At 43.4% G+C, this 57,671-nt stretch carries 53 protein-coding genes (1 of these 53 running past the window's edge); 49 read left to right on the top strand and 4 right to left on the bottom strand.

Translation table 11 applies throughout. The features are described from left to right. The 4 genes from J2X75_RS24485 to J2X75_RS24470 form a co-directional block, all read left to right on the top strand. On the top strand, positions 1-315 hold the 3' end of the coding sequence (locus J2X75_RS24485; protein WP_310341081.1) for a DUF2953 domain-containing protein. The gene continues 417 nt to the left of window position 1, outside the view; 315 of the gene's 732 nt are visible here — the last part of the coding sequence; its start codon lies off the left edge, out of view; its stop codon occupies positions 313-315. 147 nt (positions 316-462) lie between these two features. Further along, on the top strand, positions 463-945 hold the full coding sequence (gene ytfJ, locus J2X75_RS24480) for a GerW family sporulation protein (protein WP_105599496.1): 483 nt from the start codon (positions 463-465) through the stop codon (positions 943-945). 162 nt (positions 946-1,107) lie between these two features. Further along, entirely contained in the window at positions 1,108-1,533 is a 426-nt protein-coding gene (locus J2X75_RS24475) for a phage holin family protein (RefSeq protein ID WP_036607828.1), read from the top strand. Continuing rightward, on the top strand, positions 1,530-2,297 hold the full coding sequence (locus J2X75_RS24470; RefSeq protein ID WP_310341077.1) for a peptidoglycan recognition protein family protein: 768 nt from the start codon (positions 1,530-1,532) through the stop codon (positions 2,295-2,297). Before J2X75_RS24475 ends, J2X75_RS24470 begins: the two co-directional genes overlap by 4 nt. Positions 2,298-2,326: 29 nt before the next feature. Here the strand turns inward: J2X75_RS24470 and J2X75_RS24465 are convergent, their stop codons facing one another. From J2X75_RS24465 to J2X75_RS24450, 4 genes are all read right to left on the bottom strand, one after another. Next, positions 2,327-2,515, bottom strand: a complete 189-nt coding sequence (locus J2X75_RS24465; protein ID WP_310341075.1) for a hypothetical protein — start codon at positions 2,513-2,515, stop codon at positions 2,327-2,329. Positions 2,516-2,694: 179 nt separating this feature from the next. Next, entirely contained in the window at positions 2,695-2,922 is a 228-nt protein-coding gene (locus tag J2X75_RS24460) for a hypothetical protein (protein ID WP_076328272.1), read from the bottom strand. A 175-nt stretch (positions 2,923-3,097) separates the two neighbouring features. Further along, positions 3,098-3,367 carry a hypothetical protein gene (locus J2X75_RS24455; protein ID WP_036607821.1) on the bottom strand — a complete coding sequence of 90 codons (270 nt, stop codon included), beginning with the start codon at positions 3,365-3,367 and terminating at the stop codon, positions 3,098-3,100. A 184-nt stretch (positions 3,368-3,551) separates the two neighbouring features. Next, positions 3,552-4,292: a GT-D fold domain-containing protein gene (locus J2X75_RS24450; protein ID WP_307534725.1), complete on the bottom strand. Its 741-nt coding sequence runs from the start codon at positions 4,290-4,292 to the stop codon at positions 3,552-3,554. Between the two features lie 190 nt (positions 4,293-4,482). Between J2X75_RS24450 and J2X75_RS24445 the strand changes: the two genes are divergently transcribed. From J2X75_RS24445 to J2X75_RS24225, 45 genes are all read left to right on the top strand, one after another. Further along, positions 4,483-5,142: a glycosyltransferase family 2 protein gene (locus tag J2X75_RS24445; RefSeq protein ID WP_310341067.1), complete on the top strand. Its 660-nt coding sequence runs from the start codon at positions 4,483-4,485 to the stop codon at positions 5,140-5,142. 37 nt (positions 5,143-5,179) lie between these two features. Further along, entirely contained in the window at positions 5,180-6,211 is a 1,032-nt protein-coding gene (locus tag J2X75_RS24440) for a glycosyltransferase (RefSeq protein ID WP_310341065.1), read from the top strand. After that, positions 6,195-6,833, top strand: a complete 639-nt coding sequence (locus J2X75_RS24435) for a hypothetical protein (protein WP_310341061.1) — start codon at positions 6,195-6,197, stop codon at positions 6,831-6,833. The genes J2X75_RS24440 and J2X75_RS24435 overlap by 17 nt, the downstream gene beginning before the upstream one ends. Before the next feature lie 253 nt (positions 6,834-7,086). Next, positions 7,087-7,908, top strand: a complete 822-nt coding sequence (locus J2X75_RS24430; protein ID WP_310341059.1) for a hypothetical protein — start codon at positions 7,087-7,089, stop codon at positions 7,906-7,908. Between the two features lie 128 nt (positions 7,909-8,036). Then, positions 8,037-8,516 (top strand): hypothetical protein, encoded by a 480-nt coding sequence (locus J2X75_RS24425; RefSeq protein ID WP_310341056.1) that lies wholly within the window; start codon positions 8,037-8,039, stop codon positions 8,514-8,516. A 20-nt stretch (positions 8,517-8,536) separates the two neighbouring features. After that, complete coding sequence (locus J2X75_RS24420; RefSeq protein ID WP_310341053.1) at positions 8,537-8,869, top strand: hypothetical protein; 333 nt, start codon at positions 8,537-8,539, stop codon at positions 8,867-8,869. Positions 8,870-8,936: 67 nt separating this feature from the next. After that, positions 8,937-12,758, top strand: coding sequence for a phage tail tape measure protein (locus J2X75_RS24415; RefSeq protein ID WP_310341051.1), 3,822 nt, complete (start codon positions 8,937-8,939; stop codon positions 12,756-12,758). A gap of 23 nt (positions 12,759-12,781) precedes the next feature. Then, positions 12,782-13,432 (top strand): S-layer homology domain-containing protein, encoded by a 651-nt coding sequence (locus J2X75_RS24410; protein ID WP_310341049.1) that lies wholly within the window; start codon positions 12,782-12,784, stop codon positions 13,430-13,432. A 115-nt stretch (positions 13,433-13,547) separates the two neighbouring features. Further along, positions 13,548-14,885 (top strand): hypothetical protein, encoded by a 1,338-nt coding sequence (locus tag J2X75_RS24405; RefSeq protein ID WP_310341047.1) that lies wholly within the window; start codon positions 13,548-13,550, stop codon positions 14,883-14,885. Between the two features lie 15 nt (positions 14,886-14,900). Continuing rightward, on the top strand, positions 14,901-18,041 hold the full coding sequence (locus J2X75_RS24400; protein WP_310341045.1) for a M23 family metallopeptidase: 3,141 nt from the start codon (positions 14,901-14,903) through the stop codon (positions 18,039-18,041). After that, positions 18,041-18,457 carry a hypothetical protein gene (locus J2X75_RS24395; protein ID WP_307534744.1) on the top strand — a complete coding sequence of 139 codons (417 nt, stop codon included), beginning with the start codon at positions 18,041-18,043 and terminating at the stop codon, positions 18,455-18,457. The genes J2X75_RS24400 and J2X75_RS24395 overlap by 1 nt, the downstream gene beginning before the upstream one ends. Positions 18,458-18,475: 18 nt before the next feature. Next, positions 18,476-18,886 carry a hypothetical protein gene (locus J2X75_RS24390; protein ID WP_076331348.1) on the top strand — a complete coding sequence of 137 codons (411 nt, stop codon included), beginning with the start codon at positions 18,476-18,478 and terminating at the stop codon, positions 18,884-18,886. An 11-nt stretch (positions 18,887-18,897) separates the two neighbouring features. Then, positions 18,898-20,781, top strand: coding sequence for a hypothetical protein (locus J2X75_RS24385; RefSeq protein WP_310341040.1), 1,884 nt, complete (start codon positions 18,898-18,900; stop codon positions 20,779-20,781). A 16-nt stretch (positions 20,782-20,797) separates the two neighbouring features. Further along, positions 20,798-21,943 carry a hypothetical protein gene (locus tag J2X75_RS24380; protein ID WP_310341037.1) on the top strand — a complete coding sequence of 382 codons (1,146 nt, stop codon included), beginning with the start codon at positions 20,798-20,800 and terminating at the stop codon, positions 21,941-21,943. Between the two features lie 78 nt (positions 21,944-22,021). Beyond that, on the top strand, positions 22,022-27,607 hold the full coding sequence (locus tag J2X75_RS24375) for a hypothetical protein (protein WP_310341035.1): 5,586 nt from the start codon (positions 22,022-22,024) through the stop codon (positions 27,605-27,607). A 371-nt stretch (positions 27,608-27,978) separates the two neighbouring features. After that, a complete protein-coding gene (locus J2X75_RS24370) occupies positions 27,979-32,286 on the top strand; it encodes a hypothetical protein (RefSeq protein WP_310341033.1) in 4,308 nt (1,435 codons plus the stop codon). 16 nt (positions 32,287-32,302) lie between these two features. Continuing rightward, the gene (locus J2X75_RS24365; protein ID WP_310341031.1) at positions 32,303-33,448 is read left to right on the top strand and encodes a DUF1349 domain-containing protein; all 1,146 of its coding nucleotides are present in this window, start codon (positions 32,303-32,305) and stop codon (positions 33,446-33,448) included. A gap of 62 nt (positions 33,449-33,510) precedes the next feature. Further along, positions 33,511-35,283, top strand: coding sequence for a hypothetical protein (locus tag J2X75_RS24360; protein WP_310341028.1), 1,773 nt, complete (start codon positions 33,511-33,513; stop codon positions 35,281-35,283). A 22-nt stretch (positions 35,284-35,305) separates the two neighbouring features. Next, positions 35,306-35,635 (top strand): hypothetical protein, encoded by a 330-nt coding sequence (locus tag J2X75_RS24355; protein WP_310341025.1) that lies wholly within the window; start codon positions 35,306-35,308, stop codon positions 35,633-35,635. Between the two features lie 12 nt (positions 35,636-35,647). Then, the gene (locus tag J2X75_RS24350; RefSeq protein WP_310341021.1) at positions 35,648-36,703 is read left to right on the top strand and encodes a hypothetical protein; all 1,056 of its coding nucleotides are present in this window, start codon (positions 35,648-35,650) and stop codon (positions 36,701-36,703) included. Further along, positions 36,703-37,644 carry a hypothetical protein gene (locus J2X75_RS24345; RefSeq protein WP_310341018.1) on the top strand — a complete coding sequence of 314 codons (942 nt, stop codon included), beginning with the start codon at positions 36,703-36,705 and terminating at the stop codon, positions 37,642-37,644. Before J2X75_RS24350 ends, J2X75_RS24345 begins: the two co-directional genes overlap by 1 nt. Positions 37,645-37,660: 16 nt before the next feature. Further along, positions 37,661-38,452, top strand: a complete 792-nt coding sequence (locus J2X75_RS24340) for a hypothetical protein (RefSeq protein ID WP_310341014.1) — start codon at positions 37,661-37,663, stop codon at positions 38,450-38,452. A 12-nt stretch (positions 38,453-38,464) separates the two neighbouring features. Next, positions 38,465-39,301, top strand: a complete 837-nt coding sequence (locus J2X75_RS24335; protein WP_310341009.1) for a hypothetical protein — start codon at positions 38,465-38,467, stop codon at positions 39,299-39,301. Then, positions 39,298-39,699: a hypothetical protein gene (locus J2X75_RS24330; RefSeq protein WP_310341006.1), complete on the top strand. Its 402-nt coding sequence runs from the start codon at positions 39,298-39,300 to the stop codon at positions 39,697-39,699. The genes J2X75_RS24335 and J2X75_RS24330 overlap by 4 nt, the downstream gene beginning before the upstream one ends. A gap of 12 nt (positions 39,700-39,711) precedes the next feature. Further along, complete coding sequence (locus tag J2X75_RS24325; protein WP_310341003.1) at positions 39,712-40,506, top strand: hypothetical protein; 795 nt, start codon at positions 39,712-39,714, stop codon at positions 40,504-40,506. A gap of 156 nt (positions 40,507-40,662) precedes the next feature. After that, positions 40,663-40,986 carry a hypothetical protein gene (locus J2X75_RS24320; RefSeq protein ID WP_310341001.1) on the top strand — a complete coding sequence of 108 codons (324 nt, stop codon included), beginning with the start codon at positions 40,663-40,665 and terminating at the stop codon, positions 40,984-40,986. Continuing rightward, a complete protein-coding gene (locus J2X75_RS24315) occupies positions 40,955-41,152 on the top strand; it encodes a hypothetical protein (protein WP_076251186.1) in 198 nt (65 codons plus the stop codon). The genes J2X75_RS24320 and J2X75_RS24315 overlap by 32 nt, the downstream gene beginning before the upstream one ends. Positions 41,153-41,385: 233 nt before the next feature. Next, the gene (locus J2X75_RS24310; protein ID WP_310340995.1) at positions 41,386-41,802 is read left to right on the top strand and encodes a Na-translocating system protein MpsC family protein; all 417 of its coding nucleotides are present in this window, start codon (positions 41,386-41,388) and stop codon (positions 41,800-41,802) included. Positions 41,803-42,401: 599 nt separating this feature from the next. Next, complete coding sequence (locus tag J2X75_RS24305; RefSeq protein WP_310340993.1) at positions 42,402-42,968, top strand: sigma-70 family RNA polymerase sigma factor; 567 nt, start codon at positions 42,402-42,404, stop codon at positions 42,966-42,968. A 134-nt stretch (positions 42,969-43,102) separates the two neighbouring features. After that, a complete protein-coding gene (locus tag J2X75_RS24300; protein WP_105599443.1) occupies positions 43,103-43,489 on the top strand; it encodes a hypothetical protein in 387 nt (128 codons plus the stop codon). Positions 43,490-43,567: 78 nt separating this feature from the next. Then, entirely contained in the window at positions 43,568-43,942 is a 375-nt protein-coding gene (locus J2X75_RS24295; RefSeq protein WP_310340990.1) for a hypothetical protein, read from the top strand. Further along, positions 43,939-44,154, top strand: coding sequence for a hypothetical protein (locus tag J2X75_RS24290; RefSeq protein WP_310340987.1), 216 nt, complete (start codon positions 43,939-43,941; stop codon positions 44,152-44,154). The genes J2X75_RS24295 and J2X75_RS24290 overlap by 4 nt, the downstream gene beginning before the upstream one ends. A gap of 309 nt (positions 44,155-44,463) precedes the next feature. Next, entirely contained in the window at positions 44,464-44,919 is a 456-nt protein-coding gene (locus tag J2X75_RS24285; RefSeq protein ID WP_310340985.1) for a lytic transglycosylase domain-containing protein, read from the top strand. A gap of 66 nt (positions 44,920-44,985) precedes the next feature. Then, the gene (locus tag J2X75_RS24280; RefSeq protein WP_310340983.1) at positions 44,986-45,789 is read left to right on the top strand and encodes a sigma-70 family RNA polymerase sigma factor; all 804 of its coding nucleotides are present in this window, start codon (positions 44,986-44,988) and stop codon (positions 45,787-45,789) included. 162 nt (positions 45,790-45,951) lie between these two features. Beyond that, positions 45,952-47,139 carry a D-alanyl-D-alanine carboxypeptidase family protein gene (locus tag J2X75_RS24275; RefSeq protein ID WP_310340980.1) on the top strand — a complete coding sequence of 396 codons (1,188 nt, stop codon included), beginning with the start codon at positions 45,952-45,954 and terminating at the stop codon, positions 47,137-47,139. 31 nt (positions 47,140-47,170) lie between these two features. Next, positions 47,171-47,797: a nucleoside recognition domain-containing protein gene (locus J2X75_RS24270; RefSeq protein ID WP_310340975.1), complete on the top strand. Its 627-nt coding sequence runs from the start codon at positions 47,171-47,173 to the stop codon at positions 47,795-47,797. Between the two features lie 6 nt (positions 47,798-47,803). Then, positions 47,804-48,337 (top strand): spore maturation protein, encoded by a 534-nt coding sequence (locus J2X75_RS24265; RefSeq protein WP_017687658.1) that lies wholly within the window; start codon positions 47,804-47,806, stop codon positions 48,335-48,337. Between the two features lie 63 nt (positions 48,338-48,400). Beyond that, positions 48,401-49,219, top strand: a complete 819-nt coding sequence (locus J2X75_RS24260) for a S1 family peptidase (protein WP_310340972.1) — start codon at positions 48,401-48,403, stop codon at positions 49,217-49,219. 196 nt (positions 49,220-49,415) lie between these two features. Continuing rightward, the gene (locus tag J2X75_RS24255) at positions 49,416-50,165 is read left to right on the top strand and encodes a pseudouridine synthase (RefSeq protein WP_062835222.1); all 750 of its coding nucleotides are present in this window, start codon (positions 49,416-49,418) and stop codon (positions 50,163-50,165) included. A 134-nt stretch (positions 50,166-50,299) separates the two neighbouring features. After that, positions 50,300-50,827 (top strand): redoxin family protein, encoded by a 528-nt coding sequence (locus J2X75_RS24250; protein WP_307534789.1) that lies wholly within the window; start codon positions 50,300-50,302, stop codon positions 50,825-50,827. A gap of 14 nt (positions 50,828-50,841) precedes the next feature. Beyond that, positions 50,842-52,515: a cytochrome c biogenesis protein ResB gene (gene resB / locus J2X75_RS24245; RefSeq protein WP_307534792.1), complete on the top strand. Its 1,674-nt coding sequence runs from the start codon at positions 50,842-50,844 to the stop codon at positions 52,513-52,515. Further along, entirely contained in the window at positions 52,512-53,774 is a 1,263-nt protein-coding gene (gene ccsA, locus J2X75_RS24240) for a cytochrome c biogenesis protein CcsA (RefSeq protein ID WP_091018068.1), read from the top strand. Before resB ends, ccsA begins: the two co-directional genes overlap by 4 nt. A 139-nt stretch (positions 53,775-53,913) precedes the next feature. Continuing rightward, on the top strand, positions 53,914-54,630 hold the full coding sequence (locus J2X75_RS24235; protein ID WP_017687664.1) for a response regulator transcription factor: 717 nt from the start codon (positions 53,914-53,916) through the stop codon (positions 54,628-54,630). Positions 54,631-54,685: 55 nt separating this feature from the next. Then, entirely contained in the window at positions 54,686-56,083 is a 1,398-nt protein-coding gene (locus J2X75_RS24230) for an ATP-binding protein (protein ID WP_253501426.1), read from the top strand. A 194-nt stretch (positions 56,084-56,277) separates the two neighbouring features. After that, the coding region (locus J2X75_RS24225; protein WP_310340965.1) for a collagen-like repeat preface domain-containing protein at positions 56,278-57,671 on the top strand (1,394 nt) is incomplete at its 3' end.

The raw sequence follows: 57,671 nt of genomic DNA, 5'->3' as shown, positions 1-57,671 counted from the left end.
TATACAGCGGTGCTGACGGGCTGGGTGTGGAGTATCAAATCCATTATTATTGGTTTTCTCACCTATCAGATCCGCTTTGATGAAACACCCGTGCTTCAGGTTATGCCGGTATGGTCCGATGAAATGGAATTTAGAACCGATCTGGATTTCAGAGCGAAAATTCGGATTACAGCCGTTCTGATCGCTGGAGTTACACTACTCACCCGTGTGCTTCAAGTCGAAGGCGGATGGCGGATGTGGTTCAAACTTCTTCAGGAACAGCGCCGCAGGCATAAGGAGAAGCAAAAGAAGAAACTTAGTGGGACAACTCTGTAAAAACCCATTATAGCCGACCTGTTTTGGAAATATGAGGTTGGGGTTCGGTGAGTGTACTTAAAATGCTTATTTACATAAGTCCCTTCAAGTTTGGGGATGATATGGTTAGATCAAACCTAGCTTACATTGAAACTGGAGGGAATTAAAATGTCAGATCATCCAATTCAAGGCTTAATGGAAACCGCTATGGAGAATATCAAGGCCATGGTGGATGTCAATACAATTGTTGGCGATGCAGTCGAAACACCGGATGGTACCGTGATTCTGCCAATCAGTAAGGTGGGATTCGGATTTGCTGCCGGTGGTAGTGATTTTCACGTCAATGGAGAAAGTAATGGCAAAAGTGGTGCTACGGGTACCTCTGCTGAACATGCGAGTTCAGCTAAAGTTGCTTCTCCGTTTGGTGGCGGTAGCGGCGGCGGTGTATCCATACGTCCTATTGCGTTCCTGGTGGTAGGTAAACAGGGGGTACACATTGTGCCACTCGATAACTCCACACATCTGTTTGAGAAACTCATTGACTCTACGCCTTATGTTCTTGATCGAATTCAAGGCATGTTCCAACGTAATACAACACCAACGAATACAACAGATGTACCAGTTACACCAGATCCATCAACCTATAGCTGAATCAGTTGGTCATGATCCCTCCCGCATCCCAGCGTGAGGGATTTTTTGCTGTTTGTTCAGCGAATGGTGAGTGTTTTTTCGGTGGTTTCCGTATTGCATGAGACTTATGTCTATGATCCGCCTAACCTAGACATGAAATAGGTTATTGAAGGGGGAACGTTAATGCACAGAGATACCGTGTTTATGGTTTTGTTTGGCTGGCTGCTATCGGCAGTCGTGTATTTGGTAGGAGGAATTGATCACCTGTTTATTGCAGTGACCATCTTTGTGGGGCTGGATTACATCACAGGGGTGCTGTCTGCATGGTATAGGAAGGAGTTATCCAGCAGGGTTGGATGGTGGGGGCTTGCTCGTAAGTCATTGACATTTGTCTTTGTCATTATTGCACATCAACTGGATATGGTTGCAGGCAATTCAAATGATTTTATGCGAGATGCAATGTTAATGTTCATCATTGGTACCGAAGGAATCAGTATTTTGGAGAACATGGGAAAACTGGGCCTGCCTGTACCGAAGTTTATCACTTCAGCACTCTTTAAGCTTCGAGGGAATGAAGATCAAGTTGAAGATAAGGAGAAGATGTCATGATACAGATCACTAAGGATTACATACCGGTGAATAAATACAGCCGAGCCGGACTGAAATTAAAAGCGAAACGTGGAATTGTGATGCATTATACGGCTTCTCCCGGAGCGCCCGCGAAGAACATTAGCAAATACTTTGCAAGTCTGGCACAGCAGGATTCCAATAAAGCAGTGAAAGGTCGTTATGCAAGTGCACATTTCTCGGTAGATCGAACTTCGATATATAACAGTCTCCCGGATGATGAATTAGCTTATCACTGCGGGAGTGCAACATACACGAAAGAAGCTCTGGCCAAACTCGGGACATATCCGAACAATAGTACAGTGGGCATTGAGATGTGCATTGAAAAGGATGGCAGTATCCATGAAGATACATTCAATAACGTTGTAGACCTCGCGGTATACCTAATCAGGGAACGGGGCTTTCCACCGGTCTTCTTCACACATAAAGAAGTGGTTGGATGGAAGGAATGCCCATTGCCATGGATTAAGCAACCAGGTGAATATGAAAGATTTAAGCAAGCAGTACATATAAAACTAAACCCACTACAAGAAATAGCAGTAACGGAGGATGATGATATGAATACGGTTCTGGATTATGCACAATGGGCCTGGAATGAACTTGATCAGTTCATTGGAGATGCCTACAACGACAAGGTGATTGAAGATTGGGCATGGGTAGAGAAGGTACGCAAGAAGAAGTTAACCTATGGAGAATTGTTGTTACTGAAAGTTTTAATTGATGAGCGCAGACGTAAAAAGTCCTAACCGCGAGAGCAGTACATATTGATTAGGAGCTAAGGATGCCTGCTGGTTAACCAGGAGTTAAAGTGTGCCGGATTTTTCAAAAAATAAAAATGTTGTATAATCACGATATGGTCAGGATACTCAAGTTCATATTGGGTCTGAATCGAGGATTCATCGACGACTCCAATAACAGCGAGTTGATTTGTCTCCATCACATGTGTTGGTGTGGGTGAGCTCATACAACCATCCTTTCGTTTATTAAGTCAGAGTCAACAGGGGCGATGGAGATGTCCATGGTCCCTAGATGACCTATACGAGACAGGATGGGGAAGGTTAAGCTGATCCGGTTCAAAAGGGTTCGAAATTCAAAAAAAGCAGAACCCCACGTCGAATGTGATGTGGGGTTCTGCTTATGTAACTACTCTTTTGAGAACGTGTCCAGGGCCTCATCTGTAAGATGGAGTTCTGCGAAAGCCCTGCATATCTTTTGGAAAGATCTAATGGTATTTGTCTCGTACAACATCTCAATGGGATCAAAACCTAACATGACAAGCGAATCCACAAGTTCTGTCTGATCTACTTCTGTATGGTGGAGCGCTTCAAGCATGGTTTCAATAACAGTTAAAAATAAAATGGCTTTATTCACTGTCTCGATTGGTGTCCCCTCCTTCGTAATACTACTAGAATAAGCGGAGGAGGACAGAAAATAACGAGAAAGTCCAATTTCTCAGTGATGAATCTATTTAATCTAAAAGTGTGGAGAGAATAACTGGTTGTTGTAAATTAATATCTGATGATAAGCTCTCCCTTTGTATGTAAGATTAAGCTTTTTCGTTTACTTCGTGGAGAATGGAATCAATTAATTCATCATCAATCAGAGTGCTAGCTTTTTCGAGTGCCAACAGAATACCTTGCGGTTGTTCAAAAAAGACTGTAGAGAGAATAGGGGCAACCTCATCTAAATTAATCTTCTCAGCTTTGACCATACTGATCAAGGCAACAACGATCTCATGTCCCTCCACGTTACCTTCCATAAATCTTGTTCGTAAATGAGTTGCTACTATTTCAGTCTTTGACTGCGAGTACGCCATTACATTTCCCTCCAACGGTTCGAATATCTTAGCAGAGCTCCTCTTCATGCAAGTTTAAACCAGGTTAGATTAGGAGTTATCTTAACAATAATAAGGCAGATAGTTTAATTTATCAACAGCTACTAAGTCAATAAAATTGGATTTGTAATTACAGTTTTATCCAGTAAAAAAGACCCGGAGAGGGTCATTTTTTGGGTCTGCCTTCCCAATAATCAGGAAATCCGTTGTAATCCCATGCGTTCAGATTTTCGCTGTCGGCTTGAATGGCAACATCTGCTCCGGAACCAAAGTCAACACCTACGGTTTGCAGTTCTTTGGCCTTAATAACCAGTACCTTACCGGGTGCACCTGCACACACCAGAGCAAGCTTCCACGGTGTCTGTTGGTAGATATGTTCCATTTGTTTGGATGCTGTGCTCACATGAGACCACGAGGGGCAGTCCACCGTTCCCACGATGCTTGTCCACCCGTATCTCCGCTCCAGAACTTCTCGATATTGCTCGGCCTTGGCTCCGCAGATCAGAATAGGCATGGTCTTGAAAGTTTCATAGAATAGCTTGAATCGGGCGATGTAATTATTCTCAAAAGCATAGAAGGTCTCTCTGGGTTCAACTTTGTAATATGCAAGGCACATATCGAATAACGGCTTGAAATACCAGTGATCTGTCTGGATCAGGTGTCCAACGTAATCCGCTTTTCGCAGACAGTGTACAATAATTTCTCTCGCACTCGCGTTGGGTAAGGTTATCCCGCAATAGGTAGGATCGTTCAACCAGCCGTAATGAGACTTAATGAAATCCATAGTCAGAACGGTATCGTGGGCCAGAATGGTGTTGGAAGCATCCCCAAATCGAACAGAAGCATGGGCTTCTCCATCAGAGGCCATTTGGAACCAGTTGTGGATTAATTCTACACTCCCCAGCATGCCTGTCACCTTCTTTCCATGTGTGAATAATGGTTTTTTTGGTATACATATTCATCAACTCCTTCTGTACTAGAATAGGAAAAATGCTTCGTTCTCTCTCTTCTTTTGAGCAATCACTCCTTTTTTGTTTAATGTGCGAAGGTTATTGAGCAACAGTCTAGACTATGTAAAAAGGGAGAGGGGATGGACTGTGAAAAACGTATTTATAGGTAGTCCTGTACGAAACCGGGCTTGGATTATGGAACGGCACTTGCAATCGCTTGAGCAACAAGCAGTGCAGAAGCATTTTATGTATATCCTGAATGATAGTGAAGATCAGACGGAGCATATCCTTGATTGTCATCAGATTCCTTATCTAACTCATAATCTGGGGAGAACATATGGTCATATACGTGGACAATATTCCTATCACAACCTGGCGTTGTTGAGAAATATGCTTCTGGATGAGTTTCTGAAATCGGACTGGGAGTATCTGTTCTCAATTGATACGGATATCATCATTCCCGAGGGTAGCCTAGGGCAGTTAATGGATAATGACAAAGATATATGCTCCATGCTTATACGGAATCACCCAAAGTTAAAGGCTCATAATGCCATGATCGGCGGAAAACATATACCTGAATTCAAAGCGGGTTTGTTCCCGGTAGAACTGACAGGTGCCGTATATTTGATTAAGCGTGAAGTGATCGAAGCAGGGGTTCGATATGGTTCTCATCCAACAGGTGAAGATGCACCATTCTGTGAGCAAGCTAGAAGATTGGGATTTGAACTGTTTGTAGATACTCGGTTGCGTCCCGTTCATGCCTATGCGGAAGGGGTGGAGTTGATTGCTCAATTGGTTGCTTCGTAGAAAACAACGAGAAAATCCGGTTTTTGAAAGTATAGAAATGACTATTGTCTACCCGCCCGCACTCGACTGGAACCTTTTGTTCCAGCGTCCTCAGCAATTGATGACCGCCTTCTCCAATATTCCAGGTATACGGGCCATCTTTATCAACGAAGAAACTTACAGAAAGCAGAGCCGCCCGATTGAAAAGTTAAATGAGGATCTGTTCCTTGTGCAAAAAGGCGTGAACTACGATCACCTGGTCAAAGGAAAGAAGGTACTCTGGTTCTCGAATCCAGGTCAGTACAATTATTCGGATGGACGAAAGTTTGATTTTACCGTATTTGATTACCTTGATAATTCGGCTGACGAGTTTGCTGTGTGGAAATCCTACATCCCGAAATGTTTTGACCGTGCAGATCTTATTGCCACGACTGCCAAGGTGATGTACGAGGCACATAAACATGACGGCAAACCAATCTTTATGTGCCCTAACGGGGCAGATTACAAACATTTTGAGAAAGCGCGGGCAGTTCTGCCCAAACCGGCGGATTTCCCCGATGTTCATGATGGGCAAAAGATTGTGGGTTTCCACGGGGCAATGGCATCGTGGGTGGATTATTCGCTGATTACCGCTATTGCAGATAAAGGTTATCGTGTCGTTTTAATTGGAAACAATGCCCTCTATCAAAAAAATATTGTGCATCCCAATGTGACTTGTCTTCCGCACAAAGATTATAAAGTGCTTCCCGCCTACATTGCACAATTCGATGTCTGTATCGTGCCATTCAAGCTGACAGAGATGATCCGTGGCTGCGATCCGATCAAGTATTATGAATATTTGTCTGCGGGCAAACCTGTGTTGACAACGCGTATGGAGGAAATTATTCATAAGTACAGCGATGTAACTTACTTTATGAATCAGCATAATTGCGGGGTGATGTTGGAGAAAGCGATTCGTGAGAATAGTACTTCCAAAATTGCGGCAAGAGTAAGGGTGGCTAAGTCTAATAGCTGGGATGGCAGGGCAATGGATGCCGTGAAGATGATTAATCAGGTCGTAGGAGGTATGAGAAATGAGAAAGATATTTAAACGAATGTTTGGTAGCCAATCGACTACACCAACAATTGAGCTTGAAGAAATAGAGATTGACGCGACGGAGTTCAATGTTAAGACCTACACCCCGAACACGGATACTACGATTGTATATCTGCCTGCGATCGATTTTCATAGTGAACGATTCGGGCGTCGACCACAGCGGCTGTTAAAGGCACTCGCGGAAGTAGGCTACAATGTAATATATATCAACTCCAGTGATGAATTCTATCAGGTAGATGCCTTGGAGTATCCATATCCGGAGATTCCAAACTTTGTTGTAGCACGTGTGGGCCATAATGTCCGTACGCTGTTTCAAGGTGATCGTGTAATCTATTGGGTGAACGATAGCCGGCTGGCAAGTTCTGTCGAGACAGCCTATCCAGATCTGGTCGTATTTGATTCGTTGACCGATCCGGATCAGTACGAAAAGCACAAACACAAGATGGAAGCTGTTGCTGACGTTGTCTTCATTACACCCGAGAGAATCTATGAGCATGGCAAATACTGCTCACATGTTCATCTGGTTACTGCCGATGAATTTGAGATTAAAGAACGTGCGGAACAGGTAGCGCAAATTATTGATTCTTTGCCAAACAGAATGGCCCCTCTAATGTAGGGGTCTTTTCTTTGATCGTATATAGGCCTTTTCCTTTTGCAAAGATGACGGGGCTAATCCTGCTTCAATATATTTCGTTTACATTATCGTTAGGGAATGCAGATAGCGTTCTACACTATAAAAAGCAGAGACGGCGAACAGCCAGACGGGTTAAACGAAAAGGATCTCCCGATCTTCAAGTCCTAACCTGATCCTGGCTTAAGCAAGTCTCAGTAGCTAAAAATACATACTATCCTAAGGAGTGGACTGTTCAATGGCTAAAAAAATGATTATCAAAGGTGTAGGTACGTTCATGGCTAAACGCCTTCCAAAAGATCCGATGGGCGAAATTGAGGTAGTTACCCTGGGTACCCTGCAAGATCTGAAAATTGACCTTAACGTGGAGCTTGAGGACATCTTTGGTGGTGACGGTCTGTTTGCCATTGATGTACTGGTGAAGTCCAAATCGATTGAAGTGTCGGCAACAGATGCCAAATTCGATCTGGATGCGATCCAGCTGATGATGGGTTCAACGGTACAAGAGCAAGTGAAGTCTTATGTATGGGTGCTGAATGAGCAGTCTACAGTGGCTGCAGGCGTATCCAATTCTGGCTTTGCTGAAGCCAAGCCAAAATATGCAAGTAAAATCTATGGAAGCAACGGTGGCATCACGGTTCGTCTCAAAGATTCCAACACATTGCTGAAACAACTCACTTCCAAAGGAACGGCCGTGGAACCAAATGCGTTCTTCTACGACGAAGCGAATGGTGTAGTCATCCTGAATGCTGCTCATATCGAAAAGGAGATTGTGCTGAACTACAAACGTGAAGAAACTGTAGACATGGTTGACCTGCTGGTTGACGAAGTACCATTCCCGATCTCTGTCGTTCATCACGGGACGTTCCAGCAAAAAGATGGTTCGTATGCAGGTGTTGAAACCGAGTTGTACATGTGCCGTGCAAAAGGAACATTCAGCATCAATGCCCAGCGCGCTGCCGCTTCTGCATCTGCAATCTCCTTGCAGATTCTTGATCCTGAACGTGCTGACGGAAAAATCGGCAGCATCAAACGCTTCAGCGCACCAAGCAAGATCTAATATCTAAATAAGGTTGATTGCTCCTGGCAAGGTATCAAACGGCATCTGTGTCCTCCCCTTCACAGAGCCTTGCCTTGCCAGATTTTTTATTATATGGGGGAGAATGTCCTGGGGAGGTCTTTAAATTCATGGAAACAGAACAAGAAAAAGCCGAGCGTGAACTTGCGGAAAAGCTAAATGAGGAAGCGGCGAAACGAATCAAAGATGATCCGGAAAACAAACGGGTGACTCCGGAGGAAGTGGAGGCTGCTGAGCGTGCATTCTTTGAAGATGATGAGATTATTACGCTGCGGGATCGACGGAAATATCGTATTCCGCCATGTAACCTGAAGGATGCCCGCCGTCTGATGAAGTTGCTAAAAACGGTGAATATTGATGCCATTATTCTTAATTTCATTCCGACTGAGAATGATAAACTGGACGAAAAGCGGCAGCAGGATTTATTTGATGTATTGGCAATGGCATTCAAAAACTATCCACATATCGTGACCAAAGATGAGCATGGTGAGTATATCATCAATCGAGAATATCTGGATGAGTACCTTGATCTGAACACAGCTCGCAAAGTCATTGATATGCTCATTGGACTCAATGGTTTAAAAAAGTAGAACGCACCGAGGGGGAGTCTTTGGAGGGAACCGAAATCCGTGATACGGATACACAGGAACCCGTTCACTGGGGAGAAATCTTCTTCACCCTCCATAAACACTGTGGGCTGAACAAGTGGGAGATTTGGGAGTACACACTCCCTCAGGTTGCGGAGCTGTGCAAGTCAGCCGAGAAATATATTCAATTTGAGGTTGAACTTATGACAGCACCTCTTCGCATGTTCGGTGGCGGTGGGGGCGAGGAAGTTGAAGAAGATGGGACCGTCAGACGTAAAAGAACCTTCAATGACGAGGATTACACGGAGATATCAGAAGATGATATCGGTATGCTTGCACAAGCGCTCGGAGGATAAGAGAGAGACATCCCGTTTTGCCTAAATGAAGGTAGAACGGGATTTATGCATAAAGGCGGTGATTCTTATGACTGAAACAGAAGGACAAGGAGACAAACATTCCTTAACACAAGAAATATTAACGGATAAGGATCAATTAACTGGACAAAACGTAAAACTGAAAGGGAGTTCCCCTTCAGGCGTTAACACGCTGATTAGACGTGTAGAGACAATCAGAAGTGATATGCAGTCGAAAATGATTGAAACACTGACTACCGATTTGGAGCACTTTTATCGTGGAGCGTTCAGTGAAATGAAGGATGTGTCTGCAGCTGGCTCACAGGGGTTGATAGACTCCGTGATGAATACGATGAAATATATTTCAGCAGGTGAAACCAAGGGGTATTCATCAACATTACTTAAGAAATCCCTTGACTCGTCGCAGCAGATGGATCAACAGATGAGCCGGGCCGACCAAAATTTGGAGCTTAGATCGTCTGGGACAACGAATGACAGTGGGCAATTCACACAAACCGGAACAGTCAAAAATCTGCAACGAATTGCACTGCAACATGGTATGGATCAGGAAGATGTAGGTCTTGCCTATCGTATTGGTTCTCGTAATTATGATCATTCATCTGAAGCTGTCGCGTTTGCTGAAGAAGTAGCCAAGCTGCATTCAGCGGGCAATATGGATGTAGAACAGACGGCAACAGGTCTGGAAGCTGTTACTCCGGCATGGGGAAGCAGTAGCTTTGATCTGTCCCAAGTCACAGACATGATGATTAGAGCTTCAACGATGTTGGATGTTGGCATTCAGGACTTGATGGATATGATGCGTCAGACCCTTCCAATGGCTGGTAACCCTGATGGAACGCTTGCACCAGAGGATGCATTAGCCAACTGGATTAGTAAGGCTGGATTGTTGGCTCAGTCAAAAGGAGATCATCCTCAGCAGGGCTTTGCATCGAATCGAGTTAGATTCGATCTTCTTGCTGAACAATTGAAGGCTAAGGATGCAAACGCGTCGATCCATCAGCGCACTGGCAGTAGAGACAACCTTCAATTCCGACAACGAGAGATCGAAATCACTTTTCAGATTGCAACACATGAGGCGATGCAAGGGTTGAAAGAGGAATTTGCCGAGCTGGGCGATTATCTCATCGCAGTCATGCGGTTAATTGGAGATCGTACGGATGGCATTGTTGATCATATGGAACTGCTTAACCGAATTATGGATGAAGTCGGTGTTCAGGTTGCGTGGGATAAGTTCGGTGAAGTGATGAATGAAGGCGATCAGAAACGATACGGTGCTACGAATGCAGATCCAGGTAAAGTCGAAAATACGGGAAGAGATGTTCCCGAGCGACTTCGAGTCACGGATGTACAACGTGCTGGTGTAGCGCAAGAAATGGGCAGACAGCAGAGTCGTCTACAGACTCTGGAACATCGCAAAACAGAAATTCAAAGTAGGGCCGCCGCCAAGCAAGATGATGTACTTCAGGCACGGACTAACCGAGATCATAAACATAATATGTACAATCAGGCTATACAAGATGGGGATACAGCGGCTTCTTCCATTCATGCAGAAGAACGTGACGAAGCTGAGAAGCGAGTCAAAACGTATAGTCGAGAACTTCTTCTGTTGCGAGAAGAAATGCATTCACTCGATATTCAGATTGCAAAGACGAAGCGAAGTCTTGAGTTTCTAGGCCGAGAACTGGATGACACGAGTAGAGCAATGATGCAACTTGAACACCAAGCTAGAGTTTTGATGATGGCGATGGATGATATGGACCTGGATGCAGTTGAACTACGAAACAAGTTGTATTTCCTTAATGCTGAGTTTACATACGGTTCAACGGATGTTCAGCGCTACGAATCAGAGATCCAGAAGCTGCGTAAACAGTCAACGCTATTGAATGATGTTCTCTCCACACTGAGAACCGAAGTCAATGAGTTAAATGCTTCTTTTAGACAAGGCATGATCGATGCTACAGCATACATATCCAAACTGAAGGAACTCGAACAGGTTCAGCTCGCAAGCATGATGAGTGGTCCAGGAGGATTACTAGTTGTTCCAGGTGCAGGAAGTGGTGGATCCCCTGTTAAGGATGACAAGGAAGAACCTAAGAACAAAACCTTTGTAGCTCGTCATGAAGACCTGATCAAAGATGTCATGAAAGACGCGATAATGGATGAATTCAATCCGGGGGGCGACTCGAAAAAAGGGAATAAAAACACACCCAAAAGAGGCCTTCTTTCCAGATTTAAGGATATGAAAGACACGGGCAATCGCAAAGCATTTTTTGACAGCAATGCCCCGATCCGTAATAAAGATGGAAATATACTTCGAGATAGACAAGGAAATTCGATTACTCAGCGTGACATCAATGCGGAGCAAGCTGCCCGTGGGATTAAAACACCCGGAAAATTTTCGAAATTAGTCAAATCCGGCGGGAGATTATTGAGGCCTTTAAAAGCTGTACCTGCACTTGGGTTGGCGATGACCGCCATGGATGTCGTCTCTGGTCTTGTCGATCCATTGAACAATATGGGTAAGTCAGAAGCGGAGAAGCAGAGTATTCGCGCAACCAATAAGGAAGAGTTGGCCAAAGATTTCAAGGATATGGAGCAGTCATCTTTTGTAGGGAAAGTGTGGAAAGGGTTAAACCTGGGGATGGATGCCGCTGTGTCCGGCACAATGAGTTCAATATTCGGAAACAATGCTACCAATAACAAGTTCGGGGATTACTGGAAGGGATTTAAGGCGGTTTGGAGTGAAGATGGCGGAGATGCAGTTGAGAAGAAACTGGGCAAGGAATACAACTACAAGCAGGAGAAAAAAGAAGCCCAGATTCAAATGGATAAAGAGTCTGGAAAACCGCCTGGGGACAACAAACAACAACAACCGCAGATACAATACATTCAACCTCAAATGCAGTATATTCCTGCTGCGGGCGGAATAGGAACTATTGCTAACGGTTATAGGCCTCAGCCGCAAAGCAACGGTATTGATGAAATGATCGCCAAGATTAATCGGCAGCTTAACAAATCGACAAGTGATAACGAAACCAATTACCAAGTCACTCGATCCCGTCTTTTGATTAGTGGTGTTCGCGAAGATTCTGGTCAGATGCGCGCGCTAATGGAGAAATATTTGCAAGAGAATATCAAGTTCTTCGATAAGGCAATTGCAAGTTTACAGAAGACGTACGATAAGATGGCTGAAGGTAAGGAGAAAGATGAACTGGGCCTGGAGATCAATGAGAAGAAACAGCAGAAGGCACAATCAGAGCTTGAACTAAATGGTGTCAAAAACAGCCAAATTGATGAGCTAAGACGCAAGATGAATGATCAGTTTGAGTTGACGCAATTGGATTATGATAAACGAATGTATGATCTCCTAGCGGCTAATGGGGGTAAGGAAGATGCACCAGAATTAATTGCATTGAACAAATCCCGTGCATCTGAAATGAACTCACAAATAAGTTCGATCAAGCAAGATTGGAAGAATCTGCTGAATAGTGGTGTGTTTAAACCAGGGTCAAATGAATATATGGAGATTTTTAAACAAATCCAGTCATTGGGTGTAGAACAGTCCAAAAATTTGTTTGAAATTAGCAAAAAAATGGATAAACCGATATCATCATTCAACATTCCAGCAGGTCTTAAGGTCATGGATTACTTTGATTACATGACGACGAACAATACACATAAAAGTGTGATGGTTGGCTCGGGTGATGTCACGGTTCATGTGAACATCGATAATATGACAGGCAGCACAAAAGATGTGGAGAGACTGACATCTACGTTGGACAAGACACTACGGCAGAACAACCCGGGTATGGTGAACTACATGGCCAGCAATGTAGGTGCAAGAATGGGAAGCAATCATATCCCCAGATAAAATAGGTAAGGAGGGCATCTGATATGACTCAGCAAGACCCGTTTGGCTTAGTAAATGACCGGTATAAAAGAAGGCTGTTGGTAGATACAGGCATGAAGTTCGAGCCAGTGAACGGAAGAATCATTGATCCGTACTCTTCACCTTCGCCCAATCCGCAAATGAGGGAAATTAAAATGATTAATGCTCCCTCGCATTTTCATCAGATGGGTGTGTCTTCGTACAAGGCGATCATTAACATCCTGTTTAAAGATAAACAATCCTATCACGACTACGTCATGTACGTAGGCTGGACACACAAATTTTATGATGAGAAGGGCAATATCTATGTTGGTGTTGTAGAGTCCATCAAAGTTGACCCTATTTTCTATCATCAGGATACGATGGATAAGGATCAAAAGGGGTACAAGGTCGAGTTGACCATGACCCTGATCAAAAAAGATGGATATGATCGTAAGAGTGCGATACAGTTTCAGGATTTACAGACGACAGAAGGGAAGGACCACTGGGCAAGAGATTCCATTGAACGCTTGGCTGATTTGGGGCTGACGGTTGTAACACAATTGGATGGCACACCCATTCTATATTTCAGACCGGAAAACTTTATAACCAGAGCAGAGTTTGTTACTTTCCTGATGCGAACCAAGCGTCTGCTGGAACGAACAATTCGAGAGTAGGGTGACCTACTCTCTTTTCTGTCTATTCTAAAGATAGGAGGTGTTTATCATACGAAAATGGGTTGATGTAAACGAAGGGGATTGGTTCTATAACGATGTTATGGAAGCCACGAATATGGTTTTGGAAGATGGTGAAGTCTTTGTGGCCGGGATCAACTATAACAAGTTTGAGGAAGGCAAGCCTTTTGTATATGAGGAAATCAAAGGGAAAGCGGGGCAAACCTCATTTAGTCTGTCTGTGCTGATTAAACCAACAGATGACAATCCACTGTATGTGTTTATTGACGGTGTTCAAACGATCTACCAAACGGCTGAAACCAATAGTAAGGGATTAACCGATGTGGAGTTGTATACCGGTGTGAAAGCAGGACAGGTGGTGTCCTTCTGTAGTTATGGAGAACCGTTGCTAGACAGTGCTTGGAAAAGGCCACCCGTGTCCTGGACTGGAGATTTGCCCAGAGCTGTACTTAGTGCAGCGACGACCTATTTCTACGATCCATTCAGTCGTAATCATCAGGAATATTTGTATGCAGCAGGCCAACCCCTTCGCAGACTCAGCATTCCTTCCGAGGTATGGGCAGACACCATGGGAGATGCAGAGGCGGTAACCAAAATTGCAACAAAGGCTATTGGTTATCGAACGGATGTATATTGTGTCAGCCCGGGGGGCTCGGTATTTCTTCCTTTTAATCTGAACGGTGTCACCTGCAAGTTCAATTATTGGACAAAGAATAACAAATTCATGAGTGAAGATATCAAAGCGACAACCCTCAAACCAGCATACAATAATTGTTTCTTTCCTAATGCCATTATACAGCGGGGAGAAGCCTTTCATCTGATTAATAAGTTACGCAAGGTGTTCTATGACAGATTTACGGATATGAAAGCACCAACGACGGGGATTAATCAGCCTATTACGGCATTTCAGGGACAACGGGTTTTTAGACTTAACGGCAATTATCCGGCCGGTAAAAAGAAACTTAAAATTACAGTGAAATTCAAAGACGAAAAAAAAGATAAAGTCCAAGAAACACCGACTTATTCGGAAATTGACAACCACACGGTTGTTTTTAATCAACCTTTCTCAGAAGGCGACGAAGTGACGTTCTATTATCTCAAAGATGTGAGCGAGAGGTTCGCAGACGTCGGCAAAGATTCGGCCATTTATTATCGGGACAAAGAGGAGCGAGTTGTACAGAATAAGGATGCCTTCTGGAAAATAGCCGTCTCAGAAATGGAAGACGAAACATTTGCGAACAATGATCCACTAATTAATGGCATTCCTATCAAGAAAAAGATGGATGGTGCAGCGGTAGTCACGGATATGGGCAGACCTGTAGGTGGTACGGACGAGGAAGAGATATGGTTCCTTGGAAATTCCGCAATGACACGAGCTGAAGCTGTAGCTTTCCTGGACCGATTCATGAAATGGACCATCGAGCGATTCAAGTAAGGGGGAGATTACAATATGATTCCAATTTCGGATGAGGTTATGAATGTGCTATCCCAGCGTCTGAAGCTTGGGGAAGGGGCGCTTCCCAATATCCGTGTAGAAGTAGATCGGCTGGCATTTATCCCGGGACGGACAGAAGAGTTCAGGCATATCGTAACCGAGCAAGTACCCATCATCAGTACAGAATCCGTTTGGGTGGAAGAGTCGAGTAATGGTATATATAACGGTTCGACTCAAGCGAATGCTCAGGAGATTTGTTTTCCGATCAAAGGTAAAACGTTTATTACTACTCCTGTGACAGATAAATTTGGTACTCCTCGTGATAGCGCGTCAAAAATTCACCGAGGCATCGATTTGTCAGAAAAGATCGGGACGCCAATTTTGGCTGCATGGGCCGGAAAAGTAGTCCGAACATCCTTGAATAAAACAGAAGGTGCTGGTAATGCCGTAAATATTAGACATGCTAATGGTGTAATCACCAAGTATTTTCACCTGAAAGAAATTCTCTGTACGGTGGATGATGAAGTAGCTCAAGGGGCTGTCATTGGAACGCTAGGCAATACAGGTGGCGTATATACCGGTGGGCATAAGGTGTCCCCGGCTGAACGTGCGGCGGGCAAGGGAAAACATCTACATTTTGAAATTTGGGAAGGAGTCAATCCAACAACGAGAACCGGAGAGGGAGGCAAGCCAGTTAATCCTGAATTGTATTTCAAGGGCCAGCGCAAGTTGCACGGAAATGCGAAAACAACATTTACTGATGTAAAGCCTGTTCAGGTCGAAGGATATCCCGGAGAGATCAAACTGAATGAGAAGTTCGACAAACGAAACTGGTATGAGAAAAACGTTTATACAACCGGATTGAAATTTTCGGATTATGCCAAGATTGAATCGGGTTGGACTATGTTTGATTCAGGAGGCAAGTTGCTATACACCTTTGAAGGCAAAGCCGCCGTAGCTGAATTTGAGATTAACGTGACAAAACTGAGTATGCCCACACAAGGGCTGCTTAGTATTGGAATGGGGACTAATTTTAGTGAAGCAGAAGGGGATTCTTTTGCTGTGGTGATTGATGGTAAAACGTATGCCTATGTGAATAAGTTCAACGGGGCATATGATCTGACCAAACTGACGGAATTGAATAATATTGTGATCCCTGCAAAAGCCAAGAGTATCAAGATTAAGGTGACGTATGGGGGCAAACAAAACTCCACTGTCCCAACCGGGTCTGTTCCTGCTTCAAGTAAGAAGTATAAAAAATTTGCCATTGATTATATTCGCATACAAGAGTTGTTGCCTGCTCCGTTGAAGAATCAAAAGAGTGAAGAAGGGCTCGATCCGTCTAAAGGATATTATCAAACGAACAGCTACACAGATTTTATCAATAATAGAAGGATCGAGACGGATGTTATTCAGGTCGGATCTTTTGTCTATATGGACACACAGGTTCTTCCCAATATTATTAGTGCCGAAATCGATGATCAGTTTGATTCTGAAGCCAGGGAGGCACGGCTGACCATCTCCAATCCGAGAGGATTCTTCTCCCCCGATTATAATCCTGCTCATTTTCCTGAGCTTGGGGGTGTGCCGTCTCCATGGTCTTATTTTGCAAACGGATTCCATATCGGAGTTCTGAGTGAAAATACACCGATACGCATATATATGGGATATGGTCAGCACATGATGCGGGTATTTACGGGACTGATTGACAAGGTGGACATCAATGGCGAAGGCTCCACGCTGGAGATCACGGCTCGAGATATGTACAAGCGCATTATCGAGAAAGTCATTTCCGAGAAAAAAGCCTATCCAGAGGTAGAAGAGATTGATAATGTGCCAGATCCGGTGCCGCCTGCAGCAGTTGGCACGGACCGGACATCATCCATAATTCAGGCTGCACAGGCCCAAGCTGCAGCGTATGGTGTGCCTGATCATAAGTTTTTGCTTGCGATATGCAGGCACGAGACCGTTCTCGGAACACAGGGGAAGGGCACAGAAGAAAATGGAAGCTTTATTCTTGGATATGGCTGTCCTAGTAAAAGTGCTTGCAATCCCCTTTACAAGGGAATTCAGGAGCAAATGAAGCGTGGAGCAGAACGGATGTCCAAGGCGCTGGCTTCCAGAGGGAAAAAAGTGAGTTCCAAGGCGGATGTACTTTATTTCCATAATGGTGGAGACATTGCTCCCATGACCTGGAGTCAAGATCGGGAGAATTGGGTGGACAAGGTATGGACCTACTATCAGGAGATGCTCGCAGATCCGGCAAGCTGGACTATTACAGCAACCTCCACTCCCGCAGTTACACCAACACCAGCTCAGCCTGTAGAATTTGAAAAGCCGGCTTGGGTCAAATCAACCGTTGTACTAGATCTGGTTAAACATGCAGGTATGGTGGGTTGGAGGGCAACCAGTGAGGATCGTTCTTATCCTGACTATGTGATTGATGAGACCTATCTGATTGAGGTGAACCAGAAGACGGGTAGGGTCATTGTCCCGGTACCGGGTCAGGAAGGTGAGTTTGAAGTCAAGGACGCAAGTACAGTGCTGACTCCGAACGGATGGCTTAATCCATTTATTGAGGAATATGGCAGGACGTTTGAGCAATGGTCCACCAAAGTTACAGAAGCTGTGCAGGAGGTAATCTCGGAGATACCGTATCGAAGCTACTGTGACCGTTATGGTACATACCGACTGGAACGCTTGAATTATGACAAACCGGTCGTGGCAGAGTTTTCCGAGAATGACAATCTGATCTCCATAACCAAATCTACAGACTGGTCCAGAGGAAGAAGTCACATCGTTGTTATTGACTCGAATAGTAGTCAGAGCAGTTTCGTAGACAAGGAGATTTTGCTCGAACTCAAAGGAGAAATCCGAACCATGGTGCTGGCCGTTCCTTGGGCGAAGACGGTTGAAGCCAAAAGACAGGTGGCAGAGCGAGCTTTTTTTGACATGAAACGGATGTGCCGTACGCTTCAGGTATCCATTCCTGCGAATCCTGCGCTTGATCTGCTCGACAACGTTATTGTGACGGATAAAACGACCACCACACGAGCTGTTTATACGATTAAAAGTATTAAAACCAGTTATTCGGTCGACCGTGGCATGTTACAGGTCATTGATATGATGTGGGCAAGAAAGGGAGTGATGGTGTAATGGCCGGCATTGTGAATGAAAATATTGTATTTCCCGTGCTGGATCTCATCCACCGGGAGCTTCGCAAATATAGCAGCATCTCCAATTCGAATGTTTCTCCTCTTGAAGGTGAGCCTTCTGTTACATTGTATCGGGAGCATATGCAGGACCCCGACAGGGTGACTGGAGCAGACCTCTTGTATGAATCGGCATGGAAGGTTTCGATCTGGATGAAGTTTGGCTCAGAGGATGAGGAAGACTTTCCTTCCGGAGTGGGCTATTCCCATCCGGATTATGATTATTACAAGTATTTCAGGTTAACGCAGGTGACGGCCCGTACATATGATCCAGCTGGAGAGTCCATGTTCACTTACAATATTGGTCTAAATTATGATGACGAAGGACGCTTAACTGGAACGAGCGTAAGTCGTATATAACATGTAGGAGGTGGTTCCATGGCATTTAATGTATCTTACATCGCGGGTGGCGTCATCGACAAAGTGCGCGAGCTGCCGTACCCACACTTCAGTAAAAAGACGATCCCGTTCATTCGGGGACAGATGTTGGACATTCCGGCGGCGAAGACCACCAAGTCCGATACGTTCACCTTGGCGTATGACACAGAGTTTCTGAGCATTGCGTTTGCTGCGAGCCACTACTGTGTCGGCGATTACTGGGAGCTGACGATCGGGACTGAAAAGGTGTGCCGCACTATTTATGCGAAGGAACTTCCCGAGTCGGTTTCCATGGGTAACAGTTTCGGAATTGTCTACCCGATTCCGGCTGGAACGACTATCACGTTTGACTTTTTTAACGCGGTGGCTGAAGCCAAGTCGGTCTGGTACAACATCAAATTTTTGAGATAAGGAGGGTGACGATGGCACAGACAGTACCATTAACCAAGTTCAGTGGGTTCGTATCAGGCGAAAGTAAAGCTGAGGATATTATTTTCGATCTGGCCGATGCCATTGTAAGCGCGAAGATTCCATCCGCCAATGGTTCAAATGTGGAAAACAAATGGAAAAAGGTTTACGAGTCCATGTCAGATGTTTGGGTGACTTACAAAGAGATGACCCATTCAGGCGTACAAGGGAAATATAAGCATACTGATGGTAAGTTGTATGATGTATTGAAATTGGCGAGCAATTTGCAGAGCATCTCTGCATCAAAAGATGGAAGAGCGTTAATGAATGAGGATGGTTATTTAAATGAGGTTTATAGTACACCTAATGTTATAACAGGTAAAAAAATTCTTGTAACCAATCATCAGTACATTAGCAATAATGGAGAAACCATAAATATTAATATTCCTGGAGCGCTAGTTGTAATGATCCCTGATGAATCATCTCCTCAAGGAGTAAGAGCCTACTTTGTTAAACAGATCCATAATAGAAAAGATGGAAATAAAATAAATACTTCAGATTGGAACGAATTTGATTTATTGACGGAAATGCCGAGCGACTGGGCATACGCTTTAAACAAGTCTGGATACAAAATAAGGTTAGAGTATGAAAGATTTATAAACAGTGGTGGTAACTATAGTTACTACACAACAGAACCAGTCCTTGCAACCAAGTACACTTTCACCGAACGATACTATATCGCTGAACCAACCAACTACACTACACCTAAGGTTGTGTTGAAAGCTACACCAGATGTACCAGAGGGGATTTCCTCTCGGGATTACTTCATCATGTTTACTCAACCTCAGAACTTCACGGGTGGAGATTATAATTACTTTGACTGCCAGCATGGTGTAGGATTTGTAGGCGAATTAAGCAAGGGTGATCCGTCAGCTACATACAAAGGAATTTGCAATCCCTCAACCGTCTCACCTGGGTCTACACCCGTAGTAGTGGATCAAACAACAGCAGAAGCGATGTACGAGCAGTGGAATGATCCTGAAGCAACTAAATTGTACACACCGCCAACCATCACATGGGACAAGGATTTTGATGGTGTAACTGAACTGATCAGTCCGGCTTCCCATTTCTTTTACGGACGTAACTCTACCGTAAAATGGTTGCCAAACAAAAAACGGAGACCGGATTATCTGGTAGCCTACCATATTTCGGTTAATAACGACCGAGCTGCGATTGTCATAGAAGGTGATCCTTCTCCAAATATTCATGGATATTACCGTAGTTTTGGTTATTTTGGGAAAATCGTACCTTTTAATGACCACGATCATATTGGAAACTTTGGTTTAACCGTAGGTATGGGAGACTTGAAACAGGATCTAACAGGATATACCAAAAATGATATCCGAACGGATTTAAATCCGGACAAGTATGCGCAATACGGAGAGTATACTTCGAACGGGATGGATTCGGTATCTCTCCTCCGAACTCGAGGTAATGTACTTTATCAAGCTCATTATCCAGCATTTATTAGCCAGCTGCCGAATTATCCCGATGTTGGGAGTATCCCAAAAGAACTGTCTAAACTAGTGTTAGACAAGGATGGTTTCCAAAAGTCACTATGGACTGGGAAATACCATGCAAGTCCAGTCTATCTGGTGCACCAAGCGGAAGGGTATCGGGGGTATATGGATGGGGTTGTCGCTATATATGATCAGAATCTCGTTAATCTGGACGAACTGATTGTAGATACGGAGATTCCCAAAGATAATAATAACCCTGCAGCTGGTAATTGGACGGAAGTGTACAAATTCTTCAGCATCAAATCACCGATGAATTTTTTCAAGCAGTCGCCTGCGCCTGACCTGGTAACGATTGCAATACTTAAGGAAATTAAATAAGGAGGATTAACATTACATGGCAAATTTCAAGTATGTAGAAACCATTACAACATCCCAGGATCTGCTGAATAAGTTGAAGGAGGAGATTACGGTTTTCGAGAAATTCCCCTTCGAATCAACAGCGGGTGAAACTGCTGAGAATAACTCGTGGAAGGTGTTTTATGAGGAAAAGGATGCTGAAAATCGTATCAGTCTGTTGATTCTTCAAGGCACCATGACAATTGGAACAACAGAAAAACCAATCACCAAAAAATATTATGTACAGTTCACGAATCACGCCATCGTTCCACGAGTGATCACACCAACGCCTAAATATGTAGAGCATAGTACTTTGACGGTCCAATTGCTTGAAGGACTGGAAGGAGAAGAGCCTGCTGCTTTGCCAGTGAAGACACTGCCAACATTCAAATTAACTGGTCACCCTGTACTGTACCAGTGGGCACTGGAGAGTCATACGCCAACGGATCGAAACAAAGAAAAGCCGGTTTACATGTATATCAATGTGATGAATAATCGTCTGGCTATGGTTCTGGTTGCAGATCCGGCTGTAAATTTCCTGGATTACAAAAAATCATTCCTCTATGTAGGTGCGCTGAAGCCATTCAAATACAACCTCAATGATGTAGACGGAAACGTTATGCTGACGGCAGGTGCAGTTATTGATGAACCGGATATCGCAACAATCGCCAAAGACGGTACATACTACTATGGACAGTATACTTCTGCAGGTAACAACACATTGCAGATGCTAAAGACTAAATCAGGTATTGAATTCCAGAGCCATTATCCTTCTTTCATTACTCAAGCACCACCAGTAGGCAAAGCCTTTATTGATCCTGAACTTGGGGATACAGGACTTGAACTGGAACCACAGGGTTTCCAGGCATCCAAATGGACGTCCAAATATCACTTGTCTCCAATTTATGTTGTCCACCCATATGAGGGATATCGTGGTCAGTTTGACAACTGCATTGCGGTAACGAAACATAATATCCTTCACCTGGATGAGTTGATTATTGACGTGGAAGGAAAGCCTTGGCATCAAGAGGTTTATCGTTATTTCGATACAGATACACAACAGAACTTCATGAACTTATCAGCTAATCAACGTATGGGTGTAGCGATTCTGAAAGAGGTACGTTACTTAAGTAAACAAGCATAGATCTGAATCGTATAGATTCAGTAGAGGGAACCCTGACTCCGCTCAGGAGTTCCCTTTTTATTTGGAGGGGGTGATGCAGTGCTCACAACAAACGAATACTATTTCAGCATCAGGGACATTGTTCAGACATCACAGGGATATTTGCTCAGGATAGGCAGTACAGGAAGCAGGCCTCTGAACTATATGTTTGTATATATTCCTTATAGTCGTTATGCCAGCATATTAATGCTGGATTTCTACATGGCAAGGAACGCTGCTGATGATACGATAAAAGACGAATTGATTGACTCCATCAAAAGAGATTTGGAAGGAGAAGAACAATTTATCGTTCTGTCTGATGGGAGAAAAAGGAATCATGTAGCGATAAACGAGATACCTATTGGAGACAAACGAAATACGGTACAAAGCGAGATTGAAGAAGGCATTACGGCTATGCGTAATCGATTAGGTGCCGATGAGTCCTTAGAACCGATTGAAGGAATTAGAACATCTAATCGAGATAGCGATCTTATGGATGACTCTGAACAAAAGGCTGCTGATCGAATGCAGTGGCTGCATCAGGGACAGTTGCATACGGAAGATGCAGCATGGCGTGTTGATAATAACAAAGAGTTAAGAATATTCAAGAATGTTACAGTAACACGTAATTTGCTTAAAAATCTGGACAAAATTCATCCATCCCAATGGGGGGTTCGTTTCTCGGATCAGGATGTCATTCTAGATTATCTTGGAGATTACGATAGAGATGATGCAATTGAAACCGTTGTTGAACGAATCATGGCGTCAGCCAGAGATCATCAGAAGCATACCCGGCTTGAGATATTAGCGATAGCCAATCGGACCGTTTCGATGCTCACGGAGCAAATGGTGATGGATGGTGCTTTGAAAGAAACTGAGCGACGCAGTATCATAGTTAGAGTAATTGACAGTGTTAAAGAGAGACTGAAAGATACTGCGATATCCAAGCTGGACTTGGCTTCATCCATGACTCGGCGTGAAATCGATGTTTCATATGGAAACATGCTAAAAGCTACAATAGCTCATCATCGGAACACCTCCAAGGAGCTTATGAGTGACTCCCAGCGTTTCTATAAACGGGATTCAAGCATAGATCATGACATACAAATAGGGAATTCTTCACGATTCCTACAAGAAGAATATATGAAAATTGTACATGAACAAATTCTCTCTTCAATAGATCATACGAGAGAAATCAGTGTTCATAAGCCAGATCAGGGTGAAAGAAATCTTCAGGTCGAAGGGCAACTGGCTCAGTTCAATCAAGCCTTGCGGAATATTGATTTTGAAACGCAGATGCAGTATGCACAACAATGGGGGCAACGCAAAAATTTCGAAAACGGGTTAGTCATGCGTCCACCTGTTCTGGCTAAACTGAAAACACGCCAATTCCCAAGTGTGGTACATCAGTCTCTCCGAATGGAAAGAGATACGAATAAAGAACTACTTTTAGCGGAAACACAGTTATATAGACGAAGCGCAGAGCATGATATTATTTCTTTAAACGAGATCATAAATTTGGATCGGAGCCGACTGACAGCACCTACCTTGATTAATAAGGAAGGTCTATGGGGAAGTATGGCTAAAGGTGTGCAAACCTATATGGACAGATCTTCAGCCAATAGGTATCACCCTGCATCTGCGTTAAGAGATATTCGTAGTGATCCCTGGGTGATCCCAAATGCTTTTCCAAGAGCACAACGTATTATAGGTCATAATCCGGCAACAATAGATCAGGAATTTCCATGGGGCAAAAGGATCATAGATCATAATCCCGCTTATATTGAAGATGTGAATACGCAAATCAAGGCTTACCGACTTATTGTTGTACTTGGAGCGGTTGAGGACACGAATAAGCAAATTCTTGCATCAAGGGATGCTACGGAGTTCGGAAATGTCTTGCGAAATAAACCCGAAGCACATCGAGATACAGTAGAATTCGCTAATATTGAGAGGGATAAACCTGAAGGCACTCGGGTAGATAAAGAAGCTGCACATCTCCTTCGAGAATATTCAGAAGGACGCAGGGTCGACAAATTTGAATCATTTGTATCTTCCCAATTCGATACTGGTCATGTTGGTCCGCGAGCCATGTATATTCCCAAAACAGAAGTGCATGCCGAGCGAACGAATACATATGAGATAGAATTAAAATCCTCAAGTGCAGGTAACCGCATCACTGAGCAAGAAATCTGGTTACCCCAAGCTTTACGTGGAGAACGTGAAGATAAGACATTGACGATTGAAGATACGGTCTACGAGGCGCTGAAGAGTAGGGATAATAAAAACCTTTTTCTTGACGATGAGATGTATGTAGCACTTAAAGGCAGCAAAGAGCTCAATATAGAGAAATTGTGGCAATCTCTAAAAAATATGACGCAGAAGCATATGGTTTACTTGGATGACTTACTAAAAAAGTTCATCAGTGATGGTGGAACGATTGGAAACAAATTATATCCGGGTCATCTGGAAGATTCATTGTTGGCAGCTGAATTATTAGAACGCCCTGCGCTTGTATTGGAGATGATGATTGATGCGGTGTATCAGACCGATGATGTTGCTTTTATGGATGAAAACCTTCTTACTGGAATTCGCGAGAGAATCGATGCATTAATTGAAGTGGGCATCTTGTGTTCCAATAAAAAAAGTAATAATGGACTCGTTACGTTCAGTTCAGAGGGGATTAGAGAATTAAAACAAGTTATCATCGACATGGACATGTCAGAAGCATATCAAGAGCCCGATGATGCATGGACAGGCACACCACATCTAGATGCAGATCACCTCTCCCATCATGGGAATGTAGAGGATAAAATGTCTGAGTCCATCAAGGAAAAAGACAGTGAGTATAATCAAGTAGGGTTGCTGAATGAGCAAAATACGGGTTCGAAGTTTGATCGGCGCGGAGAAACCATCGAGGTGACTTATGCGGATTGGGATGCCAAACCGATTACTTTTAATTTTGATACTCCACTTGGATATGTCGATTCATCCCCAGGTGTTTTTGATGAGGATCTATCAGAAATGAACGTTGCTCACTCACAGGAAAAGTTAGGCATGGTGGATGAAACAGTCGAAGGTTCTAATCATAATCGAGATGGATTATTTAACGAACAAGGTTATGCTACAGGAGAAGCTATCCTCCGGTCAGGCGAGCACTCTATTACATACGTTGGGGGTTCAACAGATCTGCGAGAACTGCATATTAGTAAAGAGTACTCCATCGGCGCCCGGTTCACTCAACAAGCAGATGTGAGTGAGGAATATAACTTAGGCAGTCCTGTTAACCGTGAGCTTCAACAGACTGGAGAGATCGTTTCAGGAGCTTCTTCACAAATGAGAAAAGCACAGGTCGTACAGTTGTATACCTCCAGCACTTCTGGGATTCGTCAAGCAAATACAAGTGAGGGCTATGAATTAGGCGACCCACTTTTACGCGAAGGTATATCTAATCAAGGCTATAGCCTAGGATATCAGGATTTGCGTCAAATGCAATGGGATGATGGTTATATGGGGGAATCGAATCATCGACTGGGTTTTACAGCAGAAGGATCATTTTACAGTTATATGGAATTAAAACAGGCAAACATGAATGACGGAATGCAATTGGCCATGAACTCAGAACGATTGTCAGAGCAATCAGGTCGAGTTGAACATGCTACTCAATTGAAAGATTCATGGGTGAATGAAGATTTTCTGGGTCAGGTATACAAACTTGGTAACCTGGAACAGCAGTGGATAGCTGATAAGCCACAACAGGGAAATCTGGAGAGCCAGTGGGTTGCTACCAAATATCAATATGGTTTGATGGATCAGTATCTTGACAGCGGGGATAAACCTAAGTACGCAGACGTGCCAGTAGAATCCATTGGAGGTTTGCCGCTCAAATATGGGCAGATTGAAGAGGAGTTGCAGGCAACTAAATACCGGTATGGCAACCTGGAAGAGCAGCTACTCGGAATTAAACCTCAGTATGGAAAAATTGAAGAAATGCTGTTTTCTACCAAGCCTCAATATGGCAATTTGGAAGAAAATCTTCTCGCGACTAGGGGTGGTAAAAGTTCCGAATATCACTTTACCAGCAACGGAGATAAACGTGCAAGAGATTCGTATGTTGAGGAACAACGGAACGGATCAAAGAGCGAGCGAAGGACAAGTCTTGAGGAAGATATAGCGGGAATTCTAAAACCTCTTCGGGCTACATTTGAATCCGGTTTGTTAAGCACAAAAGATAATTCCCAGGCTGATTGGGAGCAATCTTTAGTGAGTGACAAGGCGAGTAATTATTCTTCAATTGTCACTATATCTGAAGCATTAAAAATTCAACAGCATGGACATGTGGGAGAGCAATTGAATGCTAGCCAGTTGGAACAAGGTGCTTCTCTTCTAGATGGTTTAGAAGGAAAGAAAGGACATGTGGATGGTGAATTAATTGATTATACATGGACAGGCACGAACTCAGCGCACCACGCTAATGTTGGGGCAGAATTATCCGGTGAAACCGGACCACTTGATTCTACGGGGCAATACGAAATAACGACTGCATTTAAGAATACTCTTAATGGTGAATTAAATACAGAAGATACTAACATGTCAATCAAGTTAAGTGGATCTGGACAAGAAGTGGATGATTTTTCATATGCAGATTTTGAGGGCAGAGTGGCGCTTGTTCAACAGGATGTCATCACTGCAGAACGAGAGGATGAACGAATATCTCATCTGGAAAACCAGACACGAGAGGCAACATTTGCGAATGCTCGTTTGTCTGAATTGCAGAATCCGGAGGATACATTTGCAACCTTTGAGGAACGATGTACGCAGGTGATCACGGGCTTTATTTTCGCTGAACGACCTGAGATGCGTGCAGAGTATTTGGAACAACTTTTTGCATTTTTGCCTGAACGAACAGCGCATCTTATGAAGGTCTATCATGAAGCTAAAATGGAAGGACAGGCTTCTGATGTTGAAGTCGATTCAGTGTTGGCTTATCGGGATCGGATTACTGAGGGATATCTGCCTCTTATGGATACTACCGCGCAGGGACTTGTTTTCGATTATACCGATAATCTGTTGGACCACGGAATGAATCCCGAAGACTGGGAGGGTGGTTTTGGCGTGCCCGAAGAGTATGATCCTCATGACCCGTTTAACGTTTATTTTCCATACTCCAAAGAGATGGATGCACTTGAACTTGTTCAGGCGGATGATTGGGTTCAATTCGGCGGCGGCGATTGGAAACGGGATGAGCTCCTCGGCAAGTTTTACAGTGAAAATGAAACTTCTCAAATCAACGGATGGTACCGGAATAATTTTCTGGGCGATCAGTATAAATTCTCCGTTGATTTCAAGGTAGATGAGAACGAGAAGGGTGACGATGGTGTTGGAATTATTTTTAAAATGCAAGATACCAATAACTATTGGATGTTCATGGTCAACGGTGGCGATTCTACGAATGCTCTAGATATGAGGACACCGATGCAGCTGTATCATGTCGTCGCGGGGAGAAAAGAGTCTGTAGGTTCTCCAATGCAACCTTTTAAATGGGAGAGGAATCGATGGTACACAATCTCAGTATCTATCATGAAAGGTAAATTACAAATCTATACCGATTCCAAACTACAATACGATTTAACGGGCACTGATTAACTCAGTGTTCTTTTTTTCGTATATAGCGAGTACGAGGTGATTTTATGGGTCATACATTTGGATTGTTTACAATGTCTCAGAAAGGCGTGTTGTTCGCCAATATGAGAGCCAAGATAGCTGATAAAGACGATTATGCCAATCCTAATCATCCACAGCATCTCCCGGAGAGTCCCAATGCACCGAGGAGTGAAACGGATCGGCACGGCGAAGAAAATAATCCTATTCTGGGTGATCCAGGTTACGGTCAGATAGGACGATGGCAGACGGTTCAATTGGATGCACTGGAAAACAGTATTGATCAAATCATTGAGCAATATCTGAAAGATAAGTCGTGGTATGCGAGTGTACGATGCCGTGAAGCACTGTGGAATATGTACCGCAGGATTGAATGGTGGGTAGAACAGCAGCAGCCTCCAGATAAAACACAATATCAGCGAGTACTGCAAATGGTGAAGGACTGTATTCACAAGATTCTAGAAAACGCCCAGAAGCCTGGCGGTAGTCATCATGGTGTGTCATTGCCGATCTGTCCGGCACCCTACTACCATCATTTTAGTGGGAATTACTTCAATCATTTTGATGCAACCGTATATGAGATTCCACTCTTTTCGATGAAAAAGGATGTTCCGTTCTCAGATAAATTCCCTGATTTCTTCAGATATGTATCATCAACGGAGGATCAGGAATGGGTAGCTGTTCACTCCGTAGGCCGAAATGAACAATCTGGTTCAGAGATGATCTTGAAATTGGACCTAGGGCTTCTGGAGATTGGCAACTCATCCAAAATTACATTTAACTGGCGTGTGAAGCGTTATGGACAGATCAGGTTCAAGTACCTGGCTAGTGCCAAGCGCGGTAATGGCATGCTGTTCTACATTAATGGGCAGCAAGTTGGAGGCGAATGGAGCGAGAATAGCGGATGGCAAGAAGCTGCATTTACGTTGCAGCCAGGACAGATGTACAAGTTCGACTGGTTAATTCGCAAAATGAGACCTGAAGTATGGCAGAACAATGGCATATATATCAAGGATATTGAAGTCGTTGAGATTGTGGATACACGCAAGCCGCCTGCTCCTTTGGATATTGATCTGGATGGGGAGGGAAGTGATAGTGATTGGTATGTAAAGTCTTCAAAAAGCATTGCACAAGCCCATTTTCAAGCTCAGTTCATTACAGATGAAGATCGAAGTAAAACGATGAAAATGGATTTGGATAATGAATGTGACGGTACAGTTTCTTTTGCTTACTTCATGGGAGTAGATAAAGAATCATATCCAACTAAAGATTATGAATTGTTTTTTGATGACATTTTTGAATCCAGAACTCAGCATGGAGAAAGCAGGCATGGTAGCCATGCTCAATCTTTACACGGTGTAGAGTGGAATATCAATGAGGAATATTCAGAAACAACAGCTAATCAAGCCAAGATTGAATACGAAATTATAGCAGGTCCTGAGACGACAGTAGATTTAAGAGGTGTAGTTGAAGTTATATGTCCAACGTACGAGGTTGATCATTGGGAACCATCGCTTCATGGTCAAGGGATTGGGAGTTATCAGTGGCAGATGTTGGGCAGTCCGCGATGGGTAAGATCAGGGAATGTATTAAGACTGGATGAACCTATAGAAGGGGATATGATTGCTCAAACCGAAGTGAACTTGCAAGATGAGGGTTGGTTTTTGTTTAGTTATTCTCATCAATTACGAGCTACGGAATCGTTCGAGGTGACTGTAAATGGCATGCTTGAATACTATTCAACGATGCATAGCCAGGGGGAGCAGATACGAATTCCGCTAGAGGAAGGTTTTAATGTTATCCAATTCTATATTCGAGATTATTATACTGAGCAGCCTTTCATCGATAACATAGAAAAATTATTCACGTACGGGAACAATACTGGCAATACATATCGCAATGTAACTGATCTAGGTTCGTATGTTGATGTGACTCGTGGATGGGATGTAACAGATGCAGGAGCTAGAACAGAAAAATCTGGTGATACGATTAGATATAATGCAGAGTTAAATCCTGGAGCTAAGTTTAGCATTCAAGAGCATATGCGTATCTATCCAGCGATGGACTCGTCATATGATCCAGACAAGGGGGTAACAAGAGATTTTAACGTTTTTGAAGAATTGTTTAATGAGGAAGGCAAGTATCATGAAGCATTAAGATTCTCTGGAAACTGGGTGTGGAAAAAAATTGTAAACGGTGATGGGGTTATGTGGGCACAGGGGCATGATCAGGATTTTATATGTGATTTTGAAGCTCATTTAGATAATTCTGGTTACATCTGTTGGCAATACGGAGGGCAATTTGATCCGGGAGAAAAATTGGAACTACAAATTGATGGTATCTCTGTATGGACAGGGAGTCAGTCGAATGACAGAGAAGGGACCAATTGTATGTATCCTCTACCTTCGGGGAATCATCAATTCCGATGGAGATACCGTGACGGTAAAAAATATACGCCAGGTAACGGAGATGGGGGTTCGGAAGATTCCACTGGACTAAGTACGGGAACTGATCAGCAAGGCGATACAACGAAAGATCCATATGGAGTGAAGTGTTATACAGGAGATTCAAAAACGAATAACATCCAGTACGCGCAAAAATCATATGGAGGGCATTCGCCACGTGCTGCTAAGTTTGATGCAATCAATAGAGGTGAAGTTTACTCATCCTCTGGTCAAGCGTACGCATTGGGTGTTACTAAGCAAAATTCGACAATTGTTCGTACGTTTACTGCCCCTAAGATTGGAAGTTTCAATTACGCTGAATTGTTGACAGTCTATCCAGTAACAAAGAGAAGAGTATTTGTAAAGAGAGCGCTAAATAATAAAAGTGCTAAATATGATCGTGCTGAGACTATTAACAAAACAAATGGTACAGTGGATTATTACTCATTGGATGTTTCCGGTAACAACCCTCAAAGCCCTGAATATAGTCTATTTGGTTCAGATACCAAGAAGATAACTTTTGAATTCTATTGTGTTGAATCATTTGATATTAATTTCAAATATATGTGTTACCTGTTGCAAGACTCAATTCAAGCCGGGCGACTTAGGGTTGCTTATTATCCTAAAGACAAAGCAAGTCAAGCGGTAACGATTCTTGATTGTAACGATAATTATGGAGATAAAAGAGGTTATAATAGCAAAAGTATTGATGGAACAAAGTGGAAAAATGCAGAAAAATTTTCTGTTCCGATTACAGTAGACAAACCTGGAATATATACTTTAATTATAGGTCTTACTGATACTTATAACGGGCGTGAAAGAGGAAAAGAGGGAAATTACTATTATGCAGCCATCAAAGACCTTGTAGTTCGTACTGATGATCCTGATGGTGTGAATCAAAATAAACTGCTAAATCCAGTCTTAGTGGATCGAACAACTTATGTGAATGTGCAGTGGTTTGATTTAACAGACGAAAAAAACAAATTTAATCCGATTCAAATATCCGTTGAAAATGGTCAAAAAAACAGTGAATACATTAGCAGCCCTCCCTCATTAATACCCGGGCACAAGTATAAAGTGGTTTACACACTTATTAAAGATAAAACTTCAACCAACGCGACAGGTCTTGATGCAGGTGGATTTACATTAAGTGAAGGTAGTTTTTCCGAGAGATGGCCTAACTACTGTATTGATGCAAGTGGAAACATGTTCCCTGAAGGCAATTCCCCTCACCCAAGCGAGGAGCCATCGAATCCACCAGACACCACAACACCAGATGGTGGGAGTCATGCTTGGCTAGATGTTATTCGTCTATACAAAAATAACAGCAGAGCGTGTTCGGGGACGAAAATCGTTATTGAAACCTTCGAAGAAGGGCAATTTCTTCATTCCCGAGATGTGACGAATCAAGATGACACATTGGTTACAATTGAAGTGGAAAATACCTCAGATGAGAAGCGGAAGTATGAAGTTCAAGTTCGTTTTGTACAAGATTGTCCTGGAGATGGTGCCATGATCTGGGGAGGTAAACTTAATATTGATGACATTATTAAAGTTGATCCATCCTGGGCAGAAGTGACCCACTTCGAAGTGTGGGATAACAAACCAATCTGGATGGGCGGCTGCGATAACAGTAATATGCAAGTGAAAATCACTAGAGAAGATGGAAAGGTCATTTTAGATGAGAAGTATTACGGCGATGGTTTCCGTGGCTTCGAACTGAATGAACTGGCTCCCAAGCCTTATAGCAAGTATAAAGTGGAGATTACAACAGATCAGAAGGGACAGATCAGTGACTGGACAGGAAAACGATATCTGACCACCTTCCGTGTGCATGACTTCAAAGCCTACGAACGATGGGTGTGGGTACCAGAACCGTTTGATTGTCAGCTGGATTTCTTCATTGATGATGAACTAATCAAAACATTCACCCAGGAGGGTGGATACTATACATTTTCACATCCAGTGCCCAAGGGAAAACATGAATTCAAATGGGTGTTCACCTCGCTTCAGGAAGTGGGTACGCGTAGTTACGAATACGCTAATCTGGACTGGATGGAACTGACCAACTGGATCTGTGATGATGTCTATGTCATTCCTTACTGCGAAGGTGGTGGGGGAGACAAGTGTGTTGAAGCGCTTATTAAATGTATGCTGGAAGTTTGGAAAGCAAGGCCTAAGATGTGTGTAATTGGTAAGCGGATCTGGCTGTTTACGTAAAGAAAGGAGGAGCTGTATGGGAATTGTGAAACGTCAGGAAAAAGGGCTAATCTATTTTGATGAATTCAATAAATCCGAACTTGATTCAGGGTGGGAAGTATTGACTGACGATCCTGGAAGGTACAATGCTGATCATGGAGTACTGGAACTAAGGCATGGAGAGTCTCCAATATATATGTTTTTCACGGAGTTGACCGCAATTGAAGAGTTCGTGTTGGATGTCAAGAATGAGTATAATCCAACTGTTGAGGGAGACTCCGGGGGACTTATTGTATATGCGGACGATGAGAATGTGGTGAAACTTGAAGAGTATTTTGATGCGGAGAAAGGGCTAGCGAGAAGCTATCCGTGGATCCGTCTGGTACGAAGTTTTAATGTATATTCCGCATATTGGTCAGAGGACGGGAAGATATGGCGGTTCATTGGTAATCAGGAAGTCATCTCCTCTGTACCTAAGATCGGGCTTTTCTTAGAATCAGGAACAAAAGGTGAACCACTACTCATTAATCATATACGAATTCAAAGAAGTGGCAGGGTAAAGGTAGATAATCTGAAACAAGGTTATCAGGTTGAACTCCGGGATCAGGCAGGAAAAATTCTTGAAACTAAGATATGTAAATATGAGAATACATCGATCATGTTTGACCTTCAACGCTATGAATATCCGCTTACGGGAAGCTTTGCTGTGACTTTGCCTGACCACAATAGATTTGAAGCGTCGGACATATTCAGTATATACGGTGGCGATACATATTACTTTGAACCTAGAGTGGATCTTTACTATCGTGAGTATAGCGAAAATGGTGAATTCCTTGACATACGGTTACAAGACAACCAGGAACGTTTCCTCGGTTATATGTCCTCTGGTCAATCCGAAACGGAGAATGTATTGTTTATTGCCAAAAATTCATTGAACCAAGGTGTTTTTCAAAATGTTAACTTTGAGCTTGCCTCTTATCGGGGAGATCAGTATCAAAATGTAGTTCGGTTAGCGCCCGACGTTGAGGGCGAACCAGGAGCCTGGAGTATGCAAGTGAACGCAGCCGAGATAACTCCAGAAAGCCCTTATCAATTCTGGGTAAGAGTAGAGAGGCTGGATACCAGCACCAATTATGAAGCCCAGGTCACCTTCGGGATCAAAGTTTCTTCAACGTATATATAGCTCTAAACTTTAAGTGCTCGACTACGTATAGATTCAATAAGGGTTGAGTTGGAGGTGAGAATATGTCTGTCCGCTTTAGCGGGACAAGTTCAGGGACGAACAATGGCAAGTTGCTTGACCACAATAGTTTGCTAAACAAAGGGACCCGATCCCACCAAGAAATTGATGAGCATCTTTCAGAAATGGAGGAAGCCAGAAGCAGCTATGTCAGTCTCCCTGAGCGGTTGGATCAGATGGAACTTGTAGGCAAACAGAATGAAACAGGGATAGCCGGTCATGAATTGCGTATTGCTGATCTGGAACCTCGGGTATTGAATCAGGGAATATTATTGGAAGACCAGAAATCCAAGTTGGGTGAAGTTGAGAAAAACGTAACGGATCTCAGCACGGATGTTCATGAACAAAATGAACGGTTGGAGAGTTTGGAAAATGAATTAGGAGATACTCGGGGGAATCGTGAATCACTTGCAGATGTTATATCTGATATAGAGGATTCCATTGATGAACTAAAAACGATCCCTTTGTCTGATTTAGCAATAAGCGCTGCGGCTATGGATTCTAATGGTCTGCTTAAGGTTCAGATCAACGGTGGTTATGCAAGCATTAACAGTACACTTGTTCAAAAAGAGGAGTCTTTCTATTCATTCATAGCTGAGCAAGATACTCGTTACTATATATTTCTAAAGAATGATGGAACCTTCGTACATCAGGTGATTCCTGATGAACCCGATAACGGTATGATTTTGGGATCTGTAACGACTGGTGCGACCTTCGATGCGGTATATCTTAAAGACCAACGATATTATCTAACCAAAACGGTGTCTACAGGAGATTTTCAAGATCTTCAGGAAAGAATCACAGATGCTCAATCTCAGATCAATGAGTTGGACGAAGAAGTGTTCAGGTGGATTGATCATACCGAAGACTTGTCCAAACAAGTTGAAGGTTTTGGTGAGACTAAGGCTGAAGTTTCAGATGCTAGAACAGACAAAGATGGCTTTGAATTTGATAAACTGCCGGATCGTTTAAACCATATGCAATCCAAGCTGGAGCTTGCTGCATCCAGGGGGACGATGGAAAATCAATCGATTTTTCGTATTGAGTACCCACCTGATATAAGGCTTTCAGAACAAAAGAGCTTTTATTGTCCAAAGTATAGTATTGGTTCTGACAGTGTAGAGGTACTTCTGGATGGCATTAGGGTAACTCCTGGGGATGATTATATCGAATATACGGATACGGAAATTCGTTTTCTCTATGATATTCCGATAGATTCACGTGTCACACTGCTTAGCCGAGGGTCGATCATCAATACGTCTTCAACATCAGAGTATGAGTATGACTCCAAAGGCAGAATGAAGCGTGAGATTATCACCGGAGGCATTAACCGCATTATCGATTATGAGTACGATCTTGAGGGGCATCTTATAGCAGAACTCATTACGGAGAGTGACGGGCAAGTTAAGACGATCACCTACGAACGGGAAGAAGGAAGAATTAGGCGCAAGTTGAACAATGGGGCAATGTACTTTTACTTACAAGGCAGTTCGGCCTATGATGATCGCCCTATCAAGCAACGTGTGTCTGTGCTTGAAGATATGGAAGAACAGGACGTTTATTTTGAGTATGACGCTCTAAGCGGCCTGATTATTAAAGAGATTACATATAACAACGACATAAAACCATTAGTTATAAAGATTATTGAATACAATTATAACTCTGATGGTAGTGTGGATACCGAGATGGTCGACTTTAATGGTTCGAAAATAGTAAAAAAATATAAGTACGATTCGGATGGAAATATCCTTGGCGTCCAAAAAAGAAAGGTAGGCTGATAGAGTGGAATCACATTTCTCAATGACCAAAATAAAGACCGGGTTTCGTCCTTTGTTCGACAAAATGGTAGGTACAAACCTAACGCCAATTACAGAGGAAGAGGTAGGACTTCTGGTGTTTATGCTGCGGAGCGATATTATCTTCGATGGTACGGGACAACAGTACCTTCCGATGCTGGAAGCTTTGGAACAGGTGGTTCCTCTTGAGTTAACGGACGAAATTAACCAGGAGCTAGTGGATCGAGATACACAACGTCAAGAGCAAGATAGACAGATGCAGCTCCGCACCGTGTTTCTCACAGCAATGAAAGATTCGATGCTTCAGCAAATGAAAGTTCGATATGGCATTTAAGGAGGTGAGCGAATGACAGCAACAGTGGTACAAGGGTTTAGACGGTACGAGTTCACGAGCACCGTGACCAGTTTTTTGAGTACATTGGCAAAGGAGATGAATACTTATCCATATGAGGATGTCAACTGGAAGGTAACTTATTATCCTAAAGATCCGTATTCTCAGCCTACGTCTTATACAAATAATCAGCTATATGGAGGTACTTTAGGTTCATTAACATTGGAAAACTTGAATGATACTTCGTTATTATTTTCACTCTGTCTAAATCTTTCTGTTAATCGAGCTTCCAGTACTAGCGCCTGGATAACCTATGGATATCAACTAAGATGCGGAATGAATCGATTCTCTGAGGATTCTGGCCCATATCCAGACATATCGTTGGATTTGGGTGAGGAGGCTAATGTTCCTTTTCATAGTACATCCGGGAATATAACTATGAATGTTACTTACAAGTGGACTGTATTTCCTTTAAAAGAAACAATCTTTATTTTCGGTGAAGCTCTAAATAATATTGGCTATGCATATCCTTTTAGACTTTACTTAGGGAAGTTGTCTTCCTACGAGAAGGAAGATCCTGCTGTTGAAGGAGGATTTGTGGGTATCTTTTCCCACGCGCCTATTGAAAGTAACAGTGAATGGGCTAATAACAATTTATACAGTGTTGGTAGAGGTGTGGTCAGAACCTCTCGAAACAACAAAAAGTATGAACTGTATAATTTCTGCACAAGTGCTCAAGCGACCTCACCTGGTTTAGGAAATCGATATTTTATTTCCCCCTGGTATGTATTTCAGCCCAAAGAAGGGGTTCGAGGAGAGTTTCAACAGATGAAATCTGTCGTGTTTAAAGACTCCAATCAACATCCAGATGGAACTATGATTGATGTTGATGGTAAGAGATATCATATTTTTCACGTTACCGATCAACAACAACCGATACATTATAAATATTGGATCGATATCGTAGGTAAGAGTAGATTCATACAACCATACTTCTTTGATAGCAACATGCTTCTTGGAGAGGGCCAGCGAGCAATTTTATTCGAATTACCAACGGAGGTGTCCAAATAATGGCAGTACCAAAACGATACTCTTGGGTGAGCACGATAACTGAGTTTTCTACTAACGCCGAAATACAGATGGCAGGGGACTCGTGGTGGGATGTTAAAAAATATGCTGCATCTGCCGTAACTGGTGGAGGGAACTGGGGAAATACTGTATTCACTAACCAAAGTGATAAGAGTTTATGTTTTACAATGGCATTTCAAAACAGTACTACTCCTTCGATCCGGTGGGGGTTAATGAATAATGAAACACCTAGGGTAGATGTGTACTTGGATTCTCCTGATAAACAAATGACAGATACACCTTTTTCTTGTGACACAGGTACCTACAATATAACCTACAAATGGACTTTATTCACTACAAATAAGGGTGTTTTTATTCACGGTGAGTATCAAAATTATATTAATTATGCCTACCCAGTGAGGATATACATGGGAAGGATGAATCCACTAGAACCAGAAGATCCTGCTATTTCAAACGATTTTGTAGGCATTTTTACGCATATGCCTTCCAATGTTAGTAACAATAGCAATTCTACATATGGTGATTACAATGTTGGACGGGGAGTGGTTAGAAAATCTCGAAACGGTACGAAGTATGAATATTATAACTTTACTACTGATGCTCAACTTACTTCACCAGGTGTAGGGGGCAGGTACTATGTCAACCCCTTTATGGTATTTAATCCATCAGAAGGAGTACGTGGGCAGTTTGCAGATATATATACGGCTTGTTTAAAGGATGCTTCACAACATCCGGATGGGTCCATTCTTGATCTGGGAGACAACAAATACTACGTGTTTCATGTTGTAGACCAACAAATGCCATACAACGGTAACTACACTCGCTGGTATACATCTAGTAATAACGTTCGGTACTGCGTCCCCTGTTTCTTCGGCAGCAACAATGTCATGGGTGGACAACGGGTCATACTATTTAAAATATAAGGAGGTTTCCTAATTCATGTCATTCTTCAGTGGTAAAGTCAAAATGAATCTGTTGTTTCAAGCATTAATTAATGGCTTCAAGGGAATTGCATCCTCGCCTTGGTCGATCTATTTTGAAACATCGGATATCCTCGTCATTAAATCAGTGGGCTCAACAGGAAAAGATAAGTTATTTATTAAGTTTGAGAAAGGAAATACCAAGGAATTAAACGGCAACTACATCACGGTAACTTCAGCAGAAGATATATTACTTGCTGACGGTAGTATTCCGGAAGGGAAAATGTTTACTACACGGAATTTCTACTGCCATACATCTGTTGTTGATTCCAACCTCTTAACAGACTACCAAGTATCGGTTACAGCAGATCGTGTCATCATGTGGTTGGCGGGTGACGTGAACTCGGTAACAGGGATTTCCAATCTGGGATATTTCGGTCTGATGTACCGCTATTCTCAAGAAAATCACTCGGGTGCTCAAGGGATCGGAGTGAGTTACCAGGGATTCAATGGTATACGTACAGTCAAGGATCTGGATAACATTCAGACCAATAACGTGTACAAATCATACTCCGCGATGGTACCGACCAACCCGGGTTGGGGCGCACTCTATCATCTCTCACCGTGTATTATGGCCAATAATGCAGAAGGACCGCGAGGCGAATTGCATGATATTTACTTTGCACCCGCAGCAGGGGTAAGCCACGGAGATGAGATTACAGTGGCCAACAAGACGTACAAGGTATATTCTCTGACCACAGGAGGTTCAAGCTTCCTACCGGGTAACACCGTAGCTGTATTGATGCAGTAGAGGAGGGAGAATATGGCTGTAGCAGGTACAGAGCAATCCATTTACACGCCTTCACAAGCAGTGATAAAGCGTAATTCAGGAGTTCTTTATACATATCTAAGTAGTACTTATTACTCTAATAGAACAAAGGCGAGCTCTAGCTATGACCCTGAGAGGGCAGGCCAGCAACATAATTCAGGAGTACTTTACACATATGCTCAGGGTCCATATCGTTCTAGGGCGACGCAATCTTTGTCCCTGTATACGAGTAAAAGCTCTGGTAAAACGGGGCAACTGAAGCTCGAGGGAGTCCAGTATGAGTACACGGTTGGAAAGCTTCATCATCTCACTTCAGAGAACCCATCGGAGCAAAATATTTATTCCATTTGGGGGTATGATCAGGAGGAGCTCCCTCAGTATTATACAGGCCGTTTTATGTTGACTGACACCCATGGTGTAATAATAAGCCATACCAAAGAGATAAGTATATACGATAGCGTGGGTTATCTTCCAGTGCATAACACGCCAGAAGCTCGATTCATAGGTAATCTTGGTATGGCAGGTTATCAGGGGTCTTTAACGAAGCAGGCAAATGGTCGCTGGGTACATGTTACCAAGATTGTTTTGCCTTCAAAGGACTCATTCAAGGGAGCTATTCGATCAATTTTTGTAGGTCAGAAAACCCCTGCCTCATCAGAGAGTGCAAATATTCAATATATTGTAAAGCACATTGACAAAGACAAAATGAATGAGTTTCAAGGCTATCTTTCTGGTCAAGGAGGTAACATAGATCCAACTGTACCAACCACGATATTGCCACGAAGGTATCCTTCTACTTATATTCCAGTTCGGAGGAGGTCTGGGCAATGAACAAAACATGGCGAATTATGCAGGAGCTGAAAGATGTGTACAAGCAGGTAGAATTGTCTCATGTAGTTGAAGCACTAAACGGTGGTGGAGAAACATTAATCGTTTCGCTCCCCATGGAAAATCCGCGTTTTCTGATTAAGACGGTACGTATTATCCCAACCGAAGAAACGAATGTGGAGCTTCACATACTTGATAGTGCAGACAAAATGAAAGCCAAAATTCTATACTTTAATACAGCAGAATTCAGTACAGGCAACTTCATAGACGGGATATACGACAATGTGGATTTACCTTATGACGATAAGGATGGTACATCCCATTTCCATTTTGAAATCATTAATCCAGGTTCCGTGCCTTCAGATTTTACCATTGAAGTAACGGGTTTGACGGTCAGATAGGAGACAACGATCATGGATATCATTACTTATGGTAAAGTGGTCAAGCTTTCAAACGAGATTAAGAAAGCTAGGGAAGATAGCGGGACTCTAGATGCTCGATTGGACAAGATTGCATTTGGTACGATTACAACAGTAAATGCAAAAACAGACCTTCCCCCACAGGGGATACCGGAAGCTATTTATGCCGTACTTGCGGATGAAAGTAATCAAAATGTGCCAACATTATATATGTATAGTGAAGAATATACACGTCTTACGGGATCTGATGTTAGCTATAAATCTAATGGGATCCTTACAATTAACGGATTGGAAGTCATGGTGTACGAGCATCCTGACACACACAGTGCCGATATGATCAGCGATGGAGAAACACATGTGAGCATGACTTGGGGTGAACGAAAACGCCTGAATGTCATTGATCCGTGGGAATCGATCAGTGATTTGGTAGATTATACAGATGTGGTTACATATTTTGCTTTTGACATGCAGGGAAGAGTTATTCGACAAGTCGTTACAGACAACTATACCGAGCAGCTGGTCAGAGAACCTGTACTGACCATGCCAGCTTCTCCAGAAGGTTATGCACAGGATGAATCTTTCATGGTCACTTCCATTGGTGAAATTTACCGATATGACGGTCTGGACTTCGTGCAGCTTCCTACTTTGGTTGATGTCATCTATCAGTATGATGATGAGGGAAGAATGGTGGCCAAGTTCATCACCAGGATGGGAACAACACCTGTTCAAACCAACTTCCAATATATATATGATTCATACGGCAATCGTATAGCGGTTAAGAAATACTAATACGGAAGGATAGCATGTGCTGTCCTTTTTTCTTTTAACAACGAAATAGTTTGTGTATCCCACATCTACATATGAAGATTAGCATTAACACTTAGTTGGATAAGACGTATAGAGAAAGTAGTATGAAAACGTAATTATTCCGGGAGGTAGTATACGATGAATATTGAACTTACTGCTCATTTCTATTTCAAGGGAAGTGGGAAGAAAAAGACGGTGAACTGGATAGAAGATAATCCTAGATTACAACAGAAAGAGAAAGATTCGGATAAGATCGTACGCGAAATCCCGTTAACTGCGGATGAGGTTAAGCAAGAATATCGCCGACTATTCACCAAACACAAGAACGAGGGAAAATCGATTACGTTGGAAGATACAGACGATGTGGTTCACATCATTGATCTTATCGATGTGCGAAATATTGAATTGACCTCTAAGGAGGGGAATACAGATGCTGTACAGGCTGACCTTTGCACTGAATGATGAGGAAATTGTCACTACCGAGATGACCTCCGATAAAGAGGATCTGGTTGGAGCAACGGAAGAAGCGTTCGATTTGATCGAAAGAGACTATGGTGCCAATGTCGTTTTGAACCTGGTTGCGTTTAGCCTGCTCAAAATAGAGCTCACCAATGAAATGATAAATTAAGCGTATAAGCTAACTAATGTTAGCTTTTCAGCACTAACTGCTAATTTTTTGAATAATTATAAAATATAGTTAATAAAGTGATATACCCCAAGCCTAGTTCTGGGGTCTATTCCTTTTTCATGAAAAGTTGATAGTGACTTGATTTAATGCATCCATTGAAACTTGTCTTGTACAAGCAGTTTTGATTAAACTAGGTTGAATTCATATGTTCAGGGGCAGTAGAAGGGGTCAGGATGATTGGCAAGGAGGGATGGGACATTGAGATAAAAGACTTGGAGAGAGAGCTCGCAAAGTTGGCATCCAGAATAAGAAAAGATTTTACTGAACGCGGGCCGGTAGATACCAGAGTCTCTATCATGAATCATTTTATCATCTTAAAGTTTACAGCAAAATTCACCAAGCCTGAAGCGTTCATGCTGGAACATATGCAATCACACTCAAGTCAAATTTTCGCCGAATACAAGATGAAGCTAGCACATATGATGAGAGAAGATTTCAACCCCGTTTTCTCCTATATCAACATGGGTCTGAAGATCGAAGACATCGAAACAACATTTTTTGGCCATGATTTTGCAGAGCAGATTACAGTCTTCAAGATGAACAAGGATGTTGAAGTGCTGCTGAAAAATGATGAGATTAAGATGACTTAAGACCTATGAACTAACGTTTGAATACTGGACAGGTTCTTAGGAACTAATTTTTGTTGTTGACAATATCCTACATATTTCCTTATACTACCCTTATGGCGATCGAATAGATTAATAATCTTGACGAAGCCTATAACCTTGTTAAAGAACTTGAAGGCCATATCTTCGGTAATTGGGACGAAATAGATGTCAGACCAAGACCGACACATTCCACCATTTTGGTATTTTCCAGTGGTGCGCTCTGTGTTGGTCTTTTTGTTTGTAAAAAATGCTGCTTTACCTTTCACCGTATACTTCGTATAGAGTCAGTAAAAGGCATATAAGCGAACAAAATAAATAAATGTTGCGAACATTAGTTCGTATTTGTTATTCTGAATGTAATAGGATGGGAATAGGGAGGCGGATCAAAGGGAGATTTCTTGATCGTTTGTATGTAATTAGGCTTATTAGCTTCAATTCTGTGTAAATAAGACTACATAAGGTATATGAGATTTCGGGAGCAATAGCGGGCATATAGAGTAAGATCATGCTGGATAGCGACTAGATTGTGAAGAAAGAATACGAACTACTAATAATTAAATAGTTAATGGGGGAAATGTATAATGTCTGCTACAACTGCTATGGGTTTTGATGATTTATTTGAGATTGGGGATATAGACATGTTCCTGAATAAAGCTCAGGAGAAGTGTCGTCACAAGCTTATAGGTAAAACGTTTGCCGGGATGGAGAAAGAAGATGTGACCCAGGAGATTATGATCAAATTAGTTAACTCCCTGGACAAGTATGATGCAGAAAAAGCCAAAATGTCGACGTTTGTTGATCATCTTATCGAAAATAAAATCAAGGACATGTACCGCAAGTGCATGTCTGAGAAAAATCTCAGTGTGGTTAACGCTGTACAGATCATGTGTACGGATCAGGGTGGTGGCGATGAATCGGAAGGCTCAGATATCGCATTAGCGCTTGGTCATGCTGGGTTTGCTTATGAGAATTTTGAGTTTGTAACAGATATTATGGAAAATATGAGGCTGAACGAACGTGAGAAACAAATCTTTAAGCTTCGGACTTCGGGGTATGAATTTGTAGAGATTGCAGGAATGCTAGGTGTATCCAAGGCACGTATATCCCAGTTATGGAGAGCGATTCGTGAGAAATACGAAGCATTGTAGTCATAAGTGGCAATTAATAGCCTAAGTTTGATGAAGATAGATCAGTAACCTACATAGAACAGAGAGAGCACCCTTAACTGGGTGCTTTTTTATGTCGTATAGAGTGATTAGTACAGAAAGAAAGGCGGAACAAGATGCTTAGTGTGGTGGTTTTAGGATTTTCTGTGGAACGTCTAGAGGGGTATTCGGATATCGCTTGGGCAAGTCATGATTCTTCGACAGCTTCTGATTTAAGCAACAGGGAGTATGCCTTGATCATTGAGAAAGTAGTGGTACAGGCTGATGCCGTCTTGGTTAATCTGGATATGGATCATTTGACCTCTACTGATATTGTGATCATGCATCATGCTTATATACATAAAAAGCCGATCTTGGTTGTGGGTTTCAGGCCATTGGAGCCTGTCATCGAAGACTTTGTCTCCAAACGAGTGGCTGATCTGGACGTGGCTGTACACCATATGCGGACGAACTATATGGTCCTAAGCAGCGGAACCAATACTTCATCTGCGGCTCCAATTTAACTGCTGCTCCGATAACACGTATAGAGAATGTAAGGGCAAGAATATTCGCGAGACTTTAACTAATGGAGGAATAATTCAATGACACATGTGATCAAAGCAAAAGAAGATAAATTAACGGAAGAAATCGTAGCCAGTATGATTGGAAAGTATATCCACGCGCCGACCAATATGCATGAAATCCAGACGCCAACCGGCGCAACAACGAAAGCCAACGTATGGTTTGCTGGTAGTGTAGCTGGTTACGAAAAAGCCGTTATTGGATTCAACTACGAAGAGGGTACCTTCCATGAAGAACTACAAACATTTTATAACGTTCATTTAACGGATGGTATGGGGTACATTCTGACAAGTGCTTATGAATTGGAGATTCATGAACTGACCGAAGAGGAGTTTAATCGACTCATTGAAGAGAAAAAGGAAGAGGAACAAGACTCATCTGGTGAAGAGCAATGAAGGTGTTAAACTACGCCTCGGATTTAGCTGTAAAAACGTTTGTGTCCGCTAGCTCTGCAGGTGTGGAAGAATTAATCAACGTATGGATGTTATCCAAGCCACACACTTTCGTTACCGGACTGGAGTTTACCTCCACCGTTGAACCATCCAGTAACACGTTGGAATTTGCAGCAATCATTGTATATCAGCCAAGTGAACAAGACCAATCCTAACTTATGTACGAGATTATTCCTTCTATAATATAGAGGCTTTCAGTAAGGAGGTGGGCGAATCTGTTGCTCACTTTAGAAAGAGTAATAGGTATTGTTATTGCTGTTGTAATATTAGCTTCGCAATACGGGAGTCTATCAGCATTAGGAAATTACAAACCGATCGGCGAAGAAGCGCTTGACTCCAAGAGATAAAAGGAAATAACACAAGAAGAGCTGATAAAGCAAGTAAGGCCAACGAAGCAAGAAAAGCAACAAAAACAACAAAAAAAACAGAAACAAGTTAAATCGGTTGCTCCTGCGCACATACAAATGACTGATATGCTTGAGCAGTATATAGAATTCCACCATGAGAAAACAGTGAGCCGGGCGAAGCTGCTGAAGTATGTGATGTGGGTAGTTCAATATTCGAAGGATACGGATATCGATTCCGTCTGGATTCTGGCTATGATGTGGCAAGAGAGCCGGATGTTAGAGAAAAGTGTATCATCTCATGGAGCGATTGGTTTACTTCAGATTCTTCCTAGCACAGCGAAATCGTTTGGAGTGAGCAAAGAGGAGCTACATCAGCCTGAAACGAATATCAGGACAAGCATTATATACTTGGAATATCTTATGGATAAGTACGACGGAAATCTTCGTAAGGCAACCATTGCGTACAATCAGGGGGAGGGCAATGTAGATAAGGGAAAGGCTCGCCCCTGGTACTACAATCACGTGAAAGAGCATCATAAAAAGATGCTTGGAATAATCAAAAAAGGTCAATAAACATCAGTTAACAATAGAGTTTTAATACTAAAGTATCGTTTATTAATTTTACATAGGGAGATCCAAATGGGAAAATTTCCAGAACATATTAGCACGAATTTGCAGGTAGATAAGAAGCATTACACAATGGATGACGTAGAAAATATTGAACGTTGTAAGCTCGATGAGCATTTCCTAGGGGATTGTATTTTGGTCAATGAGAATCTGATTTGGCATTCCGTTCATAAGTATATTGGAAAGCCCGAAATGATTATTAAGAATCATTGTGTAGAGAAGGATGATATTCTCCAACTGGGCCGTCTGGGATTCATCAAAGCGATTAGGGCATTTGATACGGGGCGTGGCGTGAAATTTAGTTCGTTTGCTGTCACTGCGATTGTCAGAGAAATCAGATGTTTTCTAAGAGATAGTGCAAGCATTATTCGTCCAACTCGCACAGCTACGGAATTAATCAACCGAATCAATCGACTTGAGCACGATATGGGCTACCTGCCACCAGCACATGAAATCGCATTGCTGCTGGATGAGGAGGAAGATAAGATCAACAAAGCACTTCAGGTGGGTAAAGGTGTGAAGTACCTGGATGAGCCTGTAGGTGCTGATGATCAACAAACTCAATCCGTGACATTGATGGATACCATCTATAGCGGGGAGAATATTGAAGAAGGTATTCTAGACAAGCTATACGTTGATGCGGTTATTGATTCGGTCAAGCGCAAGCTTAGTGAGAAAGAAGTGACTGTACTGAAGCATCGTGTAGAAGGATTTAATCAAACTCAGACAGCAGATATGGAAGACATTAGCCAGATGAGGGTCTCTAGAATTATGCGAAAAGTAGCTAAAATGCTGGATAAAAAGGGTCAGGCATGATTTTTGCCTCAGCCCTTCATATCTTATATAACGTCTCATACATAACGTCCCTCCCGCATCCAAGCGTGAGGGATTTTTGCTGTTTTTGCCCTATGGGACATACTCCAAGTTGTCCGAACATAAGATAGTACAAGATTCCAAGTGACCCGGAGGAATGAATTGATGCGAAAAATAACGAAAGTACTTGCATGCATGCTTATCCCTGTCTTCTTGCTGTCTTCAATAGGGGTTACTCAAGCCCAGGCAACGTTTCAAGGTCCGTCTACACATGCGCAAAGCGCTGCGCTCATTGATGTCACATCAGGCCGGATCTTATACAGCAAGGATGGGGATAAGGAACTGCGAATTGCCAGCTTGACTAAAATCATGACAGCGATTGTAGCGATCGAACACAGCAAGCTGGATGAAAAAGTGAAAGTGTCTCCCTCAGCTTTTGCCAAAGAAGGGTCTTCTCTCTATCTCAAGTTAGGTGAAGAGATGACGCTTGAAAACATGTTGTACGGGCTCATGCTCCGTTCAGGCAATGACGCTGCCTCTGCGATCGCAGAACATGTCGGTGGATCAGAAGATGGCTTTGTCCTGTTAATGAACAAAAAGGCGGAGCAAATCGGCCTGACGCATTCCCACTTTATGAACCCTCATGGACTGGATGCAGAAGGTCACTATTCTACAGCTAATGACTTGGCACGATTAACGGCATATGCATTGCACAATCCGGTGTTCAAACGCATCGTAGCCACAGAGGACAAATCCGCACCGAACCCCAATGAAAGCTGGGAATACTCTTGGCACAATAAAAATAAAATGCTGCGGATGTATGAAGGTGCGGATGGAGTGAAAACCGGCTACACAAAAAAAGCTTTCAGATGTTTGGTCAGCTCGGCTACACGCAACGGACAGCAGCTCGCTGCGGTAACGCTGAATGATGGAAACGATTGGAACGATCATGCACGGATGCTTGATTTCGGGTTTGAGTACTTCCCGTTGGTAGAGGTCGCGAAGCAAGAACAGCCTGTGCAAAATACAGATGTCGTTACGGGCCGGGGATTTTGGTATCCACTGGCTAAGAGTGAACAAGGCTCATTGACCAAGAAATTGATACTACACGAAAATCGAGGACAGTCGGAAATGGATGGCAAGGAACAATCGACAGATCCTTCGTTCGGATTGGCAGGTCGCATTGATATGCAGCTTGACGGCAAACTTGTTGGCTCAATTCCCGTGTATCGCAAAGGCAGTTATATTCCTCCTGAACCGAAGACAGAAGATGCAACGCTGGGGGGAATCGGTGATGTCTCTTCCTGGGCAGCTGTATGGCGTGCCGTGTTAAGCCACTTGTTGTCTCCTTAGCTAAATCGCCATTGAAGGGAGGATATCATCCATGATTAATCTAATTTGGCTGCTCATGATTTTAATCGGATTTGCTTTTGCAGCCGTCAACAGCAATATCGAAGTGGTCACGCAAGCTGCTTTTGATGGGGCGGCAACGGGAGTCACGGTCTGTTTTGGACTGATTAGTGTGCTTGTGTTCTGGATGGGCATGATGAAAATGGCTGAAGATGCGGGTCTACTGGCTCGTATTGCCAAGCTGCTCGGTCCGGTTGTGGGTTTCCTGTTCCCCGATGTGCCCAAAAATCATCCAGCGATGGGTTATATTCTCTCCAATATGAGTGCCAATCTGCTGGGGCTAGGAAATGCGGCTACTCCAATGGGCATCAAAGCCATGCAACAACTGCAGGAGCTTAATCCGGACAAACAAACCGCTTCTCCTGCCATGTGCACCTTACTGGCTCTGAATACGGCTAGTATTACCATTATTCCGACAACGCTGATCGCCATCCGCTTAAACTATCATTCTGCCAATGCTACAGAGATTGTGGGAACAACATTGATGGCTACCATTATCGCTACACTTGCTGCTATAATCGCCGATCGCTGGTATCGGAACAGGGCTTTACACAAACCGCCGCGCATACAGAAAAGTGGCAATCCCGGCATGAAAGGATGAGCACCTTTGTTAACCTTCATCAACTGGATCTCCGTCTGGGCCATCCCGGTTATTATCGCGTTTGTTCCATTATATGCGTTTACCAAAAAGGTCCCGGTTTACGAATCCTTTGTTGATGGGGCCAAGGATGGTTTCTCCACTGCAATCAGTATTATTCCGCATCTCGTGGGCATGATGGTCGCAATCAGCGTATTTCGTGCCTCGGGTGCACTGGATTTTGTGATTAGTCTGTTCGCTCCGCTGGTGTCCTGGATGGGTGTTCCGGGCGAAGTGTTGCCACTCGGAATACTACGTCCTTTAACGGGGACAGGCTCTCTGGCGTTTACAACCGATCTGATCAAAACCCATGGCCCTGACTCCATGATTGGACGTATGGCATCTACGATTCAGGGGAGTACAGACACCACGTTATATGTGCTGACTGTTTATTTTGGGGCTGTAGGCATACGGAACGGTCGATATGCACTCAAAGTAGGGTTGTTTTCCGATGTCGTTGGTTTTATTGCTGCCCTCGCCATTTGTTTGCTCGTTTTTGGTTAAAAGATATCTCCTTTCCTTCCGATATATTAGATATGCTAGAATAATAGCGGAGGAGAGTGAGACATGCAGAAGAGTTGGAAACGAATGCTCCGTGTCGGAATGACAGGCGTACTTGCTATTGCAATGCTCGCGGGTTCAACGGGGCTGGCGGCGGCTCAATCCGTTCAGACAATACATTTTACAGGTTACTTCGACAAACAGTTGCGTGCACAAATGGCAGTTATGGCAGATTCTTTTCCAGTCGTGAATGTACGTTTGGTCAAGCAGGATGAACCCGATATGGTATATTATGATGTTGGTACCTCGATACTGATCTCGAAGGATGAAGTGCTCACGAATTACCATGTCGTTCAGAGTTTTGCAGAACTGTCTGATGGTGATGAAGGTACACTGACTGTTGCAAGCCCGGGTTCCCTTAGTAAGCCTATAAAGGCAAAGATTATTAAGACAGATCCGGTCACAGACATGGCACTGCTGAAGTTGGACAAGGAAATAGACGCCCAACCGGTCACATTTGCAAACGCAAGGGATAACCAGGTTGTTTATACCATTGGATTCCCCAAAAATCCTGCTGGTGATCTTGTCATCCTGGATGAAGATTTTCCTTCAACCTACAATACGATAGCCAAAAGCAGAGTGTTCAGTTCCCAAGCTTCGGACGTTCCAGGTAAAAAGGGAATCGGCAGTATTGTGAAATCCATGGCACAAGGTAATTCAGGTGGCCCTGTTCTGGATCAGAACAACCGGGTAATTGGTATGATGACATTTGTGTACGGTGGACGTACCTATTATATTACTTCCAAAACATTGCAGACTTTCATTAAAGAGAGTACTAAACCTGCCAAAAAACAAGTTGCAGTTGCCGGCAAAGTTTCCAGTTAAATGATTTGAGGAAAAGGCTTATCTTTACACTTTCTGTGTTTAACAGGTCGTGTATAGGCAGGCTTTTTTTGCGTCAATCTCAAAGGGGAAGGTAGCCTAAAATGCGTATTCGTGTCGCCAGATTACAAAATCCTTGGATTATCCTTGTGATTTCCCTGTTTGATGGGTATCATTAGTGTGAGGTGACATGACAAACATGGAAAGATTACAAAAAATTATCGCACAGGCAGGCATTGCATCCCGCCGCAAGAGCGAGGAACTAATCCTGTCCGGCAAAGTAGAAGTTAACGGGGAGGTCGTAACCGAACTGGGTACAAAAGCGAACCCCGAAGAGGATATGATTACGGTTAATGGAAAACCGATCCGCAGTGAGAAAAAAGTGTACTTGATGTTGAACAAGCCAAAAGGTGTAATCACAAGTGCATCTGACCCAGAAGGTCGGAAAATTGTATCCGACTACCTGAAAGGTGTCAAGGAACGCGTATATCCTGTGGGTCGTCTGGATTATGACACAGAGGGCTTATTGATCCTTACCAATGATGGTGAGTTTGCACATTTGCTGACGCATCCGAAGCATCACGTACCCAAAACGTATCATGCAACGGTTAAAGGTGTGCCGCATGGTACAGCTCTGGAGAAATTAAAGACAGGCATTATGCTGGATGACGGCATGACTGCTCCTGCAGAGGTAGAGTACAAAGATGTGGATACAGCCGCTAATGAGTCGGTCATTTCCATTACGATCTATGAAGGACGTAACCGTCAGGTTAGACGTATGTTCGAGGCAATCAACCATCCGGTAACCCGTCTGAAACGGATTTCGTTTGGTGGCATTTTGCTACAAAACCTGAAACGTGGTCTGACACGTAATCTGACCAAAGAGGAAGTCAACAACCTGATTACCCTCGCACAATCAGAACCAGCCAAAAAAATGAAAAAAAGGTAATGTGAGGACACATAATTTTCATAAAACCGCCGCAGTTTTGTGACGAAATTCGCTATAATTGTTCATAGGATGTTCACAGTTGTCTTAGACCAATAAGATGCGAATGCTACAGTCACTTAAAAGGGGAGCAGCACATGGGAAAATCAAGAAGAACGGTGCAAATCGTCATTTTGTTATTGATCCTGGTGTTGGGCGGATATGCGATTACCACATCGGTATCCGGCTCGAATGGCAAGCCAAAGGAAGGGGACAAGTCTCCTTCTTTTGAACTGCTGGGCCTGGATGGTCAAGTTCATACGTCTGATGAGTACAAAGGAAAAGCAATGGTGATCAATTTCTGGGGCACTTGGTGTGAACCTTGTGTTAAAGAAATGCCTGCACTTCAGGCGCAAGCTGACAAATGGAAGGGCCAGGGAGTACAATTTGTCGGAATTAATGTTGGAGAAGACCAGATGACCGTGGATAATTTTGTACGGCAGGTTGGGGTTACGTTTCCAATCATGTTAGACCGTGAGAAAAACTCGGTTCGTGATTTTGGGATCTCTCCGATGCCAACGACATTCTTTGTATCCGACACGGGCAAAATCTCTACCATTCATATCGGGCAACTTGATTTGGACACACTTGACGCTCAAATTTCGCAACTGGCGAAGCAGCCCTGATAGGAGGTCTATTCGTGTTCCAAAATACCAAATGTGAGTGCGGACACCAGAATCCGGTAGGCACTGTACTATGTGAAGCATGTGGGAAACCGCTGCTGGAGTCTGAAGCTAAATCGGATGAAGTGCTGGAAATGCGTTATGATGGCATGGCGCGCCGTTCACAGCGTAGTAATCCCAACATCATTGACCGCATATGGAACTTTTTTTCTTCCGTTAAAATTGCCGTCTATATGATTGTTTTTACGCTTGTAGGTTCTATGCTTGGTACAATCTATCCGCAAGAAAGTACATTCTTGAATATTGATCCTTCCGTGTATTACAAAGAAACATACGGTCAGTTGGGTCATATCTATTATCTGTTGGGTTTATCCCATACATACGAATCCTGGTGGTTTATTCTACTGCTGGTGCTGATTGGGGCATCATTGGTGATATGCAGTCTGGATCGCGTCCTACCGCTCTACAAAGCACTGAATAAACAGAGAATACGTAAGCATACGCAATTTTTGACAAGACAGCGTCTGGTGTACCAAGGTACCATCGAAGAGGCACCAGAAGACTGGATTAAGAAAGCGGTTACGCCGTTGAAAAAGAAAGGATACCGCGTGCACACCCAGGGGGATGCTTTGCTCGCCGAGAAACAGCGATTCAGTCGATGGGGCCCATATGTAATCCATATTGGACTCATTATATTTCTGCTGGCGGTGCTCGCACGAGGGCTACCTGGCCTGAATCTGGATGAGCATGTTGCTTTTCCGGAAGGTGAGATCAAAAAGATCCCGAATACGTCGATGTATCTGCAAAATGAACAGTTTAATGTTGAATTCTACAGTGAGGAAGAAGTACCTGAGCAATTCCGTAACCTCAATAAGACCGTTCCGAAACTGTTCGAAACAAAAGTTGTTTTGTATGAGTGTACAGCAGATTGTTCGGATCTTTCGAAGAAACCTCAGTTAGCTGAGGTAGCCAGACATGATGTACGTGTGAATCATCCATTAAATTATAACGGTCTGAAGGCATATCAGTTTGATTATGATCTAACACCCACCATTCGGTCTGTAACGCCTGATCTGGTCAATACAAAGACGGGTGAAGTATATGGGGCGATTAAGATTGATATGGTCGACACCCAAAAAACATTTGAAGCGGGTCCTTATGAACTGACCGTAAAGGAAAAGTTCATGGACTTTGGATTGGATGAGAATGGTCAGCCCAAATCAAAATCGCCTTCACCTAATGCACCTGCTTTTCTCTTTCTCATTAAGGGACCGAATCTGCCAGAAGAGGGGATACAGTATCTTTATTTTGCGAAGCAGATTGATAAACAACGGTTTCAGCAGGATGCAATTAACCAACAGCTGATTGGAACAGAGATTCCTTTACAGTTGGAAGTAGACAGCATGGACAAGGTTGATATTATTCAATCCGTAAGTTATCTCAATATACGCGTGGATAAAGCAATGCCTTTTGTGTGGGTAGGAGCCGGCATTGTCATGTTGGGTCTGGTCATGGGTTTTTATTGGCATCATCGCCGTATCTGGATTCGTTTTGATGATCAACAGCTTACCTTGGGTGGACATACCAACAAAAACTGGTTTGGCTTCAGGCGTGAAGTCGCGGCTGTTTTGAAACAAATGAATTTGGAAGTGGAAGAGAAGTCGTTGGATAACGGGGGGAACCAAGCATGAATTTATTGGATTTCAGCAGCGACGCATTTATCGTAGCTTTCTTTCTCTATTGTGCCGCATTCTTTTTATATGGTGTTGCGGTAATGGGCAAAAAATGGAGCAATCGTGATCCTCTGGACCATATGAATCGCTGGGGTAAACGAGCTTTCATTGCCTCGACTGTCGCTTTGGCAGCACATCTTGTATTTTTTGCAACACGATGGGCTGGGGCAGGGCATATCCCGGTTAGTAACATGTACGAATTTATGTCTTTTCTGTCCATGATGATCATGGTTGCATTTATCGTTGTATACGCCATATATCGGAAGTCACTACTGGGTTTGTTTGCCTTACCACTTACCATCATTATAATGGCTTACGCTGCTGTATTTCCTCAGGAGGTACAGCCGTTAATCCCGGCACTTCAGTCCATCTGGCTGAAAATTCACGTGACGTTGGCCGCACTTGGTGAAGCATTCTTCGCCGTGGGTTTTGCCGCAGGGTTCATGTATTTGCTCCGTACTGTTGATTTCAGTGGTAAAGACAAGTCTTCAAGACGTCAAAGAGGATGGGTTGAATTCACCCTGGTTACGATCGTCGTCGTTATCGGTTTTATCGGGACGGTATTTGCCTTTCGTGCAGCTGGTTATGAGGCGGTTTTTGTACAGAAAACGGTCAGCATTGACACGGAGGTACAGGAAAATAGTACAATAGAGAAAGTGAATTATCGCATGCCTCCGATTTTTGCTCCATATAATAGTGAAGTGGAGAGCATGACACCGTTTCTTGGCATGAAAAAACCTTTACTTGAGACGCCTTCCTGGATGAACGGCGTAAATGCCGGGCGTAAGCTGAATACGGTGGTTTGGTCACTTATTGTAGGTCTGATCCTGTATGGAATTGTACGACTTCTTGTACGCAGACCACTTGGACAAGCGTTACAGCCAATGATGGATGGAATCGATGCTGATGATCTGGATGAGATAAGTTACCGCGCGATTGCCATTGGTTTTCCGATATTTACGCTGGGAGCATTAATTTTTGCCATGATCTGGGCTCAGATTGCCTGGAGTCGCTTTTGGGGTTGGGACCCCAAAGAGGTGTGGGCATTGATTACATGGCTATATTATAGTGTGTATCTGCATTTGCGTTTATCCAGAGGTTGGCAAGGTCAGAAGTCTGCATGGCTTGCAGTTCTTGGCTTCTTGGTCGTCATGTTTACGCTGGTTGGAGTGAACCTGATCATTGCCGGATTACATTCTTACGCTGGAGCTGACTAGGACAGACTCGTATTGCAAAGGTTGAGTTTAGAAGCGGGAAACACAAATGTACCTTATTATTGAAGGGTATTCAAATATTGTTCGCCAGATCGAACATAATAGAAGTGATGAGGAGTTATTGCAAAGGGGCTGGAGAGGCATGGCTGAACATGAGAATCGAATACTGGTCGTGGACGACGAAGAGAGAATCCGCAGGCTTTTGAAAATGTATCTTGAAAAAGAAGGTTATGAAATCGATGAAGCTGAGGATGGGGAAACTGCGCTGCGTAAAGCAACAGCAGGGGACTACGGGCTGATTTTGCTTGATGTGATGTTGCCGGGTATGGATGGAGTTGAAGTGTGTACCCGTCTTCGTCAGGTGAAATCAACGCCGGTTTTGATGCTCACTGCAAAAGGTGAAGAGATTAACCGGGTTCAAGGCTTCGAAGTTGGCGCTGATGACTATGTTGTAAAACCATTCAGCCCGCGTGAAGTGATTTATCGTGTCAAAGCGATTTTGCGTCGATCTTCCGCGACAGCTTATCTCTCCAAGGAGAGCAATTCGAGTAACAACATCGTGTTCCCGCATCTGGTTATTGAGCATGATGCCCACCGGGTAACCGCTGGTGGCGAAGAGATTAGTCTTACACCAAAAGAATATGAATTACTGCACTACCTGGCAACATCTCCCGACAAAGTTTTCTCCAGAGAAGAATTGCTCAAGGATGTTTGGAATTACGAATTCTTTGGCGATCTTCGTACCGTGGATACGCATGTGAAGCGTCTTCGCGAGAAACTTAACAAGGTATCGCCTGAATCGGCGGCCATGATTACGACGGTGTGGGGTGTGGGTTATAAACTGGAAGTACCGAAGTAGTTTTAGTTTCTGGAGATCACTGGTCGGGAAGTTATGGATCACTATTATCTGCCTTGTGGGTTGTGTACTTATAGCGCTGGGTCTTTTTTTGCTGCCTTACATTGATACGAACTTTGCAGAATCCGAATCCAGAGATATTAAGCGGTTGTTCACCTATATCTGTATAATCGGATTCAGTTTAACCACGTTTTTTGCATTGTTTCTATTCACCAAAATAACGCAGCCCATGCAGCAATTGATTCAGGCAGCCAATGCGATTCGCAAAGGGAACTACGGAACACGTCTCTCCCTGGTAACGAGTGATGAGATTGGTGAACTTGCCAACACATTTAATCATATGGCTGCCCAACTGGAAGATAATATTCGAAACCTTAACCATGAGAAGGAACATTTGGCAAGTGTGCTTCGCAGCATGACCGATGCGGTGGTTACATTTGATGGTGAAGGCAAAGTTATTCTGACGAATCCGCCAGGAGAGAAGATCATGCAGGCATGGTATGATCTCGATTGGGCAAAAATGGACGAAGGACAAGAATCCGAGCAGTCTGACAAGACTTCGCGTGATGTACCTGAGCCCCTTCTTCCTTTGTTCAGAATGGTGATGGAGCAAGGCGGGGACCAGAACTCCAATGTTCATGTACAGCAAGGTGTCTGGTCTGTTCAGATGGCACCGTTGTATGCTGACAGTGTTGTCAGGGGGGCTGTGGCAGTCTTAAGAGATGTAACAGAAGAAGTGCGTCTGGAGAAAATGCGGCGTGATTTCGTGGCTAACGTATCTCATGAGATACGAACTCCGCTATCCATGATGCAAGGCTACAGTGAAGCCCTTTTGGACGGCATGGCAACCTCACCGGAAGAGAGCGAAGAACTGATCCAGGTCATTCATGATGAGTCCCTGCGGATGGGCAGACTGGTTAAAGACTTGCTTGATCTGGCGCGGATGGAAGCTGGACACACGGACATGGTGATGAAGGAAGTTGACCTCGGAGAACTACTTGAACGTGTATATCGGAAGTTCTCGGTGCGTTCAAAAGAACAGGGAATTCAACTGCAATTTAAGTTCGAACAACCAACCATTGAACTTCAACAAGCAGATGAGGATCGACTTGAGCAAGTATTTACGAATTTGCTGGATAATGCGTTCAGACATACACCTACTGGCAAAAATGTAATGATCTCAGCCGAGCGGGTCACTTATCTTCGTGCTCCATTTGTCAGAGTTTCTGTGAAGGATCAGGGTGTAGGTATCCCTTCATCCGACTTGCCATTTATTTTTGAACGATTCTACAAAGCAGACAAGGCTCGTGTTCGGGGAGAAAGTGTAGGTACGGGGCTTGGTTTAGCGATTGTGAAAAATATTGTTGATGCGCATCAAGGCATGATTACCGTCAATAGTGTGCTTGGCGAAGGAACAGAGTTTATTTTGCAATTTCCTTTGGATTCATCGAAATAGCCTGAATTTCATACAAAAAGTGCGGAAACACCCTCTTATGGAGGGTGTTTTTTTGTTGAAGGCTACCGTTTAATCTTGTTCAACGTGGAACATGAGTGGTCTTTTTTTGACTAAAAAGAGTGTCCAAGATAATTTTCCTTCCTATGTTACATAAGCTTGAAAAGCAAGCAAGATAGAGGAGGATTGAGTTAAGCATGTCCGATGATCGAAAAAGGGTCAATATTAAAGCTTTTCTGGAAGGCAGATCTTTTAGACCGGGCTCTCCGTTTATTCCAATAACCACAAGAGAACTGGAGCAATTTGAATCCATACTGCGTTCATTGGCTGTGGCTATTCCTGCTGCAATTAGTCAGCCGACTTCATCCAATATACTGTCTTTGCAGAACGCATTACGCCAGTTACTTAGTTTTGTAAATCAATCCGGATTTCGTGCCGGGGTAAAGGCAGAGTTACAAGCCGTATTGGAATTAACGATTGCAGGGTCAGAGGTTGTCCCTGTTCCTCTTATTAATCTCGCAGGTAACTTGCAGAACTTACTGGATGACTTGTTAAGTGTGACACTGCTTCTGGAAGTACCACCTGCAGAAAAAGATAAACTTGTGGGATTAATTCGATCGATCTCCATATCGCTAAGCCGGGCGACGACAACTCTTGGAACCGGAGGGATTACCGGACCAGCCGGCCCACAGGGAGTGCCAGGAGTCCCGGGCGTACCCGGTGTCCCAGGAGTCCCTGGGGTGAAAGGGGCTACTGGTACACCGGGAGGAATTGGACCAGTAGGACCGGTTGGCCCAGTTGGACCACAGGGTCTGGCAGGAGCACCTGGTGTTGGCTTGAACAATATTACTGCATATGATCCTGCACTGGGACCAACTTATGCTCAAGGTCAAGTAGTAAGCTACGAGGGTAGTCTTTATGTTGCCAATGTAAACGGTCCCTTGGGTACACCCGGAAGTTCTCCAGACTACACTCTTTTGCTGTCGGGTGGAACGACTGGAGCAACGGGAGCAACCGGAGCTGGTTTGACAGGAGCCGTGGCATTTAATCCAGCGCTCGCCCCGGGTTATCCAGCAGGTCAAGTAATTACGTATAACGGTAGTACTTACATTACGAGTGTAGCTGGTCCTCTAGGAACACCAGGATCTTCATCGGATTATACATTAATCGCTGCTGCGGGGGCGACTGGTGTAACTGGAGCCACAGGTGCAGGATTAAGTGGCGTCGTGCCATTCGATCCCGCATTAGCACCAACATATCCAGCTGGACAGATCGTCACGTTTGGTGGCAGTACTTACATTACAAATGTCGCTTCGCCAACGGGTACGCCAGGAAGTTCTCCAGATTACACGTTGCTTGCAGGTGCAGGACCTACAGGAGCCACAGGTGCATCAGGTGTAACTGGAGCAACTGGGGCAGGATTGACAGGCCTAGTGCCATTTGATCCAGTCGTAGCCCCAACGTATCCAGCGGGTCAGGTTGTAACGTTTAACGGTAGTACGTATATTGCGAATGTGGCGTCACCAACGGGAACGCCGGGGACTTCACCGAATTATACGTTGATCGCTGGAGCAGGAGCGACAGGTGTGAC

The organism is Paenibacillus sp. 2003 (assembly GCF_031455635.1).
Lineage (GTDB): Bacteria > Bacillota > Bacilli > Paenibacillales > Paenibacillaceae > Paenibacillus > Paenibacillus amylolyticus_B.
The sequence above is the reverse complement of the archived record's forward strand: the minus strand, read 5'-3'. Positions and strand labels throughout refer to the sequence as shown.

What these genes read in the sequence shown, in the direction of transcription:
- J2X75_RS24270 (WP_310340975.1), top strand. Translation starts at nt 47,171, where the DNA reads ATGATTAATCTAATTTGGCTGCTCATGATTTTAATCGGATTTGCTTTT.
- J2X75_RS24405 (WP_310341047.1), top strand. Translation starts at nt 13,548, where the DNA reads ATGGTTTTGGAAGATGGTGAAGTCTTTGTGGCCGGGATCAACTATAAC.
- J2X75_RS24330 (WP_310341006.1), top strand. Translation starts at nt 39,298, where the DNA reads ATGAACAAAACATGGCGAATTATGCAGGAGCTGAAAGATGTGTACAAG.
- J2X75_RS24390 (WP_076331348.1), top strand. Translation starts at nt 18,476, where the DNA reads ATGGCATTTAATGTATCTTACATCGCGGGTGGCGTCATCGACAAAGTG.
- J2X75_RS24315 (WP_076251186.1), top strand. Translation starts at nt 40,955, where the DNA reads ATGCTGTACAGGCTGACCTTTGCACTGAATGATGAGGAAATTGTCACT.
- J2X75_RS24260 (WP_310340972.1), top strand. Translation starts at nt 48,401, where the DNA reads ATGCAGAAGAGTTGGAAACGAATGCTCCGTGTCGGAATGACAGGCGTA.
- J2X75_RS24435 (WP_310341061.1), top strand. Translation starts at nt 6,195, where the DNA reads ATGAGAAAGATATTTAAACGAATGTTTGGTAGCCAATCGACTACACCA.
- J2X75_RS24385 (WP_310341040.1), top strand. Translation starts at nt 18,898, where the DNA reads ATGGCACAGACAGTACCATTAACCAAGTTCAGTGGGTTCGTATCAGGC.
- J2X75_RS24350 (WP_310341021.1), top strand. Translation starts at nt 35,648, where the DNA reads ATGACAGCAACAGTGGTACAAGGGTTTAGACGGTACGAGTTCACGAGC.
- J2X75_RS24465 (WP_310341075.1), bottom strand. Translation starts at nt 2,515, where the DNA reads ATGAGCTCACCCACACCAACACATGTGATGGAGACAAATCAACTCGCT.
- J2X75_RS24285 (WP_310340985.1), top strand. Translation starts at nt 44,464, where the DNA reads ATGACTGATATGCTTGAGCAGTATATAGAATTCCACCATGAGAAAACA.
- J2X75_RS24455 (WP_036607821.1), bottom strand. Translation starts at nt 3,367, where the DNA reads ATGGCGTACTCGCAGTCAAAGACTGAAATAGTAGCAACTCATTTACGA.
- J2X75_RS24365 (WP_310341031.1), top strand. Translation starts at nt 32,303, where the DNA reads ATGGGAATTGTGAAACGTCAGGAAAAAGGGCTAATCTATTTTGATGAA.
- J2X75_RS24345 (WP_310341018.1), top strand. Translation starts at nt 36,703, where the DNA reads ATGGCAGTACCAAAACGATACTCTTGGGTGAGCACGATAACTGAGTTT.
- J2X75_RS24395 (WP_307534744.1), top strand. Translation starts at nt 18,041, where the DNA reads ATGGCCGGCATTGTGAATGAAAATATTGTATTTCCCGTGCTGGATCTC.
- J2X75_RS24340 (WP_310341014.1), top strand. Translation starts at nt 37,661, where the DNA reads ATGTCATTCTTCAGTGGTAAAGTCAAAATGAATCTGTTGTTTCAAGCA.
- J2X75_RS24440 (WP_310341065.1), top strand. Translation starts at nt 5,180, where the DNA reads ATGACTATTGTCTACCCGCCCGCACTCGACTGGAACCTTTTGTTCCAG.
- J2X75_RS24370 (WP_310341033.1), top strand. Translation starts at nt 27,979, where the DNA reads ATGTACCGCAGGATTGAATGGTGGGTAGAACAGCAGCAGCCTCCAGAT.
- J2X75_RS24335 (WP_310341009.1), top strand. Translation starts at nt 38,465, where the DNA reads ATGGCTGTAGCAGGTACAGAGCAATCCATTTACACGCCTTCACAAGCA.
- J2X75_RS24325 (WP_310341003.1), top strand. Translation starts at nt 39,712, where the DNA reads ATGGATATCATTACTTATGGTAAAGTGGTCAAGCTTTCAAACGAGATT.
- J2X75_RS24305 (WP_310340993.1), top strand. Translation starts at nt 42,402, where the DNA reads ATGTCTGCTACAACTGCTATGGGTTTTGATGATTTATTTGAGATTGGG.
- J2X75_RS24255 (WP_062835222.1), top strand. Translation starts at nt 49,416, where the DNA reads ATGGAAAGATTACAAAAAATTATCGCACAGGCAGGCATTGCATCCCGC.
- J2X75_RS24360 (WP_310341028.1), top strand. Translation starts at nt 33,511, where the DNA reads ATGTCTGTCCGCTTTAGCGGGACAAGTTCAGGGACGAACAATGGCAAG.
- ccsA (WP_091018068.1), top strand. Translation starts at nt 52,512, where the DNA reads ATGAATTTATTGGATTTCAGCAGCGACGCATTTATCGTAGCTTTCTTT.
- J2X75_RS24235 (WP_017687664.1), top strand. Translation starts at nt 53,914, where the DNA reads ATGGCTGAACATGAGAATCGAATACTGGTCGTGGACGACGAAGAGAGA.
- J2X75_RS24410 (WP_310341049.1), top strand. Translation starts at nt 12,782, where the DNA reads ATGACTCAGCAAGACCCGTTTGGCTTAGTAAATGACCGGTATAAAAGA.
- J2X75_RS24320 (WP_310341001.1), top strand. Translation starts at nt 40,663, where the DNA reads ATGAATATTGAACTTACTGCTCATTTCTATTTCAAGGGAAGTGGGAAG.
- J2X75_RS24355 (WP_310341025.1), top strand. Translation starts at nt 35,306, where the DNA reads ATGACCAAAATAAAGACCGGGTTTCGTCCTTTGTTCGACAAAATGGTA.
- J2X75_RS24280 (WP_310340983.1), top strand. Translation starts at nt 44,986, where the DNA reads ATGGGAAAATTTCCAGAACATATTAGCACGAATTTGCAGGTAGATAAG.
- J2X75_RS24470 (WP_310341077.1), top strand. Translation starts at nt 1,530, where the DNA reads ATGATACAGATCACTAAGGATTACATACCGGTGAATAAATACAGCCGA.
- J2X75_RS24415 (WP_310341051.1), top strand. Translation starts at nt 8,937, where the DNA reads ATGACTGAAACAGAAGGACAAGGAGACAAACATTCCTTAACACAAGAA.
- J2X75_RS24475 (WP_036607828.1), top strand. Translation starts at nt 1,108, where the DNA reads ATGCACAGAGATACCGTGTTTATGGTTTTGTTTGGCTGGCTGCTATCG.
- J2X75_RS24300 (WP_105599443.1), top strand. Translation starts at nt 43,103, where the DNA reads ATGCTTAGTGTGGTGGTTTTAGGATTTTCTGTGGAACGTCTAGAGGGG.
- J2X75_RS24275 (WP_310340980.1), top strand. Translation starts at nt 45,952, where the DNA reads ATGCGAAAAATAACGAAAGTACTTGCATGCATGCTTATCCCTGTCTTC.
- J2X75_RS24290 (WP_310340987.1), top strand. Translation starts at nt 43,939, where the DNA reads ATGAAGGTGTTAAACTACGCCTCGGATTTAGCTGTAAAAACGTTTGTG.
- J2X75_RS24450 (WP_307534725.1), bottom strand. Translation starts at nt 4,292, where the DNA reads ATGCTGGGGAGTGTAGAATTAATCCACAACTGGTTCCAAATGGCCTCT.
- J2X75_RS24250 (WP_307534789.1), top strand. Translation starts at nt 50,300, where the DNA reads ATGGGAAAATCAAGAAGAACGGTGCAAATCGTCATTTTGTTATTGATC.
- J2X75_RS24380 (WP_310341037.1), top strand. Translation starts at nt 20,798, where the DNA reads ATGGCAAATTTCAAGTATGTAGAAACCATTACAACATCCCAGGATCTG.
- J2X75_RS24425 (WP_310341056.1), top strand. Translation starts at nt 8,037, where the DNA reads ATGGAAACAGAACAAGAAAAAGCCGAGCGTGAACTTGCGGAAAAGCTA.
- ytfJ (WP_105599496.1), top strand. Translation starts at nt 463, where the DNA reads ATGTCAGATCATCCAATTCAAGGCTTAATGGAAACCGCTATGGAGAAT.
- J2X75_RS24400 (WP_310341045.1), top strand. Translation starts at nt 14,901, where the DNA reads ATGATTCCAATTTCGGATGAGGTTATGAATGTGCTATCCCAGCGTCTG.
- J2X75_RS24295 (WP_310340990.1), top strand. Translation starts at nt 43,568, where the DNA reads ATGACACATGTGATCAAAGCAAAAGAAGATAAATTAACGGAAGAAATC.
- J2X75_RS24310 (WP_310340995.1), top strand. Translation starts at nt 41,386, where the DNA reads ATGATTGGCAAGGAGGGATGGGACATTGAGATAAAAGACTTGGAGAGA.
- J2X75_RS24430 (WP_310341059.1), top strand. Translation starts at nt 7,087, where the DNA reads ATGGCTAAAAAAATGATTATCAAAGGTGTAGGTACGTTCATGGCTAAA.